Genomic DNA, 57,671 nt, shown 5'->3' with positions numbered 1-57,671 from the left:
TCGTCATAGGCATATTCTAAAGTTTTGGAAACGCTTTCATGTTCGTCGTCAATCGAAATGAAACCGTTTTTTTTGTAGGCATCCAAACCTAAAACATCGCGCATAGCCGAAGCTTTGCTCGCTTCAAAGGCTTTTTCGTAATCAAAACCTTTTATTCCTTTTACCATCACATCTGCAATTACTGAAACGGAATGATAGCCAATCATACAATCGGTTTCATTGGAAGCCAATTCCCAAACGGGTAATCTACCACCTTGTTCGTATTGTTTGATAAAGGTATTGATGTAATCAGCTGTTCGTTTTTTATCAATCAAAGTATACAACGGATGTGCGCCTCTAAACGTGTCCCAAAGCGAGAATACTGTGTAATAATCAAATCCTTCAGCAACATGAATTTGGTTGTCTCTACCGCGGTATTTTCCATCTAAATCTTGCGCAATGTTTGGTTGCATCATAGTGTGATATAAAGCGGTGTAGAAAATCGCTAATTTGTCTTTATCATCGGAAGTGACTTCAATTTTTGATAATTCTTTGTTCCAAAGTGCGATAGCTGCTTTATGTACTTTATCAAAATCCCAATGTTTGATTTCGGAACTGTTTAATTTGGCACCTTCATAACTTGTTGGCGAAAGCGATACTTTTACGAGGATTTTTTCGCCTTTTTTGACTTGTTTAGAGAAGCTTAATGCTAATGTTTGTATATCTAAATCATTGGAATTTTTAATTCCTTTTGAATTCATCATTGGAATATTAAATTCAATCCTTGCATAAACATATTGATCTCGTGCCCAAGCTTCACTTCTCCTTAAAACTTCAATAGTTTTATTATCTATTATGTTTACTCTTCCTTCCAACAGTTTATCTCGGTGTCTTAAATCTAAAATAATATTCGCTTGTCCAGCATTATTAAACGTATATTCATGAAAACCAACGCGGGTTGAAGTGGTTAAACGCACATCGATATTGTGTTTGTCTAATTTCACGGAATAAAATCCAGCGGAAGCTTTTTCATTGGTATGCGAAAAAGTTGAAGAATATTCTTTATTATTTAATGAAGGTTCGCCCATAGTCGGCATCAACATAATATCGCCATAATCGGAAACTCCGGTTCCATTCAAATGGGTGTGCGAAAATCCGTATATCAAATTATCGGAATAATGATAACCGCCACAGCCATCCCAACTGCCATCGATTCTGGTATCAGGAGAAAGTTGCACCATTCCGTAAGGCACAGTTGCGCCAGGAAACGTGTGTCCATGACCGCCAGTTCCAATAAATGGGTTGACGTGTTTGGCGAAATCTTGTGCTTGGGAAATCGTAGTAGTTAAAAAGACTAAAGCAATAAGAAAGGATTTCATGTTGTTGGGATGAAAAATTTCTTAAAGGTAAAAATATTTTCTAATTGTTGTAAGGATAAGGGTGTTTTTGAGTTTTTACCACATAGAAACATAGGTTTTTCTAATTCTTTAGAGGTGTTACACTTTTTTGAGGCAACAATAGAATTGTGTTGAATTTTAAACATTTAAGTCATATAAGAAAGTATAAGAAGTTCTTTGTCTAGATGAGTTCATATAAGTTTTCCTATGTTGACTTTGTAAAATGAAATACCTAAAATATTCATAAAGTTAATCTATGTGCCTATGTGGTGGAAACAAAAAACCACGAATACATTTCTGAATTCGTGGTTTCAATATTATAATTTACAAAAATTTAATTCGCGAAAACGCCTCTTTTGTTAATAATAGGTAAATCGGCAGTGGCTTTTTCGTTGATGGTGTTTACTCGGAATACGAAGGATTTATCGTATAATTGTCCGTTTGCGAAATACGACAACATGAATTCGTTATTCAATTGTAATACGTTGTTTTCTAACAATTCTACTTTAACAGCAGTTCTGGGTTCAACTTTGGCAAATGCATGACGGAAAGTTCCTGTTTTGCGTTCTTCGCCATTGATTAAACCATATGCGCGTGAAACTACCATAGCCATTTCCAATAAATTATCGGTGTCGTTTACTAAGTAAGCGTACCAAGAATTTTCCATAAAATCGTCGTTCCATTCTTGAAAAGCTACAATGTGAACGCCTTCTACTTTTGGGATGATAATGTCTTTTTTCATTGAAACAGTATTAAGATTAAAGAATTAAGTATTAAGACTTTATCTTAAATTATATACTCGATTTGAATTGCTCTAAGAAACGCACGTCGTTTTCATAAAACATACGGATGTCGCCAATTTGGTACAACAACATCGCTATACGCTCTACTCCCATTCCGAAAGCAAAACCGGTGTGTTCGTCTGGATTGATACCGCAGTTTTTCAATACGTTTGGATCTACCATTCCGCAACCGCCAATTTCTAACCAACCGGTTCCTTTGGTGATTCTATAATCGGTTTCGGTTTTTAATCCCCAATAAATATCGATTTCAGCACTTGGTTCTGTAAATGGAAAATACGACGGACGTAAACGGATTTTCGATTTTCCGAACATTTCTTTGGTGAAATACAACAACGTCTGTTTTAAATCGGCAAACGAAACGTCTTTGTCAATATACAAACCTTCCACTTGATGGAAAATACAATGCGAACGCGAAGAAACGGCCTCGTTACGAAATACTCTTCCCGGAGAAATCGTACGAATAGGCGGTTTGTTGTTTTCCATATAACGCACTTGCACTGAAGAAGTGTGTGTTCTCAACAAAACATCAGGATTGGTTTGAATGAAAAACGTATCCTGCATATCTCTTGCTGGATGGTATTCTGGTAAATTTAATGCAGTAAAGTTGTGCCAATCGTCTTCGATTTCTGGACCTTCGGAGACGTTGAAACCGATGGTTGAAAAAATATCGATCATTTGGTTTTTCACAATCGAAATGGGGTGGCGCGAACCAATGTTCATCGCTTCTCCTGGACGCGTAGTATCCCCATAAATTCCTTTAGCTTCTTCTTTATTTTCTAAAGCGTCTTGAATGGCTTTTACCCTTTCTTCCGCAGAAGTTTTCAATTCATTGATAACTTGTCCGAATTCCTTCTTTTGCTCGTTTGGAACATTTTTAAATTCGGCAAAAAAATCTTTCAACAAGCCCTTACTTCCTAAATACTTGATTCGGAAGGCTTCTAATTGTTCTTTAGTATCGGTTTGAAAAGCTTTTACTTCTTCAATATGGGCTTTTATCGTTTCTATCATCGCTCGTTGTATAAAGGTGCAAATTTAGTTATTTTTAGTGATTAGTAAATAAAAAAGTGAATAGTAACTAGTAATTAGTGATTAGCAAAAATACTAAAGACGAAAAGCTAATTACTAATCACTCTTCACTTATTACTCTATCAACTCTTTCTCTAAAAAGTAACTCACAATCGCTTCTTTCATTAATACCGCTTGTTCGCCTGCTTTTAATGGTGGTAATTCTTCTTTTACTTTGTAATGGGGCCAACCATCGTTGTCGAAATATTCAAATTCGTAGTAACCGTAAGGTTCTAACAATCGACAAATAGCGATGTGCATCAAGTTTACTTTTTCATCTTTTTTGAAAGTCGCGTGAATTTTTCCCAATTCCTGTACCCCAATTAAATAGATGATTCCTTCTAAATCAAGGTCTTCTCCGCTTGAAAATTTTTCTGATAATATGTTGACAACGTTTTCCCAACGCTGTTTTAATTGTTCGTCTCTAGACATGTTTTTAAGTTTGAAGCTGGAAGCTGGAAGCACGAAGTTTCCCATCAATCCAATAATATTTCTGCAAAGATAACAACAGAAACCACTTTCAACAATTCTTTTATCTTTGTTCTTTATTACTATTTTCTTTCAAATGAGTTTTATTGATATTGTTTTTGCGGTTTTACTCGGTTTAGCGATTTATAAAGGGTTAAAAAACGGACTTTTTGTAGAAGTGGCTTCCTTATTGGCTCTGGTAGCTGGAATTTATTTAGCGATTAAATTTTCGAATTTAGTAGGTGCTATTTTTACTGGATTTGTACCAAGTTGGAATCCAAAATATATTGAAATTACTGCTTTTATCATTACGTTTTTACTGGTGGTGATTGGAATTCATTTAAGCGCAAAAATTTTAACCAAATTAGCGGATTTTGCTTTTCTAGGTTGGATAAACAAATTCGCCGGTGTGATTTTTAGCTTGTTGAAAACGATTTTAGCTTTGAGTGTTGTGCTTTTTATTTTTGAGAAAATCAACATCAATAACATGTTGCTTTCTAAAGAAACAAAAGACAATTCGATTTTTTATAACCCAATTCAGAATAGTTCAAAAGCGATGTATCCGAAGATTGAAGGTTGGTACGAAGAGTTGAAGAAGGAAGTTGAGAATTAATTTGAAATCCTTTTTTTTAATTCTTTCAAAATACTATTGAAATTAGAATTGTGTTCATTTTTTGCAGAGTAATCCCGAAAACCGTCATTTTTTCTTGTAATTCTTAATAAAACTGGTTCATCTTTTGCGAAAATTCGAGCGTTGAAAAATAAAATTTGGTATAATTGGAAATACCATTTTTTTCTTGAATCAATTATTTCAATTGATTTTACTTCTGAATAATTAAAAGTTCTAAATTCCCAATAATCAATTGCTTTTATCTCAAAGTAATCTTTATATACTTTGATGATTGGATAGCCTTTTTCTTCAAAAACGATTGGTTCTTTCATATTTATTCAACTGAAAACTGAGACTGAACACTGAACACTATTCTTTCACTTCCTTAATCGCTTCTTTGTCAATCCACGCTTTGGTTTTGTCGGTAAGTTCTACTTGTTTCCAGTTGCCTAATTCTTCTAAAACGAAGACTTTTGTGCCTTCGTGAAGTGTTACTACATCTTCCGAACTGTTTTTGGGTTCGGCTTTCAAAGTGGTTGCTTCTGCAAAAACGATGGCTGGATTGTAATTCGCATCGAATTTCTTTTGTAAAAAAGCAGAGAAAACGGTTACTCCAATTCCGATTAAAAACAACAAAAACAAACTGAAAAAAGTACGTTTTAGAAAAACGGTATTTCCAAAATAATAACCTAAAAAGGAAAGTAAACCTAGGAAAGCAACAAAAACCGAAATCCAAGCCCAAGTATCGTAATGAAAAACACTAGTAAATTCTTTCACCATTTCCTTAAAACCAACCTCTGGAAGGATTTTAATATCATCTATAGTCATTTTTTGTGCAAATGATAGATTGGTTTGTATGGCTTCGTCATCTGGGTTTAAAAGCAATGCTTTTTCGTAATTGTAAATAGATGGCGCTACTTTTCCAAGTTTGTAATAACAATTCGCAATATTAAAATACAAATCCGCCGATTCGTTGCCTTTATTTGCGATTCTTTCGAAAGATTGCAACGCTTGCTCGTAATCGCCTTTGTTATATAAATCGTTAGCTTTTTTAAAGGTAGCATCGAGGGATTCGTTTGCTAGGACGAATTGGAATGTGAGTATAAGAAGAAGAATGTATTTTTTCATGGTTTTTATAATTAACCCAACTTAAATCTTTATCAATCATTTTTGAGATGCTGAAACGAGTTCAGCATGACAAGTTCACTTTTTTGGTTATTTAATTTGTTTTTCAAGTTCTGAAATTCGTTCCACTGCTCGTTCAAAATCATTTGTCATGGCAATATCGGTTGCTGGAGCGTATCGTGCGAATTCGCAATCATTCATTAATTCCATAAATCGATTAATGCTCTCTTCGGATGCGTTTCGTTGTTGTAATAATTCGACAATATTTTCTTTACTCATCTCAACCGTTTCAATATGTAATTTGGCTTTCAAGAAATTATGTAACGCTTTTTCCATTGCCATATAAAACGGTACTTTGTCGCCCATTTGTTTTTTGGCTTCCGACAAATATTTCTTCACCAATTTGTTGTTTTGTCGGATTCTATTTCCAACCACATCAGCATCTTTAGCTTCTTTTTGTTTTCTAGCAATCATCACAATTGGAATTAGTAAAAGTGGCGCTAACAACAAACTATAAAATAATCCTGAACCTAAGAAATCTTCTCTCGATTTTGAAACAAATTCCGTCTTCAATTTATTAAATTGGAATACCTCTTTTTTCTGAATCGCTTGTTTGTTTGTACTCTGTGTATTGGCAACAACGGTTCCGTCGCCCTCCGCAACATCAATCGTAATTTCTTTTGAAGTGATGGTTTTATACGATTTACTGGCCAAATCGTAGTACGAAAATTCGATTGGCTTAATCGTGTATTTTCCTTTAAACTGTGGTATTATCGTGTATTTATCTGAAATTGTACCAACCATTCCCGATACAGGAGTTTGTACATTTTCACTATGTGCCGGATCATACATTTCTAAAGCACTTGGCACTACTGGCTTTGGCAAAGTAAACAATTTTAAATTTCCTTTTCCTGAGACACTTACTTCTAAATCTAAAGATTCTCCTGCTTTTAGGCTTGTTTTAGAGGGTACAACTTTGAAATCTAAACTACCAACTGCTCCCGTGAAACTTGCGGGTTTTCCATTTTCTGGTAATGGCTTAACGGTTATGGTTTGAATTCCAGTTGACAATGATTTTTCAATAGCCGTCATTTCGTATTGGCCGAAAAAATCCCTTCTCCCAGTTGGTACTTCAGCATCCACATCAATTTTAAAAGGTTCTATTTTCTTAGCTCCCGCTTCTAATGGATATAAAGTTACTTTTCGAAGGACAACCATACTGTAATCTTTTCCATTATATTTCCCTTTTTCGGCACGAAGTTGTTTTATATCGGTATATTGACTCCAAAAATCTTCATACTTAGGTGCCTGAAAATTCCTAAAGTTATAAACCGAACTGTTATAAGGAAAATATAATTTATAAACTACAGTAACAGGTTCATTTACGTATGGATTTTTTGACGAAAGTTCTCCAACCAAATGTATCCCTTCTCCAAAATCATAATTTTGTTGTTGTCTTGGATTTTGTCCAGGATAACTAGGCATCTGAACGGGGTCCGTAACCGTGATTTTGATGGGTTGTGATTTATAAACAGTACCTTCATATTCTATAGAGGCCGCTCCAATCGTAAAGGTTCCTTTTTTAGTAGGGGTTAAATAATAAATTACTTGTGTTGAAATCTCTCGCTTTTGCGTCATTCTACCATTAACAATAGTGATAGAAGTTTGATTTCCTTTATTTATAAAAGGGCCTTCTGCTTTAAATCCGGGAAACTTCGGAGGCTGAAAATTATCCCCTTCGTTATTAATAGAAAAAACCAAAGGAATTCTTTCGTTTAATCCATACGTATCTCTATCTGTTTGTGCTTCAAATTTTACTTGAGCTACAACAGAAAAGGACATTAAAAAAAGTAAACCTAAAAATATCTTTTTCATCAATTACCAATCTTTTTCATTTGAAACAGGACGCGCCTTCACTTTTTTCTCATTTACTTTATCCTGAATTTTCTTTTCGGCATTGTTAACCGCATCTAAAATATTATCTATTCTTTGTTTGTCTGCTCCTGAAGGTTTCGGAGATTCATTTTTGTCTTCCTTTTTTTCTCCTTTTCCTTGTTTATCATTCTTATCTTCTTCTTTGTTTTTATCTTGTTCCTTTTTCTCGTTTCCTTTGTCGTTTTTATTGTTTTCGGGTTGTGGTTTGTTTTCGTTTCCACCACCTTTGTTTTTATCATTATTCCCTTTTGGAGGCGGATTCTCTTTTTGCTTTTTCTTCGCTAAGGCATAATTATAACGCGTTTCGTCGTCTAACGGATTGTTTCGCAAAGCATTTTTATAGGCTTCCGCTGCAGCTTGATAGTTTTTATCCAACATAAAAGTATTGCCTAAATTATGATAAATACGATGCTTTTCCGTCTTAGTTTTCGCCGATTCTAATGCTTGTATATATTTAATTTGTGCTTCACTCTGCTGGTTTTGGCGATAAATACTATTTCCTAAATTATAACCTGCAACAGCTTTTTTAGGCGATTTTTTAGATGCAATCACCCGATAATCTGCTTCTGCTGTAGCATAATTTTTTTGTAAAAAAGATTGATTTCCTTGGAACAAATTTTTATCGTTCTCCTGACTAAAGAGTATACTACTTGCTAACAATACCAATATGTAAACTACTTTGTTCATGATTTCTTTTCGTTAAATAAATTCAACTTTTGTACCCATTTTGTTTTTTTCTCCAGCAAAAAAACATCCAGTAAAAGCAATAGGAATCCCAATCCTAAAAACCATTGGTACTGCGATTCAAAATCAGCAATTTGTTGTGATTCAAACTCTGTTTTTTCAATAGCATCTAATGCTTTCTTTACCTCATCGATTACCCCTTTTGTTGAAGCTCCTATTATATATTTCGATTTTGTTTTATTAGCGATATTTTGAAGAATCTCGGGATATAATTTTGTAATCACATTTTCACCATTTTGATCCTTTTTATAAGAAACTATAGTGCCCTTATCGTCTTTCAAAGGAATCAAAGCGCCTTTTGCTGTTCCAACACCAATTGTCAAAATACGAACCCCTTTATCTATTGCCATTTCTATAGCTTCTTCCGCACCATCACCATGATCTTCTCCATCAGAAACCAAAATAATTAGTTTGCTAGTATCTTTAATATCAAAATAATCAACGGAAAGTTTTATCGCATCATTGAAAGCTGTTCCTTGTGAAGAAACCATATTGGTGTTCATACTTTGCAAATACATCTTTGCGATGCTATAATCGGTTGTCATTGGCAAAACAGGATAAGCACTGCCTGCATATCCCACAATTCCCACCCGGTCATTGCCTAATTGATTGATGATTTGCGAGACCAATTGCTTCGTTTTTTCTAAACGATTAGGAGCAACATCTTCGGCTAACATACTTTTGGAAATATCAATTGCAAATACAATATCAATACCTTGTCGTTTAACCGTTTCCATTCTGGTTCCCATTTTTGGGTTCACTAACGAAATGATGACGCAAGCCAAGGCTAAAAGCAATATCACCAACTTTAAAACTGGCTTAAATCGCGATTTCTCTGGACTTAGCTGCTTAAATAATTCCATATCCGCAAAAGCAACCTGCCTGCTTCTTTTCCAAAATAAATTGTATAAAAAAAGGGCCACTACAATTGGAATGAGTGCTGCTAAATAAAAATATTTTGGGCTTTCTAATTCAAACATTTTTCTCTTTTCTAAACAATTCCTCTAAAAACTGAATTACGCAATAAGACTTCAACTCCTAATAAACCAAAAGCTATTAATACAAAAATCTTGTACTTTTCGTCATAATTGTAATATTTTTTTTCGTCGATTTCAGTAGTCTCCAATGTATTGATTTCGTCATAAATGGCTTGTAATTTTTGATTTGATGTAGCTCTAAAATATTTAGCATCCGTTGTTTTTGCAATTTCTTGCATCAATTTTTGATCAATCTCAACAGGCATCATTCTAAATACTAATTTTCCGTTAGCATCTTTTGCTACGGGAAACATTGCCTTGCCATTCGTTCCTATTCCTATAGTATATACCTTTATTCCATACTCTTTTGCAATTTCAGCCGCTGTTCTCGGATCAATTGTACCTGAATTATTTACTCCGTCTGTCAATAAAATAATAATTCTACTTTTGGCCTTACTGTCTTTTATTCTATTAATCGCCGTAGCCAAACCTACTCCAATACCCGTTCCGTCTGCAATTATGGAATCGTCATAAGCTATTGTCTTCAAGGACTGCAAGAGAATGGCCTTGTCAGAAGTTACAGGTGTTCTAGTATAACTTTCACCTGCATAAACTACTAAACCTATACGGTCGTTTACTCTATCTTGTACAAAAGTAGCTGCAACTTTTTTTAAAGCTTCAAGGCGGTTGGGTTTTAAATCATTAGCCAACATACTACTTGAAACATCAATTGCCATTACAATATCAACTCCTCTTGTTATTTTAGATTTTGACGTCACATCAACACTTCTTGGACGAGCCAAGGCAATTATTATGAAGCTTAAAGCAACTAATCGCAAAAGGTATAAAAAAGGCTTTGCTTTTGCTAAAAAAGTTCGGTTTTGCTTGAATGGCGTCAACGAGCTCATTTTTAACGTTGCGGAAAGGTGATTTCGTTTATAAAACAACCAAGCAATCGCTACAGGTAAAACCAAAAATAGCCACAAAAATTCTGGATTTAAAAAAGTTACTTTTCCCATTATTATTTCGCTTTTCTTAGTTCAATTGAGTTCTGAATCTTCTCAATGATTTGCTTAGCATGTTCGTCTTCCTCCTTATAAATCAAGAAAAATTCTTGTGCACCGCCCGCTTGAGCAATAACGACAATCTCATAGCTCATCTTTTGATCCTCATCCAATTCATCATTAAAAACACTGAAAGTACCATAAGATTTTTTACCTGATAGTCCTTTTACATTTTCAAAATCAGCCGTTTTCATGATAATATTTTTAGCACCTAATCGTTCCAACTCTTTCAAATTATTCTCCAAAGCAACTTCCACGTCTAAAGCTGTAGTATCTTTAAATGCAGTCGTGAGAAGTAGCAGTGAAAAATCATCTGTGATGCTTCCATACGCAAATCGATTAATTGCTTTTACGTTTTCAGGCAGGTTATTTTGAATTTTTTCGTCATTATTTCGCTTTAAAACCTTTGGCGTTTCAATCACTATCGCAGGCAATCCATATTCAGAGGCAATCCATTCTTTTTCTAATAATTCTTTAGTAGAATACCCCCAATAATTTTCTTTTAAGTAATCTAAACCGAAGGTAAACATGAAAATTCCAATCGAAATCACAAATAAAACAACCGCAATTCCCACAGAAATAGCAGTGCGTCTAAATTGCTGCTTCTTCATTTCCTTACGTCGCACCTCTTCTGCAAATAGCGTTTCCGCTTCTTCTTCTTTTCTAGGCAAGGCTTTGTCAATAATTAAAATAAATTTATCAACGATACTTTTGTCTTTTTCAATTTCAAATTGCAACGGTTTTGATTTTGCAAACTTAACCAAATCCGCATTCTCGAGTACCTGACGAAATTTATCAAGCTCTTCTCGATTCACAAACATTTTTTGCTCTGAAATAGCTTTTTTCAAAGCTTCCATCAACTCACTCGAGGTACTTTCCATAGCCGGAATAGCAATTGATTCCTCTATGTAAGTTCGTGCAATATCCGTCATTTCAGAATAATATTCTTTAACATCACCACGTTGCACCAATTGCTTTTTATCTAAATTTTGAAGATATGAAATCGCTTTTTCAATTGGAGAAGCAAAGAATTCTTCCTTTTGCTCGCTATTTTTTTGTAATCGTTTTATAATGAAATACGAAGCAAATCCAGAAGCAACCACCAAAACCAATAAAACGAAAAGTTTCCACCATTCACTACTAGGCTCTTTCTCGGTCGCAATGATATCTTTAATATCATACATTTGCTGTTTGGTAGTATCAACTTTTACATTGTTTACTATAATAGAAAGCGAATCGGTTCGAAATTCTTTTTGATTTATTTTCACCAATAATCTCGGAATAACATAACGTCCTGAATCAAATTGGGTCAACCCATATTTTTTTATTAATTCGTATTGTGAGTTATTTTGTATTGTATCTATTGGATAGGATTCTAAAACTTCTAAAGCACCAAAATTTTTCGCATTTGGAAAAACCACTTTGTCTTTAGCGTTTACCGAAGCCTTAATAATTAAATGAAATTGTGAACCTATTTTTATTTGTGAAGAATCTACAGTAGACGTGATTTGTTGGGCAAAACCACAAACACTAAAAAATAAGAAAAGAAGGAAATATTGAATTGAGGACTGAGGATTAACGACTTTAGAGTGCAGAAGGGATGGAATCATCTTATTTGATGATTTTTGATTTTTAAATGAATTTAGAATATTTATTAAAAACATGATTTTTTCTGCTATTTATTTTTTTTCAACATTCTTTTTTGCTGTTTTGATACTTGCTACAAAATTGAAATCAACGCACTTGCCTCAATTTTGAATTGCTCTAAAAATTTTGAAATAGCCTGTAAATTAGCTCTTTCCATGATGTTTAAAACTTCTTAAATCAAAAATGGTTAATCTTAAATCATCAATTTCTTGCTTTAAAATAACCCAATAATTTGGTTACATAGCTTTCATCCACTCGCGAGCTAATAGTTCCAGCCCCACATTTCGAAAAAATATCTTTGAAATAATTTACGTTATCCTGATAGTATTTTTCATAATCCATTCGGACTTTTTTAGAGGTCGTATCTACCAACAGTGTTTCCCCTGTTTCCGCATCTACCATATTAACCACACCAATGTTTGGAATGCGCTCTTCTCTTTGGTCAAACACGCGAATACCGGTTACATCATGACGTTTTGAAGCGATTTTTAAGGTTTGTTCATAATCCTTTACCATAAAATCGGAAATTAAAAATACGATAGCCTTCTTTTTCAAAACACTTGATAAATATTTCAAAGCTTGAGACAAATCCGTTTTTTTACTTTTCGATTCGAATTCAATTAACTCGCGAATAATTCGTAACACATGCGATTTCCCTTTTTTTGGCGGAATAAACAATTCAATTTGATCCGAAAATAATAGCAACCCAATTTTATCATTATTTTGAGTAGCCGAAAACGCTAACGTGGCAGCAATTTCAGTAACCATATCGCGCTTTAACTGATTTTTTGTACCGAAACTCTCCGAACCCGAAATATCCACTAACAACATCATTGTTAATTCGCGCTCTTCTTCAAATACCTTAACAAAGGGTTCGTTGTAGCGCGCTGTTACATTCCAATCGATAGCCCTTACATCATCTCCGTATTGGTATTGTCGCACTTCCGAAAACGTCATCCCACGCCCTTTAAATGACGTATGGTATTCTCCCGAAAAGATATGATCACTCAATCTTCGGGTTTTGATTTCAATTTTTCGAACTTTCTTTAGAATTTCTTTGGTATCCATTTTTATTTTGTTTCAGGTTTCAGGTTTTCTATGTTTCCGGTTTCTTTAACTTGAAACTTTAAACTTGAAACAAAAAATTAAGGCACTTCAATTTCATTAACAATTTTACTAATGATGTCTTCCGTAGTCACATTTTCTGCCTCCGCTTCATAAGTAATTCCAATTCTGTGACGCAACACGTCGTAGACAACTGCACGAACGTCTTCTGGAATTACATAACCCCTACGTTTGATAAAAGCATAACATTTAGCAGCCGTTGCTAAATTGATACTTCCCCTTGGTGAAGCTCCAAAACTAATTAATGGTTTTAAATTTTCTAATCTGTATTTTTCTGGATAACGGGTAGCAAAAATTATATCCAAGATATATTTTTCAATTTTCTCATCCATGTAAACTTCACGAACCGCTTGTTGAGCTTTCAAAATTTGATCTAATGAAACCACTTCGTTCACTTTTTCGAAGGCGCCCTTTAAGTTTTGACGAATTACCAAACGCTCATCTTCCATTTTTGGATAATCGATAACGACTTTCAACATGAAACGGTCTACTTGCGCTTCTGGTAATGGGTAAGTCCCCTCTTGATCTACTGGATTTTGAGTTGCCATTACTAAAAACGGCTTGTCTAGCTTAAATGTCTCATCACCAATCGTAACCTGCTTTTCTTGCATCGCCTCTAACAAAGCCGACTGTACTTTGGCAGGGGCACGGTTGATCTCATCGGCTAATACGAAGTTGGCAAAAATAGGTCCTTTACGAATCGTAAAGTCGTTTTGCTTGATATTATAAATCATGGTTCCCACCACATCAGCAGGCAATAAATCGGGTGTAAACTGAATACGACTGAACGAACCGTGAACCGCTTGAGATAACGTATTAATAGCTAATGTTTTTGCAAGCCCAGGCACCCCCTCTAACAGAATATGTCCTTGTCCTAACAATCCAATTAGCAATCGCTCTACCATGTGTTTTTGTCCCACGATAACTTTGTTCATTTCCATCGTAAGCAAATCGATAAAAGCACTTTCTCTTTCAATTTTTTCATTAATGGCTCTAATGTCTAAAGTCGATGTATTTTCTTCCATTTTGATTTTTAATTTGGCGCTGTGAAATTAGCAACATTTTTTGATACCGCAAATTCCAATTTTTTTTAATTTTTAGTTGTTAATATCTAGTTAAAAATCATTAAAAAAAGGCTATTTTGTGAGTGTTTTATGATTCTATTTTATAATTTTAAGAAAAATTTTAAAACCGTATAACCATGTCTGTAAAATTATCACCCATAATTGCAGGAGTTATGAATTGGGGGGTTTGGGATAAAAACCTAAATACCAACGAATTTGCTAACTTAATCAACTTATTTTTAGAAAACGGAATCACTACTTTTGACCATGCCGATATTTACGGTGGTTACACCACTGAAGCTTCGTTTGGAAAAGCGCTTTTAGAAAGCAAAATAGACCGAAAAAAAATACAACTCATTACCAAATGTGGCATTCAATATGTTTCTGAAAACAGACCTACAAACAGCATAAAGCACTATGAATATTCGAAGGAATACATTATTTGGTCTGCCGAAAATTCATTAAAAAATTTACAGACCGATTACTTAGATGTATTCTTACTTCACCGCCCTAGCCCTTTAATGCAAGCCGATGAAATTGCAGAAGCTGTCGCTAAATTAAAATCCGACGGGAAGATTCTTTCTTTTGGTGTTTCGAATTTTACGCCTTATCAAACCGAATTACTGCGTCAAAAAACCGATATTTCTTTTAATCAAGTACAATTTTCGGCAACACATCATGAAGCCATGGTAGACGGAAGTTTGGATTATATGCAAATTCACAAGATCACACCAATGGCTTGGAATCCCTTAGGAACGGTTTTTAGAGAAAACACCGACCAAACGTTTCGACTACGTCAGCTTTTAGCCAAACTAGTGGAAAAATATCATATCGGTTCAGATATTATCTTGTTAGCATGGATTATGCAACATCCGGCAGGAATTTTACCTGTTGCTGGAACAGTCAATTCAGGAAGAATTCAACAATTAATGAAAGCAAAAGCCTTGGTTTTAGACAAACAAGATTGGTTCGCTATTTGGACAGAAAGTATGGGAAATAGAGTGCCTTAGTATAGTAATCCGTGTTCGGTTAACAGTGTTCAGAATATTCAGATAAAAAATGATCAACAAGCGGCTTCTTATCAAAAACCTTTTAGCTCATCACGATGAGAACAGTTTTTATGATAAGAAGCGTCAGTTGAATCTACATACCAAAGAAGGAAAAGCTAAGTTTTTGAAGCACATTTGTGCGCTTTCTAATTCCAATCCGAGCAATAATTCTTACATTGTGGTGGGTGTGGAAGATACTACGAATGAAATCGTAGGAGATGATTTTTTTGATGACAGCCGAATTCAGAATTTGGTCAATGCCTTTTTAGAAAACCCGCCTAAAATCCAATACGAGAACGTGCCTTTTCCTAATCTTCCAAAAGACAAAGTGGTAGGACTAGTAACGATTAAACCCAAATCAAAAGCTTCCTATTTTAAAAAAGGAATCCACACGATTGAAGCGAACAGCACTTTTGTTAGAAAAGGCAGTAATACGTCGCCTACGTTTGAAAAAATTCCGTATTCAAAACAAAATGTGGAAACGGTTATCAGCATTGAAAATAGTTCACGAAATAGCATTGCGTATACCTTAGAAAGTGTTTTAGACTTCCTACACAACAAACACAAAGATTTAGAATCTAATTACAAGGTTTTTAAAGAATTATTTGTTGTTTGCTGGGCGGGTAACAAGAAAAAAGTCCGCGACAAAATGTACTATTCTCGGGTAGATATCGAATTGGTAAATGAACAAGTAAAATTATTTTATTCTGCTTTAGATGACGTCATTATTGCGTTTGATGACGATTCATTTTCGATTACCGAATACGTTTGTTTGGGATTAAATGACAAAACCAGTTTCTACCCTTTAGAAAAAGTTACCATACGCTTTTTTGATAACGGATATTATAAAATAGAGGCGCAAATGTTATTTGAACCACCACAATACAATCGAAAAATGTTGCATCACATCTACAATTCGAACACCACCATACTAACGAAACTCAAAAAAGGAATGGCACTGCAACCTGGTGAGAAAAAAGAATTAGAAAATATTCCCCACACCCTCATGATTTGTTATTTAAACGGATTTGAAGAGGCCAAACAAAAACTTATTGATGCCAAACCTTATCTTAAAGCTGTTGAAGAAAGCTGGGTCTATGTGTCCTTCAAAGAAGTAATGCGCATCTTAAGAAAAATGAAATACGATTAAACTTTCATTTTTTTGATTGTATTTCTAAAAGTACAAAAAAGCGACTTTCAGTAGTGCTGAAAGCCGCTATCGTTATAAACTTAGGTAATTAGCCTTTCTGGGGTAGTATTTACATTTTATGGAATGAGATAACCATATTATTTAAAATCTAAGCCGAAAACAAGGAAGGGAAAAATTGTTATACAACCTAGATCAGTAGTAAATGACAACCCCCAGAAACTAGCTAACAACAGTATTTAGTTATAACAACTCAAAAGTCTTGAAAAAAGTTACTTTTTGATTTTGAATATCCCCATTTATTGCGCTATTTGTTCCAACCTAAAACAAGCGTTTAAAGCGTCCGAACTTTCGGAAACAGCTTGATTGTAAAGCAAGAAGATAGCAAAAAGCCCTTCTAAATCTTGGTCTTTATCATTTGTAGCATTTAAAACCATTAAACTTACAATTGCTTTATTCTTTGCTTCTTTGATATTCACAAGAGCCTGCTCACCACAACCAGAAAGGCTAATTTTTTGATTTTCCTGCAAGTCCTTTTTTTGAAGTAACGATAAAACCATATTCTTAAAAGAATCTCTATAGGATGCGTTACTATTCGTAACTAGATTCCTACCATAGAAAACCGTGAACTCTTCTTGATGGATTTTAAATTCTATTAAGGCAGATTCAAATTCTGAAATAGAATTAAAATTGGTGTTTTTCCAATTTTTAGCCATCCAATCTTGTAACTGCCTCACCGTTTTTAACCCCCCTAATTCTTCATTGTTATAGGAAAAATTTAGGTTCTCGTACAATGCTATAGCGCTCGAAATATAATCTTCATACTGCTCTGAAGAAAGTATCGATTTCGCAATTTCACGGTGTTTCATAACATTTTGATAATCAATTTGCGTTGCTTTTAAATTTGCGTTTACATATTCTTCATCATGACTACAAGAGTTAATTGCAAAAGCCACCAATACACATGCTAACAAAAAGACTAATTTGAAAATAACATTGTTCATATCGTTTCTATTTAATGGGTTATTTAATTGTAATGTTTTTCTTTTCAAACACTAAAAGATAGGTGTATGAAAAAACAATGACAGCGCCAAGGGCGTGGTTGAATGTTTGAATATTTATAATATTCCAATAAATAGGTAGGTAATCTATCAAAAGGAAAACTTGAATGACTATCCAGAGTAGGCTTGATAGAAAAAGAAACAGTAGTAATTTTGGGAAATTTTTCATGCGTTTCAGATTAAATAGGTTAATAAAAAACAAATTTAAACGGAATGCACGAGGTCATTTTACACTTTTTGTGTACTTTTTGTTAAAGTTTGGGGTAAAATGACCTAAATGAACCCTCTTTTTTTGGCTGCATTGATAATGTTCTCATCGGAACTATCATCTAAATTAAAAAAAACTCGAATTTGAGCCTTTCGCTTATTAATTGCACTTAACGTGAGATTGATATGATTGGGTAAATTTTTAGTCTTAATGCCTTGAGCCAACAACGTAATAATTTGTCGGTTCAATTCGTCTAAAACAAAGTTGGTAGCCAAAAAATCTTTTATACTTTGCTGAACCGTTTTACTTCTATAAAACTCATTGGCATTCATTTTTGAAAATGCCAAAAGAAGTTCGTCTGCCGTAAAATCACTTTTAACTAAAATACCTATCGGATTAACATACTTGTGAATTTCATACAAAAGAAACGATTCGGCATGAGAGGTTAAAATCACAATCTTAGATGAAGGCATGTATAACTTTACCAAATGTGCTAATTCTTTACCCGAGTAAATTTGTTCCTCCTCATAAGGAGGGAGACTCAAATCGATAAAAACAAAATCATAATGCTTTTTACTTTTGTTTTCAATAATCAAGTGATAAGCACTCTCACAATTGTAGGCAGCATCAACCTCAATTTCGGCATTTAAATCATTGAATGCCAAAATACTTTTATATCCTTCAATCATCGAAGGATGATCGTCAATCATCAATATTGTTAATATGCTTTGTTCCATAAGATGCTTATATTCTAACTTTAACTGTTATTTTCGTTCCTTTATTTTTTTCTGATACCACATCAATTCTACCGTTAATTTCTTTTGTTCTCATGTAGATATTCTTTAAACCAATCCCTTTTTTAGCCTTATCCACATTGAAACCCACACCATTATCTGCTATCTCTAAATACAGCTTCTCCTTTTGTATGTAAAGTTCCACTGTAATTTTAGTGGCGTTGGCATGCTTATTAATATTATTCAACGTTTCCTGAATAATACGATACAAGTGCATTTTGATGGCACTGCCTATGTTTTCTAATGCCTCATGATCCGTAATATCATACTCACAAGCTACCGAATAGGTTGCTTTCTGATTCTCCATTAACTCCTCAACTAATGTTTTGAAATTATTTCTGTTCAAAAATTCTTCTTTGGCCAACTCGTGGGAAATAAGTCGAATTTCACTCTCAATGTTGATTATTCCATTAATTTGTCCAATTGCTTTTTGAATGGTTTCCTCATCTTGTCTTTTCGATAAAGGAAATAAATTCAATCGGGTACTGGCCAATTTGTTTAAGACATTGTCGTGTAAATCGCGTGCAATTTTTAGCTTTTCATTTTCACGAGCAAAATCAATTTCGTGTTGCTTTTTGAGCATTAGGGTATAAATTTCTTCATTCACTTTTTGCTGCTCTTGTTCAAACAACAATTCTTTTTGTTTGCCTCGTTGATACAAGATAATGTAAAGCAATACCCCAAGTGAAATGATGAAGAGTGACGTCAATAGAATAATTTTTTTTTGAGTGGAAAGCGCCTCTTTTTCCACTATAATTTCATCCGTTTCAAAAGCAATACGGGCCAATTTATTTCGAGTAGCTCGCTCTTGATTTTGAAGACTATCATTCAATTTGATATAAGCCCTTGCATATTCTAATCCTTGCTTGGGTAGCAGTCGAGTAAAAAAGTCTAGCGTGATAAGAACCTCCTTATTGTAACTCGATTCTTTTGCCAAAAGATTTGCCTCCTGATTGAATTGCAAGGCTTTTGCTGTATCCCGCTTCGACAAATAGTACTCCGTCAGATGGATTCTGCTGTTAATTTTGCCATAAACATCGTTAATATCATCTCTAACTTGTAACGCCGTTTCAAAGTCTTTTAATCCCTCCTTGTGATTCATTTTAAATCGCGAATAGGCATAATGATCAAGCAAAGAAGAGAAAAGAACTGGTTGAATTTCCTTAAGATTTTCAATTTTTAACCCTTCTGAAAAAAAAGTACTGGCTTCTTTAAAATTACTACTACTTAAATATGCAAATCCGATGTTGTTTAAAGCTTGAGCCTGTAACAATGGCTTGTAATTTTCGTCATCCAATTTATCAACTTGAGATAATGCTTTCTTATGATATTCTAATGCTTTCTCATAATTTTCTAATCCAGCCAACGAACTACCTAAATTAGTGTAAGCTTCATAAATTAAGTAATCATCTCCAATTGTTTTAGCAATACTTAATACTTTAATTGTTTCCGATTCACTTCCTATAAAATCTTTTTCATAAGATAGAATGTAGGCTTTGTGTAAGATTGTATTGGCTAAACTAACTCTATCTTCTGTTTTTTCATATTTTTTCTCTGCTGCCAGATAATAATAATAAGCACTATCGTTTTGAGATGTAGAAAAAAAGTAATCCCCTTTATAATATTCTGCTTTTGCCATATTGACAGAATCTTTATTGAGACGTGATAACTCTAATATTTTATCTGTGGTCTCTTTATATCTATCATACTCTAACAACATAAAAAAGCGATTTGCAATCTTAAAATAATTAATTATTACTAAAGAATCGTTGTTTTTTATTTTTTCATTGATGTGTATAATCGAATCCAAATATTTTAATCGCAAAGATTTATCCAGATTAATATCAGAACTCTTTGTGAAAAATACATCTAATCGTTTTTTTTCATCTACACTTTTCTTATCAGAATTGCATCCCAATAAAAAAATCAAAACTAAAAAGGATATAAACTTGTTCAATTAAATTATAAAAAAGGATTTCATCAAAAATACTAATTAAACATTAACCTTAATCCCTTTTAATAATAATTATAGGTGTTCTGAAACTAATTTTATTTGTCTCTTTAGCTTCTTTTTGTATTGCTGATTTATCGTATTTACTAATTTCTTGTTTGTTAAACTTTTGAATTTTAGAAACGTTAGATAAAAATAGTACACTAATAATAAGTAAAATAATTGTTTTCATCTTTATAAATTTAATAATTAATCTCTTTTTATAATTATAACCAAAGGCGTCCCCTCAACTAATGCAATACAACTATCTTGAACTATTTCTTTTTCCTCTTCCATAGTTGACATTTCCATTTTTTGAGATTCTGCAATGGCGTTTTGGAGTTCCAAGTCTTGTTCATCAGTAGTACACGAAAACAACAGCACACTCGCACAAACGAAACCAAAAACTTTTCCTAAATTTTTCATAAGATTTGAATTTTAAATTATAAATGCATTTCTATTTAATACTTTTGAATTCCAAAGGTATCGAGGTGCTAAGAATCCATTTTACACTTTTTGTGTACTTTTTGTTAAAGTTTACGTATGAATAAGAAATTTGTGATTGGTGACATTCATGGCGGACTCAAAGCATTGCACCAAGTGCTTAATCAAGTGCGTTTTGATAAAGAGGATACCTTAATTTTCCTAGGAGACTTTGTTGATGGATGGAGTGAATCTCCAGCTGTACTCGACTTTTTAATAGCGCTTCAAAGCAAACAATCCTGTGTTTTTATTAGAGGCAATCACGATGATTTGGTTCTCAAATGGCTTACCGGTGATACCGCAGATTTCAACGAAGACTTGTGGTTCCAACATGGCGGAAAAGCCACCGCATTATCCTACAAAAACGTAGCCGCAACTGATAAAGCCAAACACATTCATTTTTTACAATCGTTACAAGATTATTACCTTGACGAAGAAAACAGACTCTTCCTTCATGCTGGATTTTCAAACATTAAAGGGGTAAAACACGAATATTTTGAACCCACATTTTACTGGGATAGAACCCTTTGGGAAATGGTTCTTTGCTTGGATAAAACGCTAACGCCAGAAGATAGGTTGTATCCAAAACGGCTAAAACTGTATAAAGAAATTTTCATTGGACATACCCCCGTAACCCAAATCGGTGAAAACACTCCGCAAAACTTTGCTAATGTTTGGAATGTAGACACGGGAGCTGCCTTTAATGGAAAACTCACTATGATGGATGTAGCTAGCAAAGAATTTTGGCAAAGTGATGCTTTACCTGATTTGTATCCTGATGAAAAAGGACGAAATTAATGCTACCGCTGAAATTTCACCAAAACACTAGGTCGACTTTAATCGATTTTATTTATACTTTTATAATCTTAATTTTAGGAGGACAAAACAGCTTGAAAACTATTGCAACCATGTCTTTTAATCTCCACATATATAACAATCATAAGGTTAATCCTTATATTTGCAAAATCACTTAAATAAAAATACCATGAAAAGAATTTTGATCGTTATTTGTTTATTGGCCGCAACTCAGCTATCAAATGCTCAAGCTTTTAAAGGAAAGGGCGATACCAAGTTTCAAGTAGGGGCTAACCTACAAGACGGCGGAACGGGCATCACCTCTACTGTTGATTTTGGTTTAGGCGAAAACATGTCGTTTGGTTTTGTAGCCACTTATCTTTTAAACGCCAATGAAATTGCTGGTGTAAAACCCGATTTTGAAGACCGAGCGGATCTTAAAATACGCTTTAATGCCAATATAGGTGACGTCTTAGGATTAGACCCTAAAATGGATGTTTATCCTGGATTAAACTTAGGCACACGAAACTTTGGAGCCCACTTAGGTTTCAGATATTTCTTTTCAAGCGGATTTGGACTTTACACAGAAGCTTTTGCCCCTTTAGCAAGATACGATTCCGATGTAGTAGGTTTTGATCACTACAACAACCAATTCGTAATGACTATTGGAGCTACATTCAACCTGTAAAACCTTTACCCTACCATATCTTAAAGCAGCTTTTTTAAAAAAGTTGCTTTTTTTTATGTCATTTTATAACAATTTATACCTTTGCCCCATTAGTATTTACGTAAAATCCATTCAAAATGAGTGTAATAGAAAAAAAACTGAAAGACCGCAGTGGTTCAGTTTGCGAAATTAGTGGTGTCGAACATGATTTAGTTGTGTACACGTTACCACCTCACACTGCAGAAAGCTTAGAACATTCGGTTTTAATTGCTAAACCTTTAAGAGACCAAATTGAACACCCAGAAACCATGAATGAGAATGATTGGAGAGGGCTGTCAGAAAGCATGTGGAACGAGCATTTACCCGTACAAATTTTATCCTGGCGCATGTTGGCCCGATTGAAAAAAAACGATTTACTCGACATGATGTACTTGGATGAAGAAGCCTTAGAATGGGCAAAAGCAACAGGGGAAGGAGAAGAAGAAGACGAAAACAAAATCGTACATAAAGATAGTAATGGTGTTGTCTTGCAAGATGGCGACTCTGTAGTATTGATTAAAGATTTGGATGTAAAAGGGGCAACCTTTACAGCAAAACGTGGTGCTGCTGTACACAACATAAAATTAGTTTGGGACGACGCCAACTTGATTGAAGGTAGAGTGGAAAACCAAAGTATTTATATTTTGACACAATACGTTAAGAAAACAAAGTAATTTACAACGAGTCAATACGATAATGTGACCCTACAAAACCCTGCAAATTTGATTTGTAGGGTTTGTTTTTTTACAAAAGCATTTTAAAGAGCCCCCTTCGCTAACAACAAAATTATTCGTCAGCTACGATAAGACACCATAAACTATTTTTTAAACCCTATAAATGATATAAGAAAAGTAATCAGCACAACGTAACGCTAATTAAAACACACAAAAGATTATAAAAATTATTAAAATTTCTTCAATCCGCGTTCCCAAAAATCCGTCACCATCAGCCTTTGCTTTAGCGAAACCTATCTAACTGTAATCCCGATAGCTATCGGGAACAAAGCAAACCAAAGAAAACCCGCGACCATCCGTTAAATCCGCGTCATCAGCGTTCCAAATTTTAAAGATTACTCAAATTTCCCCAATCTGCATTCCAAAAAAAATCAATGATCACAAAAGGTAGCAAAATCAGTTACCAACAATGGATTCCATTCATCATCAAACTCACGAATCAACGCACTACGAATTTTATTCGCTTGATCTGCTTTATCAAAAGGTCCTTTTATAGCGGCCTTGTGTAATCCAGTAAATCCTCTTTTTTTACTTAAAGACCCCTTGTAATAATCGTATAAATCATTCGTTATTTGAGCATTAGCAGCGGGACAATCTGACGGAAGTTTCACCACATTTGTAATTACAGGTTGTCCCCCTGTCTTACCTTGTTGGTGCTCCCAAGCTACAGGAACATAATATTTATAAGAGGTTCTAAATTTAAAAACCACTAATAGCAACGACACGAGAATTATGGCTAATATGAAGGCAAAATTTTCAAAGGTTTTCATTTTAATTTAATTTTGATATTTTGTCACGAACATTATTGGTTAAGTTATAAGTAAGTGCCACAAAAAAGCCCAATTTATAATTATCGGATAACACGGTGTCTATATCATTACTTTCTGTTATCACCGTATTGGCTACTTCATAGCCGCTTTTTAATTTTCCTACATTTCGCAATGCCAATCCGGGGGTAAACATTAATCGGTCATATTTTCCTAATACTACTGTAGGCCCAATAAAAAAATTACTCATTTGAATTCTTCCGTTGTTAATGTCTATGCCCAAACCGGCACTTCCTCCAAAAGCCACATATTTGCTCCCTCTGTTGGTCATCGAAATCATGGTTACTAATGACGGAACGGTTAAATTTTTATTCTTTAACCCTATCCTATTTTCACCATTTGCAGTATAAATCTCATAAACATTAGTGTTGTTGAAATAGCTTCCTGCCAAACCGATACTAAAATCAATTCGTGTTCCCCTTCTTATAAATTCGTTATGCGTAAACGTTCTTGAGTTGTCCACTTCAAGATCCTTATTTTTAGCTTTAATCTCAACTTGAAAGGTTGCCATATCATTTTTAGGTTGAATTGGAGCCGAAATAAACTCGTAAGAGTCGGACTTCTCTAGTAAATGTAACACGCGAAGCACTTGTTGCAAGAGCGATTCAAAATTGATGAGATCAACCCGAACTTTAATACCTCTTATTTGTTCGTAGCGCAAATCAAGCTCATCATAAATAGCTTTAACCGATCGTTCATCAATTACTTTATTCAAATCTTCAATGTCTTTTACTTTATTGTAACTTACTACAAGGTTGGTATAGGCGGTATTAAAAATAGCGACCGATATCGTCTCCTCCATCAGATTGGTTTGCATTTTCGTGAATTCAACCTTGTACTTATTTTCATATTCTTCATAATTCAAAAAAGGCAGCCTCGAAACAGGCAATACCATATTTGAAGTTAAGACAACCGCATTGATTCGATCATATAGTTTCATAAATTCATTGTAAGCACTGTAAAACCTATCTTTTGCCTCATAAAACTTATTTAGCTTTTCATTTTTAATGGTTTCATGTTTTTGGATCGAACGCACGAGACTATCCCGTTCCTTTTCAACCGATTCTATTTTAGCAGTAAGCTTTTGATTAACGAGAGAATCTTTGTCTATTTTACTTAACGCCATCATTTTGGTCTCTTTCATCAAAGCATTCCACTCACTTTCTTTTAAACGCAGTTCATTCTTTAGAAATTCTAATTCATAAAAGTTCTTGATATCTTCATTAATTTTATTTTTTTCTTGTGAGGGCATACTGGCGTTGGGACCCAATTTACTGTTCTCAAGTATAGGAACGGTAACATAAGAAGTTGGAGGCGTTGATTCGGCTAACATTTCTGTTATTTTTTTTAATTCCGCGGCACTAGTGAACCAATCGGTCTCTGCCACAATTAAATCCGAAGAATTGACACGCACATCAAAAGCCAATCGGTTGATGTTGATTATCTTATAAACAATAGGGCGATCTACTTTGGGCCTGAACAGGTTTTTGTCATACGTACCCGTTTTAAAATCATACACGACAACGTAAGTCGAGTCTTTATCTTTCTTCTTATCTTGACTAAAACAAAACAGCGAAGAGAAAATCAAAAAAAGGAGTAGTCTTTGTTTCATAATTACAGAAGTTTAAGCGTATGAATTCATTTTTTTTTTTGCTTAACCAAGGTGCGCTCATTTCATACCTGCTTTTAAACCAACAACACTCAAAACAAGTACAACTCAACCGTTAATTTCAAAATAGCAAATAATTATAAAAAAATAGATTTACTTAACAATACGATAATATTAAAAATTATATAATAAATTATTCTATTTTTTTTAACAAATTTATACTAATTTTTTTATTACGGAAACAAATTTCATAATTCATTTCACTGCTACACAAAAAAACCAAGAAAACAGTCCCTCAACCACAAAGAACGTAAGGTTTACCAACGAAGTTAAAGCACCTCTTATAACTACAAGAAGCACAAAGAAGACACTAAGCACGCAAATTTTTCCAATCCACGTGCCAAACACATTTTTTAAACCATATAAGTCATATAAGAAAAGTTATCAGCGCAACGCAACACTAATTAAAGCACATAAAAGATTATAAAAATTATTGAAATTTCTCCAATCTGTGTCTCATCATTTAACCGCAATCCCGATAGCTATCGGGACAAAGATTAACACCAAGCATCACAAAGATTTTTCTAATTTCTAAAATTTTCCAAATCTGTGTTCCAAAAAATCCGCCTGATCAGCCTTCGCTTTAGCGAATCCGTCACCATCAGCGTTTTGCCAAAGCAAACCCGCTTCATCCGCGTTCAAAATTTTAAAGATTTCCAAAATTTCCCCAATCCGTGTTCCAAAAAATCCGTCACCATCAGCCTTCGCTTTAGCGAACCCTATCTAACCACAAAGTAAGCCAAAGAAAAACCCGCGACCATCCGTTAAATCCGCGTCATCCGCGTTCCAAACATATAACATATAAGAAAAGTAATCAACTTAACGCTAATTAAAGCACATAAAAGATTATTTAAATTATTAAAATTTCTAAAATCTGCGTTCCAAAAAACCTGAAACTTGAAACCTGAAACCTGCAACCTAAAAGAAACCCTATCTCCCCAATAAAAACACCGCATAATCAAAATCATCCTGCGTATCGATATCTACACGAGCAAAAGGATGATCCACCACAAACGGAAAAGCGTCCTTCGTAATGATTTCGTTGTTTAGGATTGCTTGAGCTGAAGCAATGTAAAGCAATCCATTTTCGTAATAAAGGGGTTCTAAGTCCTGACTGCGTTGCCCTGGTTTGTAGTTAAAGGGAATAAAAACAGCCTCTTTGATTTTGCCCAACTTTTGATGGCTTTGCGAAACGGTAAACAGACTTGCGACTTGATTTTTAGTAAACACTTGCCACGCCTCATGGAACAAATTTTCAGGGCGTAAGGGGTTAGTAGGTTGCAAAACCACAACAGTATCCACTTTCTCGGTTAGGGACGCTAAGACGTGTTTTAAAGCCGATACTGTAGGTTCTAAATCACCTGAAAGTTCAGAAGGCCTATCGATGACTTGTGCGCCATAGTGGAGCGCCACTTCTTTTATGTGCGCATCGTCTGTAGAAACATACACCGCTGTTATGGCATCTTGTTGCTGGGCAAACAAAATACTATGTACTAACAAAGGAATACCCCCTAAAAGCATGGTGTTTTTCCCAGGCAAGCGTTTCGAGCCGCCTCGTGCGGGTATGATGGCGATGGTTTTCATGCTCAATACTGTTTGGCTTCTTCTAATGTTAATCCTTTATAACGCAAATACAACTGCCAAAAAGGTTTTCTAAAAATTAATCTTGAGAAAAATCTCATATAAAAATTATTCAAAATCCCAGAATATACTTTATTTTCAATACTACACTCAAAAGGAGCTGAATCAAAAGTTATTTTATCAAATTCCTCTTGCATCCAATCTTCTTTAACATTGCCTAAATGATAAGCATAATTATTTTGAGTTGACAATCTCCACAAACCCAAATCTGTTGGCGGTTTATCTAATAATAACCGTACACTGTCGCCTCCCAAACTATACTCAGAAAATCGTTGTTTAAGCAGATCAAAACCGACACCCTTGTAAGTTGCAACAAAATGACCCGCCCCAACCAAAGCTATAACATTATCTTTATTTATCGTCAATTGCTTTTCAAAATGTATAGCTTTATACAACGACACATTACCAATACTCTTTGCAAAAGCTGCCATCCCACCTTTTGAAACAACTTTTCTGAAAGAAATACTTTTTGAAAAAAAAGTTGTTCCAATTAAATTAGCTGTATAATATTTGAGATTTTTAGGGTTTGGGACTGGCGATACAACACCTGCTTTTGGAAATGCTTCAAACACTTCATACGTGGCTTTTTGCCAATTGTTTAAAAACAATACATCAGCATCAGTTATAGTAATTAACGGAAACTGATGTCCCGTTAGCCCTTTTAAAATAGCGTTTAGTTTTCCTATCGCAGTGGTGTGAATGATCTCCTGTATTTTGTATTCTTGATGCAATTGATTTAAGTACTCCACAACCTCGTTACAACTTCCGTTGTTGATTATTGTAAAATAGGTTTTAGCATGACTGGTTTTAAACAAGGACTCCAAACACCATTGCAAAATTTGCAAACTGTCTTTGAAATAGTCGCTTTGATGCGGTATATAAACGGGCACAATCACCTGGTGTGTAAAATCAGATGGGGGAAGGATTTTATCTTTATTGGGATTGAAACCTACTCGCATAATTATTTTTTAAAAAAAAGAATGAAAATCATTAATTTAATGTTTGAGAAACCTAATAACCACATTCTATCTAACTTAAACAGAAAAAAAATATTTTTAAAAAAACTCAAATGAAACATTTTCAATTGTGCTTTAACTAAATTTCTTAACAAAACTTTGAATTCATGTTTATTGATTTTTTTTTGATTTCTTTGTTTTTCTAAAACTTTTTTTAAATAAAAAGGTAACTTAATATAATTTATATTTTTTGATGAAATATTATTATTATGAACTCGATACAATACTAAGGGCTCATCTAAATAATAAAATTTTGTTTCAAAGGAACAACGAGCCCAAAATTCTGTATCCTCTCCAGCGGCTGGCATATTCTCATTAAAAAAACCAACCTTATCAATTATTTCTTTTCTTACAAAAGAAGTAGGCATCATCACCGTCCAATTCCCCATCATACGCATTTTTACATCACCATGTTTAATTTCTGGTTTACCAGGTCGCCCCACAATAATATTTTGTAAAACACCTTCTTTAGTAATTACTTCACAACAACCATGAACTAAACCATACTCAAGATTTTGTTCTAAAACCTCAACCTGTCTCTCCAATTTTTTAGGTAACCAAATATCATCATCATCAACGAATGCTAAATATTTTCCCTGAGATTCTTTAATACCAACATTTCTTGGTTTTGCAGGACCACCACTATTTTCAATCTTTATGTACCTGACATCCTCATAGTTTTGACATAATAAAAAATTTTCGTTACCAAATGTTCCATCATCAACTACAATAATTTCAAAATCTCGAAAAGTTTGATTTAAAACACTTTCAATAGTTAATTTCAAAAAATGACTTCGCTTAAATGTAGGAATAATTACAGATACTAGTGGATTATTCATTGAATATACTTTTTTAACTTAAGCAATGGTTTTTCAATAAAACTCCAAGATAAACTTGAAATTAAAATCAATAAAACGAAATAAACTGTTATTTGAAAATAAATACTTGATTGTTCATTTTCAAAAATTTCAATATTGTATTTTCTTATAAACCTATTGACGTATGTAGGCACAATATTATGATACAAATATAATCCATAACTAATCATTCCTAAATAATCTAAAAACTTTATATTCAAAAATTTGAATAAAAAATTGCTATTACAATCATCAATACACATTATTAATATCCTGAACGTCAACACACTCACAACTAATCGTGAAGGATAAAACAAATTCTCAATTATTGTATAATTTAAAATTGTTAGAATTATTAAAGGATAAAAAAGAAACTTAATAATTTCATAGAGTTTTATTCTCCACTTAATTTCATAAAACTCTAAACAAGCTAATAATGCACCTGTTCCTAAAGCATGAAAACAATTTATCGTTAAAACTCTTGACATGTTATCATTAACAAAGTAGGAAAATCCAATTCCACTAAAAAACAAAAATATTATCAAAAAAAGATGGTTCCTTTTTGATGTTAAAAAAAGTAAAACTGGCCAGAATAAATAAAATTGCTCCTCTACAGCTAAAGACCAAAAATGAGCAGCTAAACCATGCCAATTCTGAGTGTAATAAAATAAATAGTTACTAGTGTAAGTCAAATAATAAATTAAATAATCTCTAAACTCATTCCCATTTGTTAAATACAAAAAAAATAAAAGCATATAATAAATTGGAAAAATTCTAAATGTTCTTTTCAAGAAAAAAATCATTAACCTTTGAAAAAAGCCATTTTGTTTAGCCTCAATATCCTTATTCTCTTTTAATAAAATAGAAGTAATCAAAAAACCACTTATTACAAAAAAAATATCAACTCCAATATTTCCTAGAGGAAGTTTGTTCAAAAAAAAAGTTTTTGGAAACCAATGCGATATAATAACAAATATAACCGCAACGGCTCTCAATCCGTTAATTCCTCTGATGTACTTCATAAATGATTTAAAATAATTTTATTCTTTTTTTAAAATTCAAGATTTTAATAGCATCCGTAAAATTAGAGTGTTTTATAAAAAAAAGTAAACTATCAAATCTGAAAAAGGTTTTTAAATTAAAAAAAGACTTAAGCATGTTTAATTTTATATTATCTATCATCAAATTAAACTCTTTTACATCAAACTCATTTATTAAAAAGTTTTTTGACTCCAAATACTTGAAAAACTTTATAACAATTTCACATTCCTGTAAACTATGAATTTTATCATGAATAAATATTATTTTCAATTCTTCATCTGAAAATTTATCTTTGAGCGCAAAGTTTTTTAAATATTCCATACGAACAAAAAAACTGTTTTGCTTTTGAATTTCTCTATTAGAGACTGAAACTTGGTTACTATGTGCTCTATAATGCAGCAAAACTTCATCAAGATTTACTACCTTTCCAACATTTACAATTCTTGACCATAAATGAATATCTTCTGCAGGTTCAAATTTTTTATCATAAGGTGCTTGTAAAAAAACTTGCTTTTTACCCATTACACTTGGATGACAGAATGGAGTTCCAAAACACAATTTGATTTTTATACTATCATGACTTAATGGATATATTTTAACGCCATTATCTAAACCAATAAATTTTATGGCAGTTCCGCATAAGACTACATCAGGATTGTTTTCTAAAAATGCAACTTGTTTTTCAAACCGTGTGGATACACAAACATCATCCCCATCCATTCGAGCAATATATTCTCCTTTAGCAATTGAAATTGCATAATTCAAGCTATCCGTATATCCGGTATTTTTTTCTTTCTTTATTAGTTTTATCCTAAAATCTTTAAATTGTTCAATAACTGAAACTGTATTATCACTTGAAAAATCATCTACAATAATAAGCTCAAAATCTTTATAAGTTTGATTTAATATACTTGCTACTGTTTCAAAAATGAACTCTTCACAATTATAAACAGGTAAAACAACTGATATTTTTGTCATAGTTTATTTTTTTATATCATGAATAGTTAATTTCATAAAGGTACGTGGGACATTAATATATTCTTGATATCTATCATATAACTTTTTAATCAAAAATAATTTTAGCTTAGTACTCCTAGCTGTAAATTCTAAAAAATAAAACTTAACTATTTCAAACTTTCTAAAATCACAAAGGGTATTAATCTTGCCAAAGTTCATTATAGATTCTAAATAAAATCGATGAGTAATCGGCATTTTAATAAGAAAACGTATAGCTAATTTATTTGACTCATGTATTACTTCATTTTTAATTGAACTACTATTCTTTAGTGACTTCAAAATTATACAGATTGCACTGCTAACGGACTTATAATATTTAATTGTTCTATCATTATCTTTTATACTATTACTCCCTTGAATCTTATAAAAATTATCTGGACAATCTTCCCCACCAATTACAATTGGACTATTTAATAATGCTCTTGTATGCAATTCCCAATCTTGCCAAGCCTTAAGCTCTTCATTCCATCCACCAATTTTATTAAAAAACTCTTTCGACCATGTTACTCCGTTTGTATGCCAAGGCATGTCGACATTCAAAAACTTTCTCAACAAATCTAGATTTGTATCGCTTTTGTTATAAATATTCCAAAGAGCTATAGAATCACCAATTTTTGATTTAAAAATTGCTGTATTACTAATTAACAAATCAAAATGAGTCTTCGAATTTATAATATACTTAATCCTATTTTTGAGAGCATTGTCAATTAATAAATCATCTGAATCTAAAAAAATTAAAAATCGTGAATTGGATAATTTTGCACCATAATTTCTTGCACCATTTGCACCTGATTTATAATTAATTGGTCGTTTGTAATATTGAAATCTAGAATCTATTGACAAATAGTGATTGACAATAACTTCTGTTGAATCAGTAGAACCATCATCTACTATAATACATTCCCAGTCAGTATAAGTTTGCATCAACACACTATCTAAAGTCTCACTAATTAAATGAGCTCTGTTGTATGTTGGAATAATAATGGAAATTAATGGTTCATTCATAAATGTGTTCAATTTTTTATTTTTATAAAGCAACTAAATGCACTTGGTTTAATTCTTGAAACAATAACTTTCTGTTCTATTTCATTTGTTCCTATGATAAAAATTAGTAAGTACATACAACAATTTTATACAAAAGATTGAACTAAAATATAAGCTAATGAGTAACAATTTGAACTAAAGTTTTTATTTTATTATGAACAGCATTTCTAGAATACAAATCAAAAAATGTAATCTTGTTGCTTTTTTCTTCTTGTTCATTAAGCTCATAAAATAATTTAGAAGAAATATCTTTTACATTAAATATTTTCATTTCCAAAGATTGATAATAAGAATAAACCGGACTTTCTTCATTTAAAAAAAGTGTAGCTCCCAAATATCCTAAAGTAATTATATTTCCAACACCTTGTTGTCTCACGTGATTAAAAATAAGAGTACCACAGCTTAATAAAATATTATTATATTCTTCTAAAGTCATAAAATCAATAAGCGGGAAAAAATTTGAACCTAAAAATTCTCGCCCTGCTTCTATTACTTTCTCTTTGTACTGTAAACTTCCACTATAACTCAAAGGCACATACACTTTACGGTCATGTAAGTCCAATTTTGCCAATTCACTTAAAACTTCTAAATGATTATTTGAGGGGTCTGCTGAATTACCAACTATTATATTGGGTTGCTTAGAAACACTTTCATTAATTTTACTTCCTAACAAATCTTCAATACAACCATAAGTAAATGGTGCGTACTGGGCTTTTAAATTCATCTTTTTAATAAGACTATATTCTGTTGGTACTACAGGAACTACATAATCCATAAGTTGTGCGGCTCTATAGAAAGAAGTGTCAAAAGCATTGTTTAAAATGTGAAATCCTTTTCTGCTGAATTTTTTTATTAAATGTCGCTTTTGAAAAAGATAAAAAGATAACGAATTATGAATCAAATTTTTTTTTAAATCCGTTTTTAAATTTAAAAGAGATTTAGTGCTTGGTTGATAAATATTTTTTTTTAATAGAGGCCAATTACCGTACAAATCATATCCCCATATGAACCAAACTTTTTTTATTGTGGGTAAAATCTCGAAAACTAAACTTTGTTTATTGCTTTCCAAAGCATGCAAAAAAACAACATGACTTTTATCAGAATTAATAAATTGCAACAAATCTCTTTTTTCTTGCTGAATAGACAAATCAACACGGCTTACATTTGATGATTTAACATACTTAAAACCCGTGTTTTTTGATTTATTTACATAATAAACTGATTGTTCTGGAATGACCTCCTCAAATAACTTTATTGTAGGATCAATAAATTTATCATCATCAAAAATATGTATAAACTTAATCTGCATTTTAAAAATGAATTGGCGCTAATGATTTGATGATTTTTGCAGGAACACCAACAACCATAGTATTAGCAGGAACATCTTTTGTAACTACAGAACCTGCTCCAATAATTGTATTTTTACCTAATATTATTTTAGGTAGAATAGTAGCATTCGTTCCAATAGTACAATAATCTCCTATTGTACTATTGCCAGATATGTGAACTCCTGGGGATAACTCTACAAAATCTCCTATTTTAGAATCATGACCAACTGTACAATTTAAATTAATTAAAACTCCTTGACCAATTTTGATATCATTTGTAAGAATAGCTCCTGTCATGATATTACTCCCCGCACCAATTGTATTTCCGTAATGACCTATTTGAGCCAATGGACTTATAGTACTAGTAAATTCGCCACCCAACTGCACAAATTGATCCATTAATTTTTTTCTTAATAATGGATTACCAATACCTATTGTAAATCGGTAATCAACCGTTTTAAAATAATGTGAAGCAGCTTCTTTAGTTCTCAAAACCGGAAATTGCTCGTATAGTAAATGAGGCGTATCTTCATTAACATCATCATAAAAAACTAAATTTTCTAATTGATTCATTTGATACAAGACCTCCAAAACTTCTTTTGCAAAACCTTTAGCCCCTATTACAATCATAAATTAACATTTAAAATGGAAACAATTTTTTGTAACTCATTATTATTTAACTCAACATACAAAGGTAAGCAAAGTATTCTGGAAGCAATATTTTCAGAAACCGCCATTTTTTCTCCCTTCAAATATGCAATAGTGTTTAAAGATGGATAAAAATAACGTCTAGGGTAGATTTGCACTTCATTAAGTGCTTTTTGTACACGCAATAAAACGGATTCTTCTTGAAATATTACGGGATAATAGCTATTATTCCATTTCGTATTGGCTCTTATTTTCAAAGTTTGCACTTGAGATAAATCTAAATTTTGATTATAGAAATCCACTACACGTTTACGCTCTGCTAATATAGTTTCAATATGAGGTAAAACTGTTAAGCCCATAGCTGCCTGTAATTCAGAAATTTTCCCATTGATCCCTAAACCATGAAACGCCAATGGTCCGTCGTGTCCAAAATTATGACTGTAAAACAACTGATGTTGCAATTTCGTATCTTTTGCAAACAAAGCCCCGCCCTCTCCAGTGTGAAATAATTTCGTAGCATGAAAACTACAAGTACTTGCATCGCCATATTCAAAAATAGAGATTCCCTTATAGGTTACTCCAAAAGCATGAGCCGCATCATAGATTACTTTTAGCTGGTACTTTTTTGCAATAGCTTCTATAGCTTCTACATGGCAAGGATTTCCAAAAACATGCGTAGCTAATATAGCCGTAGTTTTTTCTGTTATGGCTGCTTCAATTTTGGTTTCATCGATTGTTAAATATTCGGGATGAATATCTACAAAAACAGGAGTACAATTTTCCCATACTATTGCAGCAGAAGTGGCAACGTAACTAAATGGAGTTGTTATGATTTCACCTCCATCACCAAGTAACTTTAAAGCAATTTGAATGGGAATAGTGCCATTAATGGTTACTAAAATATGATTTACCTTCAAGTAACTTTTCAACTTTTCTTCTAATTCCAACACCAATTCTCCACGATTAGTTAACCATTGGTTGTTCCAAATACGTTGCAATTGTTCTTGATACTCCTTTATTGGAGGAAAAAATGTTTTGGTTACATTAATCATATTATTACTTTCTTTTTGCTAAACACCAAATACCCGTTATCATTTGTCCTTCATTAAAAACAGCTTTATTTGAACCTGAATCCTTTTTCATTAAATATTTGACTACAGGAAAAATAAAAAAAGAAAAGATTTTTCGAAACTTAACTGGACAACCTCTTCTAGCATATAAAGCTAACATTAACGCCATACTTCCATGCCAATTATTGAAACTCTCCAAATTAATTACTTCAAAATTATTTTCTTCTAACATTCTTTTTAAAGCAAATGGCGTATATCTAAACTCATCATTTGGCACATCATGTAAAGTCCACAAAAAAGGAACAGTAATCAATAAATTTGCATCTTTTTTTAAGAGCCTACTTAATTCTTTCATGGTGTTTTCAGGCTTTGGCATGTGTTCCAAAACCTCAATCAATATGGCATTATCAAATGTTGAACTTTCAAGAGGCACTTCAAAACCATCCCAAAAACAATCAGGTTTTTGTGTTTTTTGATAAATCGGATTTTCAATATCAACACCCATATAACTCGTAATAACGGAATTTTCCATTATTAATTTCTTATACGGCATTGTTCCGCAACCTAAATCAAGAAGATTTCCTTTTTTAAAAATATCTTTAGAAATTCTTTCAATCAATTCTTTCTTTTGGGTCAAGGGAAAATAAATATCCATATTCTCAACCGTCAATTTATCTATATTTTTCATTCTATTTTATTAGTAATCCAATTAAATTCAGGTCTAACTACTCCTACAATCTTTCCAAACCAATTAACTTTTCTCTCTTGAGATTCAATTGCATTCCATGATAATATATCATCAAGATCAACTATAATTTTAGATTGGTTAACAAAAATTAACCGTAATTTATATTTATTATCATTTAGAAAGTTTTCCGGTATTTCGAAAATTGTCTCATAATTACCTTGAGATATTTCTATTACACTTGAAATGGAATTAAAAATTACGACCTCATTAAAATCTTTTAGTACTAAACTAAAATTAAATGCATTCATTTTTTCTAAAACAACATAATTTACCTTAAGAAAAGTTTTATTTTCTATTGAGAAAAAATTTTCTGAGGATAGCTCAATGCTATTAATTTTAATTTTTTCAGAATTATAAAAATCACTTAATTCATGCTTGTTGTAACTTAATTTTTCAAAGGATTCTCTCTCTAAATAATAATTCACAGCACTTTCAGCATCACTATTAAAAACTACTTTTCCATGCTCCAATACAATTCCTTTATTACACAAACTCTTCACTGCCGCCATATTATGACTCACAAACAACACCGTTCTCCCTTCTCCTTTACTCACATCATTCATTTTTCCCAAACATTTCTTTTGGAATTCGGCATCGCCCACAGCCAATACCTCATCTACAATTAAAATTTCGGATTCCAAATGCGCTGCAACCGCAAAAGCCAACCGCACATACATCCCCGAAGAATAACGCTTAACTGGTGTATCAATGTAACGTTCTACCCCTGAGAAAGCCACGATTTCATCAAATTTACGGGTAATCTCCTGTTTGCGCATGCCTAAAATAGCGCCGTTCAAATAAATATTTTCCCTCCCTGTCATTTCAGGATGAAAACCGGTTCCAACCTCTAATAACGAAGCAATACGCCCTTTTGTAAAAATCTTACCCGTTGTAGGTTGGGTCACTTGACTTAATATTTTTAACAAAGTAGATTTTCCAGCACCATTACGCCCTATAATCCCCACCGAATCCCCTTGGTTGATTTCGAAATTAATATCGCGGAGGCTCCAAACATAATCGCTATTGCCTTTACTACTTCGGTCATTTGCTTCCCCAATTTTTAAAAACGGATCTTCTTTCCCTCGCATTTGATACCACCAACGCTTCAAATCGTCTCTAACGGTACCCGTTCCCACGAGACCCAAACGGTATTGCTTGGCAATATTTTCTGCTTTTATTACTACTTTACTCATTACCTATTCAAAATTCAACATTAAAAAACTTGAAACCTGAAACAACTACTTAACCACTAAGCGCACCAAGGATTTCACAAAGCCCACTATGATTATTTAAATTTCTAAAATTTCTCCAATCCGTGTTCCTAAAATCCGTCACCATCGCCCTTCGCTTTAGCGAATCCGTCACCATCCGCGTTTTGCCAAAGCAAACCCGTGTCATCCGCGTTCCAAATTTTAAAAATTTCTCAAATTCCCCCAATCCGTGTTCCAAAAACTTGAAACTTGAAACAACCACTTAACCACTAAGCGCACCAAGGATTTCACAAAGCACCACCAAGATTTTTTACATTTCTAAAATTTCTCCAATCCGTGTTCCTTAAAATCCGTCACCATCCGCCTTCGCTTTAGCGAATCCATCACCATCCGCGTTTTGCCGAAGCAAACCCGTGTCATCCGCGTTCCAAATTTTAAAAATTCCCGAAATTTCATCAATCCGTGTTCCAAAAACTTGAAACCTGAAACAACCACTTAACCACTAAGCCCACCAAGGATTACACCAAGCACCACCAAGATTTTTTACATTTCTAAAATTTCCCCAATCTGTGTTCCTAAAATCCGACACCATCCGCGTTTTGCCAAAGCAAACCCGTGTCATCCGCGTCCCAAATTTTAAAAATTCCCAAAATTTCATCAATTCGTGTTCCAAAAACTTGAAACCTAAACCGTATCCATAAAGGTCTTCTGCGTCTTATTAAACACCAAAATACCAAAGATCAATATCACCAACGCAAACACTCCGGGATAAATCAAATCTGCCATTACAAAAGTCCCTGCCCCTAAATACGCATAGCGCATATAATCAAACAACCCCACCAAAGGATTTAGTTCCACTATCCATTGGTAAGCCGCTGGAACCGATGAACTTGGATAAATTACAGGAGAAGCATACATAAACAACTGTACCCCAAAACCGATAAGTTGGTTCAAGTCTTTATATTTCGTAGTCATAGCCGATAAAATCAAGCCAATACCCATAGCTATCAAAGCCATTAAAATAACGATTATAGGCGTAAGGAAAATCCATGCATTCGGCTCAATTTGTTTTTGAAAAGTAAAATATCCCACAAAACCTAGGAACAATAGAAACTGGACTCCAAACTTCATTAAATTGGAAATCACTATTGTAAGCGGCATAATCAATCTGGGGAAATACACTTTTCCAAAAATACTTGCGTTGGTATTAAAAACACTTGATACCGTAGTTAAACAAGTCGAAAAATAGTTCCACAAGGTGATTCCCGCCATGTAGAATATAATTTTAGGCGCCCCATCAGTATCCAATTGGGCCACGTTTCCAAAGATAATAGTAAATGTGATTGTAGTTAATAAAGGCTGAATAAAAAACCATAGCGGCCCTAGAATAGTTTGCTTGTATACGGTTACAAAATCACGTCGCACGAATAAAACCAATAAATCGCGATAATGCCAAAGCTCTTTCAGATTGACATCCAAAAGACTGCTTCTAGATTCAATAATCGCATCCCATTCTTCAACATGAGTATTTTCCTGACGCATCTTTTTTGCAAATAATAGCCTTATCCTTCTGTAAACAAAGCGTTCAAATTTAAACTTTTTTAACCGAAGCGCCAATTTTATTAGAAATAGGATATTTAACCCGTTAAAAAAGGTTGGTTTCCTAATTCTTCGCTCTTTATTAGCAAGATATTTTACCCCTTAAGCCTCCCAAGATTTTTCTAATTTCTAAAATTTTTAAAATCCGTGTTCCAAAAAACTTGAAACAACCATTTAACCACTAAGCCCACTAAGGATTACACCAAGCACCACCAAGATTTTTTACATTTCTAAAATTTCTCCAATCCGTGTTCCTAAAATCCGTCACCATCGCCCTTCGCTTTAGCGAATCCGTCACCATCAGCGTTTTGCCGAAGCAAACCCGTGTCATCCGCGTTCCAAATTTTAACCATTCCTCCCAAATTAAAATTCCCAAAATTTCTCCAATCTGTGTTCCAAAAACTTGAAACCTGAAACAACAATTTAACCACTAAGACCACTAAGGATTACACCAAGCCCACCAAGATTTTTAACATTTCTAAAATTTTTAAAATCCGTGTTCCAAAAAACTTGAAACCTGAAACTTGAAACAACCACTTAACCACTAAGCCCACCAAAGATTACACCAAGCCCACCAAGATTTTTTACATTTCTAAAATTTCTCCAATCCGTGTTCCTAAAATCCGTCACCATCTCCCTTCGCTTTAGCGAATCCGTCACCATCAGCGTTTTGCCGAAGCAAACCCGTGTCATCCGCGTTCCAAATTTTAACCATTCCTCCCAAATTAAAATTTCTAAAATTCCCGAAATTTCACCAATCCGTGTTCCAAAAACTTGAAACCTGAAACTTGAAACAACCACTTAACCACTTAACCACTAAGCCCACCAAAGATTACACCAGGTCCACAAAGATTATTAACATTTCTAAAATTTTTAAAATCCGTGTTCCTAAAATCCGTCACCATCACCCTTCGCTTTAGCGAATCCGTCACCATCCGCGTTTTGCCGAAGCAAACCCGTGTCATCCGCGTTCCAAATTTTAAAAATTCCCAAAATTTCTCCAATCTGTGTTCCAAAAATCCGTGTTCCAAAAACCAGATAGCGGAATTGTGTGCTATACTCACAAAGTAAAACAACAAAAAACCCTGCAATTGCAGGGTTTCTCTATATCCAAAAAGCAACTAATCACTAATTACTTTTCACTAATCACTTATTTTACAAATCAAACTTAATACCTTGCGCTAATGGTAATGCTGTTCCGTAATTAATCGTATTGGTTTGTCTTCTCATGTAGGCTTTCCATGCATCAGAACCTGATTCACGGCCACCACCAGTTTCTTTTTCACCACCAAAAGCACCACCAATTTCAGCACCAGAAGTTCCAATGTTTACATTAGCAATACCACAATCAGAACCCGCAGCAGAAAGGAATAATTCCATTTCTCTCATGTTATTAGTAAAAATAGAAGAAGATAATCCTTGAGGAACTGCATTTTGCATTGCAATCGCTTCTTCAATTGTGCTGTATTTCATTACGTATAATACGGGAGCAAAAGTTTCGTGTTGTACAATTTCGAACTCGTTTTTAGCTTCAATAATACATGGTTTTACATAACAACCACTTTCGTATCCTTTTCCTTCTAAAACGCCACCTTCTACAATTACTCTTCCGCCTTCAGCTTTTGCTTTTTCGATAGCATTTAAGTAATCTTGTACCGCACCTTTATCGATAAGTGGTCCCACGTGATTGTTGGCATCTAATGGATTTCCAATTTTTAATTGTGCATACGCTTTGGCTAAAACGTCTAATGTTTTATCGTACACACTTTCGTGAACAATTAATCTACGAGTTGATGTACAACGTTGCCCAGCTGTTCCTACCGCTCCAAATACGGCTCCTACCAATACCATAGATAAATCGGCTTCTTTAGAAACGATAATCGCGTTGTTTCCACCTAATTCTAAGATAGTATTTCCAAAACGTTCAGCAACTGTTTTTGATACGTGACGACCAATTCTTGTAGAACCTGTAAACGATACTAATGGAATACGTTTGTCGTTATTGATTAAATCTCCAGACTCGTTACCCACTACTAAGCAGCTAATCCCTTCTGGTAAATTGTTTCTTTCTAATACCGTTTGAATGATGTTTTGACAAGCAATACCACACAAAGGTGTTTTTGAACTTGGTTTCCAAATACAAACATCACCACAAATCCAAGCTAACATGGTGTTCCAAGACCAAACCGCTACTGGGAAGTTGAAAGCCGAAATGATGCCAACCACTCCAAACGGATGCCATTGCTCATACATTCTGTGCATTGGACGTTCTGAATGCATTGTTAAACCGTGTAATTGACGTGATAAACCTACTGCGAAATCACAGATGTCAATCATTTCCTGAACTTCTCCAAGACCTTCTTGATACGATTTACCCATTTCAAAAGACACTAATTTTCCTAGTGCTTCTTTATGTTTACGCAATTCTTCTCCCATTTGACGTACGATTTCTCCTCTTTTTGGAGCTGGAACCAAACGCCATGTTTTGAAAGCCTCCGTTGCGGCTTGCATAGCTGTTTCGTAATCTTCTTTTGTAGAAGATTTTACTTTACCAATCAAATCACCAGTTGCTGGTGAATACGATTCGATGATTTTTCCGTTAGAAAACCACTTAGTTCCAGTAGAAGTTCCTTCGTTAATTTCTTTAATGCCTAATTGTTGCAAGGCTTCTTGCATACCAAATTGAATTGCTGCTTCAGATATCATTTTATAACTTTTTATTCGGTTTTTGTTAAATTTTTACAAAGATAAAAAATATATTGTAACTCCGTAAATGCAATTGTGTTTTAAAATTTTAACCACATAGAATCATAGGTTACTGTACTCAGATAAAGTCGTTTCACTTAACATGAGAAATCATAGCCATCTATCTAACCAGAATGGTCTATCCCTTTCTCTTTTTTTCTATGTTTCTATGTGGTTAGAGCTTTATTTTTTTGTTGTAAACTTAGGATTGGTTTCCATTATAGTGCCACATTTTTTGCACGTTCTTTTTTCTTCTGAATTGTAGAAGGTACTAAAATGGAGTAAGAAATCTTTTTCAATGTCGTGTAATTCAAAATATACTTCGTGTAATTTGTGATTGCAATTGTCGCAAAACCACAACAAACCATCATTGAATCCTTTTCCGGCTCTTTTTCTTTCGATTACCAAACCTACAGAACCTGCTGTTCTAGCTGGAGAATGAGGCACTTTAGCAGGATGTAAATACATATCGCCTGGACCTAATTTCATAGCCTTCTTTTCGCCTTCTTCCTGGATGTAAACCGTTATTTCGCCTTCTAACTGATAGAATAATTCTTCCGTTTCGTTATAGTGATAGTCTTTTCGTGCATTGGGTCCACCCACAATCATCACAATATAATCGCCAGAGTCAACATACAAATTCTTGTTGCCAACAGGTGGTTTTAATAATTCTTTATTATCCTCAACCCACTTTTGTAAATTAAACGGTTTTGCAATTGCCATATTTTCAATTTTAAACCGTAAAGTTACTAAAAAGAAAAAAGGTTAGCTGCATTTTATTGCTAACTAACCTTTTTAAAATATTTAAGCGTAAATTACTTCACTTCTTTCACTAAATAAATATAAACGGGAAAGTGATCTGAGAATCCGGGAACTCCATTTTGATTACGTAAGGGATACCCTTTCCATTGACCCGTTTTCTGAATTAAAAATGATTTGTTGTAAATACCCGCTTTCCAATATTTGAAAGTACTGTAATCATTATCAACAGGTATTAATTGCTGACTCACTAGAATTTGATCAAAAATATCCCCTGCATCTCTGTAAAACAAAGTAGCATGACCGTCTTTTTGCATTTGCTCAAACGGATTAAAAATATCGCGAGGTTCTTTTAAATCGGTTTTCTTTAGCTTTGCCCCGACACCTTGTTTTACCGATTTATTGTACGGACCATCGTTTAAATCCCCCATAGTAATAAACTTCGCTGTAGGATTGATTTTAATAATAGAGTCCATAATTCTTCTATTCAATCTTCCGGCTGCTTCACGATAAGGACTGCTTCTTTTTTCTCCACCAGAACGAGAAGGCCAGTGATTTACAATTACATTAATTTCTTCACCATCTAACAATCCTGTTACTAAAAGTTGATCACGGGTATAAATTCTTCTTGTCTTTTTATCTACATTAACATTCTCATCCCCATCTTCGTCTTCGTCTTTTGCTTTTTTCTTTTCCGTAGTTGTTTCGTTTTGATAAACATAAAGCGGAACATTGCTGTAGCTGGTTGGTTGAAAATGCTTTTCTTGATAAAGGAAACCAACATCGATACCTCTTTTATCAGGAGAATCAAAATGAACCACTTTATAACCTTTGTTGATTAAAGTAGGATGTTTTACTAAATCTTCTAGAACTCTTCTGTTTTCAACTTCACAAGCCCCAACAATTACGGGTGAATTTTTTTGATTCTCTCCCGTACCCAATTCGATGATAACGCGGCTTAAATTATCAAGTTTTTTGTTGTAACTTTTTTTAGTCCAACCATTAACTGGGGTGTACTCCTCGTCGTAAGTATCTGGGTCGTTAATCGTATCAAATAAATTTTCAAAATTGTAAAAAGCCACTGTGTGAACTTTGAATTTTTTATCCTGTGCAAAAGCATTGCTAATTATTAAAAATGCAACAATTGCGGTGATAAAACGTGTAATTTTCATAAAAAGGATGTTATGTTATTGTCAAGATTATTACAAATTGGGTGCCAAAGGTAAATAATATTATTAAAAGTTATACATTTGCAGGCTGTTAAGTTTAACACTGCTTAACAAAAATTTAGTATTAATTATAAATTTCTTTATGAAAAAACTTGTATTAAGTACCTTATTGGTACTACAAGCTGTTTTAGTTTTTGCACAGCAAAGCCCAGCCTTAAAAGGTAAGGTAATAGATGCTAAAAGTCAAAGACCATTACAAAATGTTTCGGCTTTCATTCAAAGCACAAACCAACCTGTTTTAACTAATTTTAATGGAGAATTCGCTTTTGAAACAATTCCATCTGGTGAGCAGGTATTGGTAATTCGATTTACAGGCTATAACCAACAAACGTTAGTTATAGAGCCTTCTACTGAGACCATAGATTTAGGAACTATTTTACTAGAAGAAGACATCACTTCTGAACAGCAATTATCGCTAATTACAATTACAGAAAACGACTTGGGAGACGACAACAGTGGCTCAGAAAGTACGGCTGGATTGTTACAAGCTACAAGAGATACTTACCAACAAGCTGCCGCTTTTAACTGGGGGCAAGCACGTTTCAGAATTAGAGGTTTAGACAATGAATATGGTACAACCATGATCAACGGTATTGTAATGAACAAACTGTATGATGGTAGACCACAATGGGGTAACTGGGGTGGATTAAATGACGCTACTAGAAATCAAGAATTCACAATGGGATCTAAGCCATCTGACTATACATTTGGGGGTATCTTAGGAACACAAGAAATCAACACAAGAGCTTCTTTTTACCGTCCAGGTTCAAGAATTTCGATGTCGGGAACTAATACCAACTACAGCTGGAGGTTAATGGGTACACATGCTTCAGGAATGAACAAAGACGGTTGGGCTTTTGTAGTTTCTGCCTCTAGAAGATGGGCACAAGAAGGTTATTTTGAAGGAACTGACTATGCAGCAAATTCTTTATTTGCAAGTGTTGAGAAGAAATTTAATGAGAACCACAGTTTGAATTTAACGACAATTTACGCTCAAAACAGCAGAGGTAAAAACTCGCCAAACACTCAGGAAGTAACCGACTTAATGGGAGTGAAATACAACTCTTACTGGGGATGGCAAGACGGCAAAAAACGCAACTCAAGAGATAAAGATGTTGAGGAGCCAATAGTAATGTTATCCCACTATTGGAAGCTGTCTGAAAGAACAAACCTAAATACGAATGTTGCTTTTCAAACAGGATTCATCGGAAACTCAAGATTGGACTTTCAATTAGGAGCTAATCCGGACCCGACTTACTACAGAAACCTGCCAAGTTATTTTAGTAATGAGCTAGGAGGATTGACTCCTGATCAAAACAGTTTATATACAAATGCTTTTAGATCTAGAGCTCAAATCGACTGGAATGCAATGTATGTAGCCAATCAAAACAGTGCTTTTACAGGAAGAAGTATTTATGCTTTATATGAAGACCGAACAGAAGATAATTTATTCAATGCGAATACCATATTAATTTCAAATTTATCGGATAACATTATTCTGAATGCTGGGGCAAATGTGAGAAAACTGAGATCGCAGAACTTCCAAAACATGTTGGACTTACTAGGTGGTCAGTATTTCTTAGACATCGATCCTTTCTTCTCAGGAGACGCTGCACAAGCAGACTTGAACAATCCAAACCGTCAAGTTAGAGAAAACGAAGCTTATGGGTATAATTACTTATTACATGCATTGACATTTGACGGATTTACACAGTTTAAATTCAATTATGATAAGGCTGATTTTTATTTAGCGCAATCTTTTTCTCGCACGGAATATCAAAGAGAAGGAATTTTCAGAAACGGTATTTATGCTAATAATTCATTTGGAAAAAGTAAAAGTGTCACTTTTGAAAACTTTGGTTTCAAAGGAGGGCTAACTTACAAAATTACTGGAAAGCATTTATTAGATTTCAATGGAGTTTACATGACAAAAGCACCAAACTTAAGAAACTCTTTCTCAAATGCGAGGTTAAACAATACCATAACACCTGATCTTAGAAGTGAGAGTGTTGTGAGCGCAGACGGTAGTTACATCATCAGAGCACCAAAATTCAAAGCTCGTTTCACAGGGTTTTATTCTAAAATTAAAGATGCTACTGAAATTGCTTTCTTCTATGGCGAAGGAATTGGAGGAGACGATGGAGGAGACGAAGATACTTTCGTAAGTGAAATTGTAACCGGATTAAGCAAACAAAATATGGGAGCTGAGGTAGGTTTAGAGTACAACATTACTTCTACGATTAAAGCAACAGCTGCAGCATCATATGGTCAATATATTTATTCAAGCAATGGAAATCTAAAAACCAATGATGATAACGTTGCTGCAACTGGAAACAATCCTTTAACTGACTTTGGAACAGTTTACATGAAAAATTATCGCCAACCAGGTATGCCACAAACAGCTGCTTCGTTTGGTTTAGAATATAGAGATCCAAATTTCTGGTGGATTGGGGCTAATGTTAACTATTTAGGAGATACGTATTTAGATGTTTCAAACATTTTAAGAACAGACAACTTCAGTATCGATGGAACAACAGGAGACAATTATGCTGGTGCTACACCAGAAACTGTGAGAGCTGCTTTAAGACAGGAAAAATTCGATAGTTTCACTTTAGTAAACTTAACTGGTGGTAAATCTTGGAGAATTAGCAGAGCAAATCGCAATACATTTGGTTTCTTTGCTTCTGTTAATAACGTTTTTGATATTGAATACAAAACAGGAGGATTTGAACAATCAAGAAAGGCAACTTTCCCAGATTTACAAGCAGATTTAGCTAACGGAACTCCTTCTTTTGGTCCTAAATATTTCTATGGTTACGGAAGAACATTCTTTGTTAACTTCTACATTAACTTCTAAAAAAATATACTATGAAAATAAAATTTTTAAAAACAATTTTCTTGTTAGCACTAGGTTCTAGTATGGTAACAAGTTGTGTAGGAGATGATGATTATGTAATTCCTACTGTTTTTACTTATGCCTTTAATGAAGGATTTGAAACCGCTCCTACTGGAAGTGGCGCAAATGAAGTTGCTATCGCTTTAGATGGCTGGGTAAATTTTAATGCCACATCAACACGTTTGTGGCATGCAAGATCCTTCAGCAACAATATTTATGCTGAATTTTCTTCTTTCTTTTCTGCGACTGGAAGTAATGATGAAGCTTGGTTAATTACCCCTGCAATAGATTTGACCACTACAACAGGTGAAGCACTTTCTTTCGTAACAAAAACACGATTTGCAAACGGTAATCCATTAACTGTTTTTATTGCTACAGACTATGATGGCACTACGGCTGGTATAGCAACAGCAACTTGGATGCCTTTATCATTTGTATCTCCAAGTGCTAATGATGTTTTTGTAAGCAGTGGAGCAATAGACATTAGCAGCATTAACAGTGACAATGTAAGAATTGCATTCAAATATACTGGAAGTAGAGCTGGTGTAACCACTACTTTACAACTTGACAACGTTAAGATTTCTAAAAATTAATAGCTATGAAAAACTTAAAACTAATATTAACAACGGCTGTTTTGGCATCTCTGATTGGATGCGTAAATGGTGATGATTATGGTACACCCGATTTATCAACCGAATGTGTTACTATTGCCAAAACAAAAGAAGTAACAGATATAACTGGCATTGCCACATCAGCAGCTACGCAGTACACAACAACTGATAATATTGACTACATTGAAGCTTATGTTACTTCAAGTGATGAAGGTGGAAATTTCTTCAAATCAATTTCAATGATATCAACAGATGGTGTAACAGGATTTAGCATGCCCGTTGATAATTATAATTTATACACTGAATTTGAACCGGGTAGAAAAGTTACCATCAAATTAGATAAAAACAGGTATTTCAACCGACAGTTTGGAAGCACCGTTTTAGGTTCTTCTTTTAACAACGGGGTTGGAAGAATCTCAAGTATTGAATATAAAGATGTGATTCTTAGAAGTTGTGAAAAAGTAGATGAAGCAACAATAGTGAACAATATTACTATTACACAAGCTAAGAATGATCAAAACTTAAACAAATTAATTGAGTTTGATGCCGTTCAATTCACTGATGCTTCATTGGGAAAAAAATATTATGATCCTTCTTTAAACAGTATTGGTGGAGCTACTAATCATGAAATAACGGATGAATTTGGAAATAAAGTTATCGTACGTATAAGTGAGTACGCTAATTTTGCTGCGAATGGAATCCCTTCTTTCAATGGGAAAATTAGAGGTGTAATGACAAAATTTAACAGCGATTATCAATTCATGATAAGAACCTTAAAAGATGTTAACCTTACCAACCCTAGATTGGATATTGATTTAAATCCTCCTTTAGGTGGTTCAGCAATTGTTTACGATGCTACGTTAAATGAGCCTTTTACTTCATACACTTCTAACAACCAACAAGTCTTTCCAAAGTACATCAATGATGCGGCTGTTGGAAGTAGATATTGGCAAAGAAAAACATTCGGTGGAAATACGTACATTCAAATGTCTTCGTTTGGAGGTACTCCTGAAGCTAATAGAACTTTATTCATCGTGCCTGTTAATATGACAGCTGCAAGCACCTTCTCTTTTGCTACGAATGCTGGTTTTCATAATGGAAATGTTTTAAAAGTATATTATACTACTGATTATGTTCCTGGATCACAAATTACTTCAGCAACGTTAGTTGATATTACATCTAGCTTTACCATTTCTCCTGGATTACCATCAGGCTATCCTTCAAGTTTTACGCAAAGTGGTGTTTATAATATTCCTGCTGGAGTTACTGGTAACGGTTTCTTTGTGTTTGAATATGTTGGAAATGGTACTTTTGGACCAACTACAACGATGCAAATTGACAATATTGTAATCAACTAATTACAATTTCCAATAAACTTCTAAAAGCGGCTCTTTTGAGTCGCTTTTTTTATGCTTGCTATTTCGTACCTTTGTATTCTTAAAGAACGATTATGTTAGAGAAAGAAGTTATTGACTTTGAAAAATCAATTATAGTGGGAATAGTAACGCAAAACCAAAGTGAAGAGAAACTAAACGAGTATCTTGACGAGTTGGAATTCTTAACCTATACCGCTGGTGGAACCGTGATCAAACGTTTCTCACAGAAAATGGATAAACCCAATCCAAAAACGTTTGTGGGTACTGGAAAATTAGAAGAAATTAAATATTTCATTAAAGACAACGATATCAAAACCGTTATTTTTGACGATGAATTAACACCTTCACAATCCAAAAACATCACCAAAGAATTGGATTGTAAAGTCTTAGACCGAACCAATCTTATCTTAGATATCTTCGCACAACGTGCCGAAACTTCGTATGCAAGAACACAAGTAGAATTAGCACAATGCCAATACTTACTCCCCCGTTTAACTGGAATGTGGACACACCTTGAACGTCAAAAAGGAGGAATTGGAATGCGTGGTCCCGGGGAAACCGAAATCGAAACCGACCGTCGTATTGTGCGTGATCGAATTTCGTTACTGAAAGATAAAATTAAAGTAATTGACAAACAAATGGCAACCCAACGAAGCAATCGCGGTGCGATGGTTCGTGTAGCTTTAGTAGGGTATACAAATGTTGGAAAATCTACTTTGATGAACGCTGTTGGAAAAAGCGATGTGTTTGTAGAAAACAAATTATTTGCCACGCTTGATACTACCGTTCGCAAAACGGTAATTAAAAACTTACCTTTTCTTTTAAGCGACACTGTTGGTTTTATTAGAAAACTTCCTACGCAGTTGGTAGAGTCTTTTAAAAGTACCTTAGACGAAGTGAGAGAGGCGGATTTATTGCTTCACGTAGTAGATATTTCACATCCCGATTTTGAAGACCACATTGCCTCTGTAAACCAAATTCTACAAGACATTAAAAGCGCAGACAAACCTACCATCATGGTTTTCAATAAAATCGACGCTTTTAAGTCGGTTTACTTTGATGAAAACGATTTAAGTGTTGAAAAAACAACCAAACATTATACTTTAGACGATTGGAAAAAAACATGGATGAGTAAATTAGGCGAAAGTAAAACCCTATTTATCTCAGCTACAGAAAAAGCCAACTTTGAAGAGTTTAGGGAAAAAGTATACGAAGCCGTTCGAGAAATTCATATTACAAGATTTCCTTACAACAAATTTTTATACCCCGATTATAAAGATGCCGTTGAAAATGAATAAAAAAAGACCTCAACTGAGGTCTTTTTGTTTGATTTAAGCTTGTTTAGAATTAAAAACCATAATTCACGCCTAAGCCGATGATTTGTTTCGTCTGAAAGCCTCTAAACGCATTATCATCATAAATTGTTTGAAACGCAAAATTGGTAGATAAGAACTTATTAATCTTCATTACAATATTCAATTGGTAATCAATATCCACATTTTGTGGATCCTCTAGATAATTGGAATAAAAATTTAAAATATTTTCTACCGAAACATTCTCCATGATATTGAATTTATAATAACCATTAATTGCAGCTCCTAGCTCATATCGATTGGTTTCCCCTTGTTCAACTCCAAATGAAGAGCCCAAAGTTGTAAAATGATCATGAACCACAATTAATTTAGATGTTGCAGGAGCGATATTTACTTTTAAATTATCACTTTTTTTCCAAAGCATACCAGGTCCCAATTGAAAAAAAGCAGGAGAAAAGAAATGTGAAATTTTTACAGTTTGTGTGGCAGGATCTAAACCTGTATCCATTTGCGTCTTAAAATTAAAAAATGCTGAATAAAACCAATATCCAGAAGCTTTTTTACCCAACAAGGAATTGTACTCTATCCTGTCATCTGTTTTTTGAGTAGCTGCTCCTTTAATTTTAGTTAAACCATAGGCAATAATAATTTTGTTGTCCCAATTCCAATCCCCATTTTTATAATTGAAATCGTAATTTACACCAACATTGCCAGCAAAATTATTTTGTCCACCTGCTTGCCAATTGCTAAAAGAAGACTGATTGGCTAACAAGGTGAAAACACCTTTTCTAGTCCAATGTTTTGTAGTATCAGTTACCGTTTCTTGGGCAGAACCAACTATTGACACAAAAAAAATCCATAAAAAAAGCTTTCTCATTTCTAAATTTTTTAAAAATTATAGAAACAAAGGTACTTATTTTTGTTTATAAAGGGGTACCGCTGAACAAGCCTCACCAAACATAACACTCTTGGAAACTTGCATTAATTTTTGAATCGCTAGCGTGTATACTTGGTTCGGAACGGATTTTTTGGAACATCCTTTCAGGATTACAGGCTTTTGAAAATAATCGGTATAATCCAATTTATTCAAAATATCTTGATACCATTCTATAACGGCCATTTCTTTATTACCATGAATGACCTTTAAAGCATAAGGAGCCAAATGAACCGCAACCAATGCAAATGTCCAAGCGGGAAGAATGGCATCAGTCGCACAAAATAGCGCAACATACTTGTCCTCAAAATGCGACCAATCCATTTCTTTTAATTTGGTTCTGAACTCCGATTCTTTCAAAATAAAGCCATCTAATAACCATTGGGAAATATCTAAATCCACCACATGATGCTCTGGATAGTAATCTTCTAAATCGAATACCATCAATGAACTTTGCGCTACTTTGTTTACTATTTCGTCCATATCTTAGTGTTCAGTGTTCAGTGATTAGTGTTCAGTAGACCTGCCAACTAAAAACGGAACACGGGTTACTTATTTAAAGCATTCCTAACTCTAATTTTGCTTCTTCGCTCATTAAATCTTTACTCCAAGGCGGATCGAACGTGATTTCTACTTCGCAAGATTTCACCTCATCTATTGATTTTACTTTCTCTTCCACTTCTTGAGGTAAGGTTTCCGCAACGGGACAATTTGGAGATGTTAAGGTCATTAAAATTTTTACCTCATTATCTTCATTAATCATTACGTCGTAGATTAAACCTAATTCGTAAATATCTACTGGAATTTCTGGGTCGAAAATTCCTTTTAAAACTTTGACTACATTTTCGCCTAAGTTGATGGTATCGTTAAATTCTTCCATTTTATTTTAGTATTCAGTGTTCAGTGAAAAGTGTTCGGTTAATCCGAAAACTTATATGTTTATTTATTGCTTCGATTGAAATGCCAAAGCGTACATTTTTATTTGTTTTATCATCGAAACCAAACCGTTGGCTCTTGTGGGTGATAAATGCTCTTTTAATCCAATTTCATCTATAAATTCGGTATTCGCATCTAAAATATCCTTTGGGGATTGATTGGAAAACGCACGAATTAAAACCGCAATAATTCCTTTGGTTAAAATAGCATCACTATCAGCAGAGAAAACAATTTTTCCATCCTGCTCTTCCCCGTGCAACCAGACTTTGGATTGACATCCTTTGATAATGTTTTCGTCTACTTTATATTGTTCTTCAATTATCGGAAGCGATTTTCCTAATTCGATAATGTATTCATAACGTTGCATCCAATCGTCAAACATAGAAAATTCGTCTACGATATCGTTTTGTATTTGTTTAATCGTCATTGGAAAAAATTATTTTTTTGTTGCTTTTAACACCAAATTGTTATTGTCATCATATAATAAAATGGTTTTGTTATTTAGTTTAAAAGTAGAAATTTCAGAAGAAACTTTAAGCCAAAGTGATTCATCATCCATAATGCCTTCACAATATTTTTTGGTAACCATTAACGGTCCAAGAGTGATAGATGCTTCTTGAAATTCATACGTACCTGAATACATATTACATCCCATAAAACCCGATACTTTTTTAGCATCAAAACTTATAAAATATTCCTTTTCACTAACATTTCGAGACATCAACTCTTCAACAGAATAGCTGCCTAAAATTGGATTTTTCACATCAGAATTATCTGCAATAGTATTGATTAAATCAACAAACTCTTTTATTTTAACTGGTGGGATTGTGTGATCAAAACCTTTAGTGGTATATGTTTTATCTCCCACTGTAATTGACATATCGGCATGAGGCTTTCCATCATAGGCTCTTTCCATAGTTGTGCCTTCCAATTTATCAAACGTTTTTAAATCAATTTTTTTGAATAAATCAGCTATTCTTTTCCATTGTTCATCAGTAAGTTCAATAACTTTAGGCTTTCCATCATGCTCACTGATTAATGAAAATACATTTTTTTCAATTACAATCATTCTGTGATAGCCTCTTGTACTAGCACCATAAACAACTTTTACATCTGAAAGATCTTGTCCTTGAGAACAACCTTTTGATAAAAGAATAACTAGAAAAACAGATAAAAGAGATTTCATAATTTTGATTTTTTTAAGATAACATCATTTGCGCTTTTTTAACCGCTTCTACAAAGATATCAATTTCTTCCTTGGTATTATAAAAAGCAAAACTCGCTCTAATCGTTCCTGGAATATTGAAAAAATTCATAATAGGTTGGGCGCAGTGATGACCGGTTCTAACCGCTATACCTAACTTATCGATAATTGTGCCAATGTCATACGGATGAATGCCTGCAATGTTAAATGAAATAACAGAGGCTTTGTTTTCGCTAGTTCCGAAAATCGTTAAACCTTCAATTTCTTGTAATCTTTTCGTTCCGTAATCCAATAATTCTTGTTCGTAAGCCGCAATATTATCAAAACCAATTGCATTCATGTAATCAATTGCGGTTCCTAGAACAATTCCACCTTCAATGTTTGGTGTTCCGGCTTCAAACTTGTGAGGTAAATCAGCATACGTAGTTTTCTCGAACGTTACCTCAGCAATCATTTCGCCTCCGCCTTGATAGGGTGGTAATTTTCGCAACCATGCTTCTTTTCCGTACAAGATTCCAACGCCTGTTGGTCCGCACACTTTATGACCTGAAAACACATAAAAATCACAATCCAATGCTTGTACATCGGGACGTAAATGCGGCGTTGCTTGTGCGCCGTCAATTAAAACGGCTGCTCCTACGCCATGTGCTTTTTTGATGATGTATTCAATTGGGTTAACCGTTCCTAAGGCATTTGAAATATGATTTACGGTTACAATTTTTGTTTTTTCAGAAAGTAATTTATCAAATTCTGAAATAACCAATTCTCCTTTTTCATTCATTGGTATTACGACCAACTTCGCTCCTGTTCTTTCACACAAAAATTGCCAAGGCACAATGTTGCTGTGATGTTCCAAAGCCGAAACCATTACTTCATCACCTGCTTGTAGCAAACTTGTAAAACCATTCGCGACCAAGTTAATTCCGAAAGTAGTTCCGGAAGTAAAAATGATTTCGTGATTGTGTTTCGCATTTAAGTGATTTTGAATTGTATTTCTAGACACTTCATAAGCGTCGGTAGCCAATTGACTCAACGTATGTACCCCGCGGTGAATATTCGCGTTGATTTCGCTGTAATATTTTGAAATAGCATCAATAACCACTTGCGGCTTTTGCGAAGTAGCTCCATTATCAAAATACACCAAGGGTTTACCATTTACTTTTTGCGATAAAATGGGAAAATCCGCTCTTACTTTTTGAACATCAAACATTTTCATACAATTTGAGTACAAATTTACAACTTGATTGTTTATAATTGGAATAAATAAAGGTTAAAATCGAATTAAAACTTCGCTCCTGCTCCACCACCACTAAATCCGCCGCCGCCAAATTCCATTGGATTGGTTTGTGTCGGTGCTGGTGATGCGGCATTTGCTAAAGACAGTATCGCTTGAGCGTTGAATAATAAAGAATCTTCGGAATCGCTATCGGGTTGGAACGTAACGCCTTCGGTTTTGTTTTTTAATTGTTGAATAATCAAATAGGCGAATATAAAAAGTAAAATTCCACTGATTACGATTACGTATTCTATTGGGAAGAAATAGTAATAATGGCGAATGGAGTAAAATCCGAACCCTAAAGTGGCTAATCCTGTATATAAAACCAACTTATCTTTCCATTTGATTCCCAAAAAGAAATAAAGCAACGGAATTAAAAAAGTGAGTCCGTAAAAAACAAAAGCAAGCGGAACATCGGATTTAGTTGTGATTTCTAAGTTCATTAAAGATTCGGATAATTCGCGAACGACTAAATAATTCATTGATAAATAGCCTAAAAGCAAACTCGCAACTCTAACGGTGTCTAAAGTTTTAAAATACGGATAGAAATTTTGGTTTTTACTTAAATGAACTACAAAAAAATAAACCAAGATTGCTAGAAGCAATCCGACAAATGACAAATAAAACATGGGCATTACATCGTGTTCGACTATTAAATTGAAAAATATCCCAACCCATCCAATAAATGCTAATAAAGCCGAAATCGTATTAATAAAACGAATAGCGAAAAACACCCCTAAAAGCAACATCGTGATTAAAACCGGCAATATGGCTTCAGTGAGAATCCCAATACCGATGGAGAAAGAAATTTGCGAAGAAAGCAAAAAGGCATCATCTAATCCGTGTCGGAAAAATTTCAGGTTCACCAAAACCTCTAATCCAATGTAAGCCACAATCGCATAAAAGAAAAAGATTATTTGATATTGCTCAGAAATCAGTTGAAATAAGATTAATCCACAAGCACTTATAATGGTTGAAATCAGGAAACTTCCCAAGAAAAAGAAACCGATTCTAAAGAAAATATTCGAATTCGATTTTAGTTGGGCTAATTGCGCGAAAATGATTTGCAATTGCTCTTTGGAAAGGAATTTCTTTTGATATAATTTTTTCGCTTCTTCGGCCAAAAAATAGTTTTCTAATTCGGATTTATTATACGCTTGCATTCTTTTTGGCATTAAATTGTTTGACTAATCGGATAAACAGATAAATACTCGCTACCACATAAAATGGCGCTAACATGGTTAGAAATTGGTAGATAAATTCAAAATGGATAAACGAAATGATTCTTCCGCCCACAATATTTACTCCGAAATAACCATACAACAACATAAAAGCGAAAAGTGACGTAGCTAAAATACGGTAACTAAATTGATAGAAATAATACAAAAATCCGATTAAAATGGGAATGAAAACCCACCAATGATCCGAAACCAAACCTACTAAAATACAAACGCCCAACAAATGCAAAGCAAACGTGGCATACACAAAATGAAAATGCGCTTTGATTTTATGTTTCAACGAATATTCCATCCAAACCAATAAAAGCATTCCTAAAATCAACCCAGAATACGTTAATTCCAGATTGGAATAAACTTCATTTTGAAACAAATTTTTGGGTGTGATAGAAATTCCGATGAATGTAGCCAAACTCGTAATCGCCATAGAAAGTACAATTCGATTATCGAAATAATACGCAACAGCAAAACATAAAATGGCTGAAATTAAAGAAACATAAGCATACGAATCATCAAAAATTTGATATTGAAAATTGATATAACCCAAAAAAATACACGCCAACAAACTTCCCGTTAAAACCAAATAATCATATAACGGATTTTCGAACAAAACCTCATCATTCGCATAGCCTTTTGCTTTTTTAAAACTGAAATAAAAGCAAACCAACATCAAGATAAAATTAGCCGAAAGTATCGCTAAATGTCCGATAGAATCGATGTTATTATAAATAATAATTCCAATTCCAGAAGTAAAAAGGAATATCGAAAAGTAAATCATTAAGAGCAATTCGCTTCGCAAGGAGAAAATACCTTTCTTTTGATAATCTGCGATTTCCTTCAAATGGTTATCATTCAGAAATTTCTTTTGATAGAGTTTTTGAAGTTGTAGTTCTGAAAAATGTGATTTTTCCATGAATTATAATTTGAATAAAGATAGGAGAAAGTTTGGAATTAAAATAAGTTTCTCTCTTTAAAGTAAAACGCACTAATAAAGATTTTTTGTCAATTTATTAAAAAACGTTATTGTTAATTAAGTTTTTTGATTGTTTTCTTAAATAAGGTTATCTTTGTTTAAATTAAAAATTTATATTATGGAGTTTTTTATTTCGGGAAAGGAAGTATCCCAAAAATATTATAAAAGTTTTCAACCTAATTTAATAAATAAAAATTGGATTCTTAACAATATGGAAGTTATTCAACTTCTTAGTAAAGCAGATAGACATATTGGTCGATTAGATATGTATTCGGAATATGTTAATATAGATTTGTTCATCAGAATGCACATTGCAAAAGAAGCGACCCAATCATCAAAAATTGAAGGAACACAAACCAATATGGAGGAAGCATTCTTAAAAAAAGAGGAAATTGCTTTTGAAAAAAGAGATGATTGGGAAGAAGTTCAAAATTATATAAGTGCAATGAATGAAGCTGTCAAATTACTTCATACGCTTCCTTTTTCTTCTCGACTGATAAAACAAACGCATAAAATTCTTTTACAAGGAGTTAGAGGAGAAAATAAATTACCAGGAGAATATAGAACGAGTCAAAACTGGATTGGCGGAGCAAGTATAAATGATGCCGTATTTATTCCTCCTGTACATTCATCAATAAATGAATTAATATCTGATTTAGAACATTTTGCAAATGATGAATTAAACCCACTTCCCGACTTAATAAAAATCGCAATTATTCACTATCAGTTCGAAACTATTCATCCGTTTTTAGATGGAAATGGTAGGGTTGGAAGATTATTAATAACTTTATACTTGGTGAGTAAAGGTGTTTTAAAACAACCTATTCTTTACTTATCCGATTTTTTTGAGAGAAATCGCACATTATACTATGACAACTTAATGCGAGTGCGAACTCATAACGACATGAATCAATGGTTAAAATTTTTTTTAACTGGTGTAATTGAAACTTCAAAAAAAGGAGTTGCAACATTTGACGGAATTTTACAATTGCAAAAAGTGCTTGATGAAAAACTAAAAACTCTTGGAAATCGAAATGTTGATGCAAGAAAAATTATTGATTATTTATATTCACAACCAATAATCGAAGTAAATAAAGTAGAAGAATTAATTGAAAAATCTTCAGTAACAAGTTATAAATTATTAGCTGATTTAGAAAAATTAGACATAATTAAAGAGATTTCAGGAGCACAGAGAAACAGACTTTACGTTTTTAAGGATTACCTAGATTTATTCAATAATGATTAAAAAAACCGCCCAAAAGGCGGTTTTCAAATATCTATAAAAAAATAACTACAAATCGAATCCCATATTAACCCCTAATTTATCAGCAATAATTCTGCCGATTTTAGCTTTTAATTCGGGTATTTTGATGCTGTTGGTTACTTCGCTTGTAAAAGCATACATCAACAAAGCTTTCGCTTCTTTTTTCGGAATTCCGCGTTGTTGCATGTAGAACATCGCGCTTTCGTCTAATTGTCCAATGGTACATCCATGAGA

General features: G+C 33.7%; 56 protein-coding genes (2 of these 56 cut by a window edge). 11 read left to right on the top strand and 45 right to left on the bottom strand.

Annotation, left to right across the window (positions count from 1 at the left end; all coding sequences use genetic code 11):
- From BUE95_RS04345 to BUE95_RS04330, 4 genes are all read right to left on the bottom strand, one after another.
- Positions 1–1,358: the beginning of a GH92 family glycosyl hydrolase gene (locus BUE95_RS04345; RefSeq protein WP_073581776.1), read on the bottom strand. The gene continues 1,435 nt to the left of window position 1, outside the view; the window shows 1,358 of its 2,793 coding nt (coding positions 1–1,358); its start codon is at positions 1,356–1,358; its stop codon lies beyond the left edge, outside the window.
- A gap of 352 nt (positions 1,359–1,710) precedes the next feature.
- Entirely contained in the window at positions 1,711–2,118 is a 408-nt protein-coding gene (locus BUE95_RS04340; protein ID WP_073581774.1) for a hypothetical protein, read from the bottom strand.
- Between the two features lie 49 nt (positions 2,119–2,167).
- Positions 2,168–3,187 carry a phenylalanine--tRNA ligase subunit alpha gene (gene pheS / locus BUE95_RS04335; protein ID WP_073581772.1) on the bottom strand — a complete coding sequence of 340 codons (1,020 nt, stop codon included), beginning with the start codon at positions 3,185–3,187 and terminating at the stop codon, positions 2,168–2,170.
- A 132-nt stretch (positions 3,188–3,319) separates the two neighbouring features.
- On the bottom strand, positions 3,320–3,676 hold the full coding sequence (locus BUE95_RS04330) for a hypothetical protein (RefSeq protein ID WP_073582434.1): 357 nt from the start codon (positions 3,674–3,676) through the stop codon (positions 3,320–3,322).
- 133 nt (positions 3,677–3,809) lie between these two features.
- Here BUE95_RS04330 and BUE95_RS04325 point away from each other — a divergent pair, with 133 nt between their 5' ends.
- Complete coding sequence (locus tag BUE95_RS04325) at positions 3,810–4,325, top strand: CvpA family protein (RefSeq protein ID WP_073581770.1); 516 nt, start codon at positions 3,810–3,812, stop codon at positions 4,323–4,325.
- On the opposite strand, the gene BUE95_RS04320 is transcribed toward BUE95_RS04325, so the two are convergent.
- The 9 genes from BUE95_RS04320 to BUE95_RS04280 form a co-directional block, all read right to left on the bottom strand.
- On the bottom strand, positions 4,322–4,654 hold the full coding sequence (locus BUE95_RS04320; protein ID WP_073581768.1) for a hypothetical protein: 333 nt from the start codon (positions 4,652–4,654) through the stop codon (positions 4,322–4,324). The genes BUE95_RS04325 and BUE95_RS04320 overlap by 4 nt on opposite strands.
- 37 nt (positions 4,655–4,691) lie before the next feature.
- Positions 4,692–5,450, bottom strand: coding sequence for a tetratricopeptide repeat protein (locus BUE95_RS04315; RefSeq protein WP_073581767.1), 759 nt, complete (start codon positions 5,448–5,450; stop codon positions 4,692–4,694).
- An 87-nt stretch (positions 5,451–5,537) separates the two neighbouring features.
- Positions 5,538–7,322, bottom strand: coding sequence for a BatD family protein (locus BUE95_RS04310; RefSeq protein WP_073581765.1), 1,785 nt, complete (start codon positions 7,320–7,322; stop codon positions 5,538–5,540).
- A gap of 3 nt (positions 7,323–7,325) precedes the next feature.
- Entirely contained in the window at positions 7,326–8,069 is a 744-nt protein-coding gene (locus BUE95_RS04305; RefSeq protein WP_073581763.1) for a tetratricopeptide repeat protein, read from the bottom strand.
- Complete coding sequence (locus BUE95_RS04300) at positions 8,066–9,106, bottom strand: VWA domain-containing protein (protein WP_073581761.1); 1,041 nt, start codon at positions 9,104–9,106, stop codon at positions 8,066–8,068. The genes BUE95_RS04305 and BUE95_RS04300 overlap by 4 nt, the downstream gene beginning before the upstream one ends.
- A gap of 11 nt (positions 9,107–9,117) precedes the next feature.
- The gene (locus BUE95_RS04295; RefSeq protein WP_073581759.1) at positions 9,118–10,122 is read right to left on the bottom strand and encodes a vWA domain-containing protein; all 1,005 of its coding nucleotides are present in this window, start codon (positions 10,120–10,122) and stop codon (positions 9,118–9,120) included.
- A 2-nt stretch (positions 10,123–10,124) separates the two neighbouring features.
- The gene (locus tag BUE95_RS04290) at positions 10,125–11,831 is read right to left on the bottom strand and encodes a BatD family protein (RefSeq protein ID WP_084530221.1); all 1,707 of its coding nucleotides are present in this window, start codon (positions 11,829–11,831) and stop codon (positions 10,125–10,127) included.
- Positions 11,832–12,015: 184 nt separating this feature from the next.
- Positions 12,016–12,882 (bottom strand): DUF58 domain-containing protein, encoded by an 867-nt coding sequence (locus BUE95_RS04285; protein ID WP_073581757.1) that lies wholly within the window; start codon positions 12,880–12,882, stop codon positions 12,016–12,018.
- A gap of 77 nt (positions 12,883–12,959) precedes the next feature.
- Positions 12,960–13,964 carry an AAA family ATPase gene (locus BUE95_RS04280; protein ID WP_073581755.1) on the bottom strand — a complete coding sequence of 335 codons (1,005 nt, stop codon included), beginning with the start codon at positions 13,962–13,964 and terminating at the stop codon, positions 12,960–12,962.
- 176 nt (positions 13,965–14,140) lie between these two features.
- On the opposite strand from BUE95_RS04280, the gene BUE95_RS04275 reads away from it, so the two are divergent.
- Together BUE95_RS04275 and BUE95_RS04270 are read left to right on the top strand one after the other, a co-directional pair.
- Positions 14,141–15,013, top strand: a complete 873-nt coding sequence (locus BUE95_RS04275; RefSeq protein WP_073581752.1) for an aldo/keto reductase — start codon at positions 14,141–14,143, stop codon at positions 15,011–15,013.
- Between the two features lie 49 nt (positions 15,014–15,062).
- Positions 15,063–16,202 (top strand): ATP-binding protein, encoded by a 1,140-nt coding sequence (locus tag BUE95_RS04270; protein ID WP_073581750.1) that lies wholly within the window; start codon positions 15,063–15,065, stop codon positions 16,200–16,202.
- 296 nt (positions 16,203–16,498) lie between these two features.
- Here the strand turns inward: BUE95_RS04270 and BUE95_RS04265 are convergent, their stop codons facing one another.
- The 5 genes from BUE95_RS04265 to BUE95_RS04245 all read right to left on the bottom strand — a co-directional run bounded on the left by BUE95_RS04265 (position 16,499) and on the right by BUE95_RS04245 (position 20,678).
- Positions 16,499–17,203 carry a hypothetical protein gene (locus BUE95_RS04265; RefSeq protein WP_143165224.1) on the bottom strand — a complete coding sequence of 235 codons (705 nt, stop codon included), beginning with the start codon at positions 17,201–17,203 and terminating at the stop codon, positions 16,499–16,501.
- Positions 17,204–17,533: 330 nt separating this feature from the next.
- Complete coding sequence (locus tag BUE95_RS04255) at positions 17,534–18,205, bottom strand: response regulator (RefSeq protein WP_073581744.1); 672 nt, start codon at positions 18,203–18,205, stop codon at positions 17,534–17,536.
- A gap of 7 nt (positions 18,206–18,212) precedes the next feature.
- Entirely contained in the window at positions 18,213–20,219 is a 2,007-nt protein-coding gene (locus BUE95_RS04250) for a tetratricopeptide repeat-containing sensor histidine kinase (RefSeq protein WP_234977622.1), read from the bottom strand.
- Positions 20,220–20,268: 49 nt separating this feature from the next.
- Positions 20,269–20,445, bottom strand: coding sequence for a hypothetical protein (locus BUE95_RS13625; RefSeq protein WP_159433495.1), 177 nt, complete (start codon positions 20,443–20,445; stop codon positions 20,269–20,271).
- A 17-nt stretch (positions 20,446–20,462) separates the two neighbouring features.
- Positions 20,463–20,678 carry a hypothetical protein gene (locus tag BUE95_RS04245; RefSeq protein ID WP_073581740.1) on the bottom strand — a complete coding sequence of 72 codons (216 nt, stop codon included), beginning with the start codon at positions 20,676–20,678 and terminating at the stop codon, positions 20,463–20,465.
- A 117-nt stretch (positions 20,679–20,795) separates the two neighbouring features.
- On the opposite strand from BUE95_RS04245, the gene BUE95_RS04240 reads away from it, so the two are divergent.
- From BUE95_RS04240 to BUE95_RS04230, 3 genes are all read left to right on the top strand, one after another.
- Positions 20,796–21,533: a metallophosphoesterase family protein gene (locus BUE95_RS04240; protein WP_073581738.1), complete on the top strand. Its 738-nt coding sequence runs from the start codon at positions 20,796–20,798 to the stop codon at positions 21,531–21,533.
- 187 nt (positions 21,534–21,720) lie between these two features.
- Positions 21,721–22,218 (top strand): DUF6646 family protein, encoded by a 498-nt coding sequence (locus BUE95_RS04235; protein ID WP_073581736.1) that lies wholly within the window; start codon positions 21,721–21,723, stop codon positions 22,216–22,218.
- Positions 22,219–22,334: 116 nt separating this feature from the next.
- Positions 22,335–22,910, top strand: a complete 576-nt coding sequence (locus tag BUE95_RS04230; protein ID WP_073581734.1) for a PhnA domain-containing protein — start codon at positions 22,335–22,337, stop codon at positions 22,908–22,910.
- 431 nt (positions 22,911–23,341) lie between these two features.
- Here the strand turns inward: BUE95_RS04230 and BUE95_RS04225 are convergent, their stop codons facing one another.
- The 18 genes from BUE95_RS04225 to BUE95_RS04140 all read right to left on the bottom strand — a co-directional run bounded on the left by BUE95_RS04225 (position 23,342) and on the right by BUE95_RS04140 (position 43,362).
- Positions 23,342–23,740 (bottom strand): hypothetical protein, encoded by a 399-nt coding sequence (locus BUE95_RS04225; protein WP_073581732.1) that lies wholly within the window; start codon positions 23,738–23,740, stop codon positions 23,342–23,344.
- Position 23,741: 1 nt separating this feature from the next.
- Positions 23,742–25,409 carry a hypothetical protein gene (locus BUE95_RS04220; RefSeq protein ID WP_143165222.1) on the bottom strand — a complete coding sequence of 556 codons (1,668 nt, stop codon included), beginning with the start codon at positions 25,407–25,409 and terminating at the stop codon, positions 23,742–23,744.
- Positions 25,410–25,997: 588 nt separating this feature from the next.
- Positions 25,998–26,126 (bottom strand): hypothetical protein, encoded by a 129-nt coding sequence (locus BUE95_RS13855; protein WP_262494361.1) that lies wholly within the window; start codon positions 26,124–26,126, stop codon positions 25,998–26,000.
- A gap of 270 nt (positions 26,127–26,396) precedes the next feature.
- Positions 26,397–27,050, bottom strand: a complete 654-nt coding sequence (locus BUE95_RS04215; RefSeq protein WP_073581728.1) for an acylneuraminate cytidylyltransferase family protein — start codon at positions 27,048–27,050, stop codon at positions 26,397–26,399.
- Positions 27,051–27,052: 2 nt separating this feature from the next.
- Positions 27,053–28,066 carry a glycosyltransferase family A protein gene (locus BUE95_RS04210; RefSeq protein WP_073581726.1) on the bottom strand — a complete coding sequence of 338 codons (1,014 nt, stop codon included), beginning with the start codon at positions 28,064–28,066 and terminating at the stop codon, positions 27,053–27,055.
- Positions 28,067–28,068: 2 nt separating this feature from the next.
- A complete protein-coding gene (locus BUE95_RS04205; RefSeq protein WP_073581724.1) occupies positions 28,069–28,962 on the bottom strand; it encodes a glycosyltransferase family 2 protein in 894 nt (297 codons plus the stop codon).
- Positions 28,959–30,002: an acyltransferase family protein gene (locus tag BUE95_RS04200; protein ID WP_073581722.1), complete on the bottom strand. Its 1,044-nt coding sequence runs from the start codon at positions 30,000–30,002 to the stop codon at positions 28,959–28,961. The genes BUE95_RS04205 and BUE95_RS04200 overlap by 4 nt, the downstream gene beginning before the upstream one ends.
- Positions 30,003–30,009: 7 nt before the next feature.
- Complete coding sequence (locus BUE95_RS04195; protein ID WP_073581720.1) at positions 30,010–30,999, bottom strand: glycosyltransferase family 2 protein; 990 nt, start codon at positions 30,997–30,999, stop codon at positions 30,010–30,012.
- A gap of 3 nt (positions 31,000–31,002) precedes the next feature.
- Positions 31,003–32,043, bottom strand: coding sequence for a glycosyltransferase family 2 protein (locus BUE95_RS04190; RefSeq protein WP_073581718.1), 1,041 nt, complete (start codon positions 32,041–32,043; stop codon positions 31,003–31,005).
- A gap of 154 nt (positions 32,044–32,197) precedes the next feature.
- The gene (locus BUE95_RS04185; RefSeq protein ID WP_073581716.1) at positions 32,198–33,391 is read right to left on the bottom strand and encodes a TDP-N-acetylfucosamine:lipid II N-acetylfucosaminyltransferase family protein; all 1,194 of its coding nucleotides are present in this window, start codon (positions 33,389–33,391) and stop codon (positions 32,198–32,200) included.
- Between the two features lies 1 nt (position 33,392).
- Positions 33,393–34,040 (bottom strand): acetyltransferase, encoded by a 648-nt coding sequence (locus tag BUE95_RS04180; protein ID WP_073581714.1) that lies wholly within the window; start codon positions 34,038–34,040, stop codon positions 33,393–33,395.
- Positions 34,037–35,110 carry a DegT/DnrJ/EryC1/StrS family aminotransferase gene (locus tag BUE95_RS04175; RefSeq protein WP_073581712.1) on the bottom strand — a complete coding sequence of 358 codons (1,074 nt, stop codon included), beginning with the start codon at positions 35,108–35,110 and terminating at the stop codon, positions 34,037–34,039. The genes BUE95_RS04180 and BUE95_RS04175 overlap by 4 nt, the downstream gene beginning before the upstream one ends.
- 4 nt (positions 35,111–35,114) lie before the next feature.
- On the bottom strand, positions 35,115–35,816 hold the full coding sequence (locus tag BUE95_RS04170) for a class I SAM-dependent methyltransferase (protein ID WP_073581710.1): 702 nt from the start codon (positions 35,814–35,816) through the stop codon (positions 35,115–35,117).
- Positions 35,813–37,069: an ABC transporter ATP-binding protein gene (locus tag BUE95_RS04165; RefSeq protein WP_073581708.1), complete on the bottom strand. Its 1,257-nt coding sequence runs from the start codon at positions 37,067–37,069 to the stop codon at positions 35,813–35,815. The genes BUE95_RS04170 and BUE95_RS04165 overlap by 4 nt, the downstream gene beginning before the upstream one ends.
- Positions 37,070–37,771: 702 nt before the next feature.
- Positions 37,772–38,629 (bottom strand): ABC transporter permease, encoded by an 858-nt coding sequence (locus tag BUE95_RS04155; RefSeq protein ID WP_073581704.1) that lies wholly within the window; start codon positions 38,627–38,629, stop codon positions 37,772–37,774.
- A 1,212-nt stretch (positions 38,630–39,841) separates the two neighbouring features.
- On the bottom strand, positions 39,842–41,392 hold the full coding sequence (gene amaB / locus BUE95_RS04150) for an L-piperidine-6-carboxylate dehydrogenase (protein WP_394333985.1): 1,551 nt from the start codon (positions 41,390–41,392) through the stop codon (positions 39,842–39,844).
- Positions 41,393–41,614: 222 nt separating this feature from the next.
- A complete protein-coding gene (locus tag BUE95_RS04145; protein ID WP_073581702.1) occupies positions 41,615–42,154 on the bottom strand; it encodes a 3-hydroxyanthranilate 3,4-dioxygenase in 540 nt (179 codons plus the stop codon).
- Positions 42,155–42,246: 92 nt separating this feature from the next.
- Positions 42,247–43,362 carry an endonuclease/exonuclease/phosphatase family protein gene (locus BUE95_RS04140; RefSeq protein WP_073581700.1) on the bottom strand — a complete coding sequence of 372 codons (1,116 nt, stop codon included), beginning with the start codon at positions 43,360–43,362 and terminating at the stop codon, positions 42,247–42,249.
- Positions 43,363–43,501: 139 nt separating this feature from the next.
- Here BUE95_RS04140 and BUE95_RS04135 point away from each other — a divergent pair, with 139 nt between their 5' ends.
- The 4 genes from BUE95_RS04135 to hflX all read left to right on the top strand — a co-directional run bounded on the left by BUE95_RS04135 (position 43,502) and on the right by hflX (position 49,600).
- A complete protein-coding gene (locus BUE95_RS04135) occupies positions 43,502–46,276 on the top strand; it encodes a TonB-dependent receptor (protein WP_073581698.1) in 2,775 nt (924 codons plus the stop codon).
- Positions 46,277–46,287: 11 nt separating this feature from the next.
- A complete protein-coding gene (locus BUE95_RS04130; protein ID WP_073581696.1) occupies positions 46,288–46,908 on the top strand; it encodes a choice-of-anchor J domain-containing protein in 621 nt (206 codons plus the stop codon).
- Positions 46,909–46,913: 5 nt separating this feature from the next.
- On the top strand, positions 46,914–48,284 hold the full coding sequence (locus BUE95_RS04125) for a DUF5689 domain-containing protein (protein ID WP_073581695.1): 1,371 nt from the start codon (positions 46,914–46,916) through the stop codon (positions 48,282–48,284).
- 92 nt (positions 48,285–48,376) lie between these two features.
- The gene (gene hflX, locus BUE95_RS04120) at positions 48,377–49,600 is read left to right on the top strand and encodes a GTPase HflX (RefSeq protein ID WP_073581693.1); all 1,224 of its coding nucleotides are present in this window, start codon (positions 48,377–48,379) and stop codon (positions 49,598–49,600) included.
- 49 nt (positions 49,601–49,649) lie between these two features.
- Here the strand turns inward: hflX and BUE95_RS04115 are convergent, their stop codons facing one another.
- The 8 genes from BUE95_RS04115 to BUE95_RS04080 all read right to left on the bottom strand — a co-directional run bounded on the left by BUE95_RS04115 (position 49,650) and on the right by BUE95_RS04080 (position 56,113).
- On the bottom strand, positions 49,650–50,492 hold the full coding sequence (locus tag BUE95_RS04115; protein ID WP_073581691.1) for a DUF3078 domain-containing protein: 843 nt from the start codon (positions 50,490–50,492) through the stop codon (positions 49,650–49,652).
- A gap of 36 nt (positions 50,493–50,528) precedes the next feature.
- Positions 50,529–51,032 carry a DUF2480 family protein gene (locus BUE95_RS04110; protein ID WP_073581689.1) on the bottom strand — a complete coding sequence of 168 codons (504 nt, stop codon included), beginning with the start codon at positions 51,030–51,032 and terminating at the stop codon, positions 50,529–50,531.
- Between the two features lie 73 nt (positions 51,033–51,105).
- Positions 51,106–51,429 carry an SUF system Fe-S cluster assembly protein gene (locus BUE95_RS04105; RefSeq protein WP_073581687.1) on the bottom strand — a complete coding sequence of 108 codons (324 nt, stop codon included), beginning with the start codon at positions 51,427–51,429 and terminating at the stop codon, positions 51,106–51,108.
- 63 nt (positions 51,430–51,492) lie between these two features.
- Complete coding sequence (locus tag BUE95_RS04100; RefSeq protein ID WP_073581685.1) at positions 51,493–51,912, bottom strand: SufE family protein; 420 nt, start codon at positions 51,910–51,912, stop codon at positions 51,493–51,495.
- Positions 51,913–51,921: 9 nt separating this feature from the next.
- Positions 51,922–52,671 carry an META domain-containing protein gene (locus BUE95_RS04095; protein ID WP_073581683.1) on the bottom strand — a complete coding sequence of 250 codons (750 nt, stop codon included), beginning with the start codon at positions 52,669–52,671 and terminating at the stop codon, positions 51,922–51,924.
- Between the two features lie 13 nt (positions 52,672–52,684).
- Positions 52,685–53,899, bottom strand: coding sequence for an aminotransferase class V-fold PLP-dependent enzyme (locus tag BUE95_RS04090; RefSeq protein WP_073581681.1), 1,215 nt, complete (start codon positions 53,897–53,899; stop codon positions 52,685–52,687).
- A gap of 71 nt (positions 53,900–53,970) precedes the next feature.
- Positions 53,971–55,140, bottom strand: coding sequence for a hypothetical protein (locus BUE95_RS04085; RefSeq protein WP_073581679.1), 1,170 nt, complete (start codon positions 55,138–55,140; stop codon positions 53,971–53,973).
- Entirely contained in the window at positions 55,115–56,113 is a 999-nt protein-coding gene (locus BUE95_RS04080; RefSeq protein WP_073581677.1) for a DUF2157 domain-containing protein, read from the bottom strand. The genes BUE95_RS04085 and BUE95_RS04080 overlap by 26 nt, the downstream gene beginning before the upstream one ends.
- 178 nt (positions 56,114–56,291) lie before the next feature.
- On the opposite strand from BUE95_RS04080, the gene BUE95_RS04075 reads away from it, so the two are divergent.
- Entirely contained in the window at positions 56,292–57,419 is a 1,128-nt protein-coding gene (locus BUE95_RS04075) for a Fic family protein (protein ID WP_073581675.1), read from the top strand.
- 45 nt (positions 57,420–57,464) lie between these two features.
- Here BUE95_RS04075 and sufD read toward each other — a convergent pair whose 3' ends face one another.
- Positions 57,465–57,671, bottom strand: the end of a protein-coding gene (sufD, locus tag BUE95_RS04070) for a Fe-S cluster assembly protein SufD (protein ID WP_073582428.1). Its footprint extends 1,110 nt past the window's final position; 207 of the gene's 1,317 nt are visible here — the last part of the coding sequence; the start codon falls outside the window, past its right edge; it ends in the stop codon at positions 57,465–57,467.

It is taken from the genome of Flavobacterium cucumis (assembly GCF_900148835.1).
Lineage (GTDB): Bacteria > Bacteroidota > Bacteroidia > Flavobacteriales > Flavobacteriaceae > Flavobacterium > Flavobacterium cucumis.
Note: the sequence above shows the minus strand (reverse complement) of the source record. Positions and strands in the feature narration are given on the sequence as shown.

Coding starts and splice junctions, on each gene's coding strand:
- BUE95_RS04340 (WP_073581774.1), bottom strand. CDS start 2,118: ATGAAAAAAGACATTATCATCCCAAAAGTAGAAGGCGTTCACATTGTA.
- pheS (WP_073581772.1), bottom strand. CDS start 3,187: ATGATAGAAACGATAAAAGCCCATATTGAAGAAGTAAAAGCTTTTCAA.
- BUE95_RS04330 (WP_073582434.1), bottom strand. CDS start 3,676: ATGTCTAGAGACGAACAATTAAAACAGCGTTGGGAAAACGTTGTCAAC.
- BUE95_RS04325 (WP_073581770.1), top strand. CDS start 3,810: ATGAGTTTTATTGATATTGTTTTTGCGGTTTTACTCGGTTTAGCGATT.
- BUE95_RS04320 (WP_073581768.1), bottom strand. CDS start 4,654: ATGAAAGAACCAATCGTTTTTGAAGAAAAAGGCTATCCAATCATCAAA.
- BUE95_RS04315 (WP_073581767.1), bottom strand. CDS start 5,450: ATGAAAAAATACATTCTTCTTCTTATACTCACATTCCAATTCGTCCTA.
- BUE95_RS04310 (WP_073581765.1), bottom strand. CDS start 7,322: ATGAAAAAGATATTTTTAGGTTTACTTTTTTTAATGTCCTTTTCTGTT.
- BUE95_RS04305 (WP_073581763.1), bottom strand. CDS start 8,069: ATGAACAAAGTAGTTTACATATTGGTATTGTTAGCAAGTAGTATACTC.
- BUE95_RS04300 (WP_073581761.1), bottom strand. CDS start 9,106: ATGTTTGAATTAGAAAGCCCAAAATATTTTTATTTAGCAGCACTCATT.
- BUE95_RS04295 (WP_073581759.1), bottom strand. CDS start 10,122: ATGGGAAAAGTAACTTTTTTAAATCCAGAATTTTTGTGGCTATTTTTG.
- BUE95_RS04290 (WP_084530221.1), bottom strand. CDS start 11,831: ATGTTTTTAATAAATATTCTAAATTCATTTAAAAATCAAAAATCATCA.
- BUE95_RS04285 (WP_073581757.1), bottom strand. CDS start 12,882: ATGGATACCAAAGAAATTCTAAAGAAAGTTCGAAAAATTGAAATCAAA.
- BUE95_RS04280 (WP_073581755.1), bottom strand. CDS start 13,964: ATGGAAGAAAATACATCGACTTTAGACATTAGAGCCATTAATGAAAAA.
- BUE95_RS04275 (WP_073581752.1), top strand. CDS start 14,141: ATGTCTGTAAAATTATCACCCATAATTGCAGGAGTTATGAATTGGGGG.
- BUE95_RS04270 (WP_073581750.1), top strand. CDS start 15,063: ATGATCAACAAGCGGCTTCTTATCAAAAACCTTTTAGCTCATCACGAT.
- BUE95_RS04265 (WP_143165224.1), bottom strand. CDS start 17,203: ATGAACAATGTTATTTTCAAATTAGTCTTTTTGTTAGCATGTGTATTG.
- BUE95_RS04255 (WP_073581744.1), bottom strand. CDS start 18,205: ATGGAACAAAGCATATTAACAATATTGATGATTGACGATCATCCTTCG.
- BUE95_RS13625 (WP_159433495.1), bottom strand. CDS start 20,445: ATGAAAACAATTATTTTACTTATTATTAGTGTACTATTTTTATCTAAC.
- BUE95_RS04245 (WP_073581740.1), bottom strand. CDS start 20,678: ATGAAAAATTTAGGAAAAGTTTTTGGTTTCGTTTGTGCGAGTGTGCTG.
- BUE95_RS04240 (WP_073581738.1), top strand. CDS start 20,796: ATGAATAAGAAATTTGTGATTGGTGACATTCATGGCGGACTCAAAGCA.
- BUE95_RS04235 (WP_073581736.1), top strand. CDS start 21,721: ATGAAAAGAATTTTGATCGTTATTTGTTTATTGGCCGCAACTCAGCTA.
- BUE95_RS04230 (WP_073581734.1), top strand. CDS start 22,335: ATGAGTGTAATAGAAAAAAAACTGAAAGACCGCAGTGGTTCAGTTTGC.
- BUE95_RS04225 (WP_073581732.1), bottom strand. CDS start 23,740: ATGAAAACCTTTGAAAATTTTGCCTTCATATTAGCCATAATTCTCGTG.
- BUE95_RS04220 (WP_143165222.1), bottom strand. CDS start 25,409: ATGAAACAAAGACTACTCCTTTTTTTGATTTTCTCTTCGCTGTTTTGT.
- BUE95_RS04215 (WP_073581728.1), bottom strand. CDS start 27,050: ATGAAAACCATCGCCATCATACCCGCACGAGGCGGCTCGAAACGCTTG.
- BUE95_RS04210 (WP_073581726.1), bottom strand. CDS start 28,066: ATGCGAGTAGGTTTCAATCCCAATAAAGATAAAATCCTTCCCCCATCT.
- BUE95_RS04205 (WP_073581724.1), bottom strand. CDS start 28,962: ATGAATAATCCACTAGTATCTGTAATTATTCCTACATTTAAGCGAAGT.
- BUE95_RS04200 (WP_073581722.1), bottom strand. CDS start 30,002: ATGAAGTACATCAGAGGAATTAACGGATTGAGAGCCGTTGCGGTTATA.
- BUE95_RS04195 (WP_073581720.1), bottom strand. CDS start 30,999: ATGACAAAAATATCAGTTGTTTTACCTGTTTATAATTGTGAAGAGTTC.
- BUE95_RS04190 (WP_073581718.1), bottom strand. CDS start 32,043: ATGAATGAACCATTAATTTCCATTATTATTCCAACATACAACAGAGCT.
- BUE95_RS04185 (WP_073581716.1), bottom strand. CDS start 33,391: ATGCAGATTAAGTTTATACATATTTTTGATGATGATAAATTTATTGAT.
- BUE95_RS04180 (WP_073581714.1), bottom strand. CDS start 34,040: ATGATTGTAATAGGGGCTAAAGGTTTTGCAAAAGAAGTTTTGGAGGTC.
- BUE95_RS04175 (WP_073581712.1), bottom strand. CDS start 35,110: ATGATTAATGTAACCAAAACATTTTTTCCTCCAATAAAGGAGTATCAA.
- BUE95_RS04170 (WP_073581710.1), bottom strand. CDS start 35,816: ATGAAAAATATAGATAAATTGACGGTTGAGAATATGGATATTTATTTT.
- BUE95_RS04165 (WP_073581708.1), bottom strand. CDS start 37,069: ATGAGTAAAGTAGTAATAAAAGCAGAAAATATTGCCAAGCAATACCGT.
- BUE95_RS04155 (WP_073581704.1), bottom strand. CDS start 38,629: ATGCGTCAGGAAAATACTCATGTTGAAGAATGGGATGCGATTATTGAA.
- amaB (WP_394333985.1), bottom strand. CDS start 41,392: ATGATATCTGAAGCAGCAATTCAATTTGGTATGCAAGAAGCCTTGCAA.
- BUE95_RS04145 (WP_073581702.1), bottom strand. CDS start 42,154: ATGGCAATTGCAAAACCGTTTAATTTACAAAAGTGGGTTGAGGATAAT.
- BUE95_RS04140 (WP_073581700.1), bottom strand. CDS start 43,362: ATGAAAATTACACGTTTTATCACCGCAATTGTTGCATTTTTAATAATT.
- BUE95_RS04135 (WP_073581698.1), top strand. CDS start 43,502: ATGAAAAAACTTGTATTAAGTACCTTATTGGTACTACAAGCTGTTTTA.
- BUE95_RS04130 (WP_073581696.1), top strand. CDS start 46,288: ATGAAAATAAAATTTTTAAAAACAATTTTCTTGTTAGCACTAGGTTCT.
- BUE95_RS04125 (WP_073581695.1), top strand. CDS start 46,914: ATGAAAAACTTAAAACTAATATTAACAACGGCTGTTTTGGCATCTCTG.
- hflX (WP_073581693.1), top strand. CDS start 48,377: ATGTTAGAGAAAGAAGTTATTGACTTTGAAAAATCAATTATAGTGGGA.
- BUE95_RS04115 (WP_073581691.1), bottom strand. CDS start 50,492: ATGAGAAAGCTTTTTTTATGGATTTTTTTTGTGTCAATAGTTGGTTCT.
- BUE95_RS04110 (WP_073581689.1), bottom strand. CDS start 51,032: ATGGACGAAATAGTAAACAAAGTAGCGCAAAGTTCATTGATGGTATTC.
- BUE95_RS04105 (WP_073581687.1), bottom strand. CDS start 51,429: ATGGAAGAATTTAACGATACCATCAACTTAGGCGAAAATGTAGTCAAA.
- BUE95_RS04100 (WP_073581685.1), bottom strand. CDS start 51,912: ATGACGATTAAACAAATACAAAACGATATCGTAGACGAATTTTCTATG.
- BUE95_RS04095 (WP_073581683.1), bottom strand. CDS start 52,671: ATGAAATCTCTTTTATCTGTTTTTCTAGTTATTCTTTTATCAAAAGGT.
- BUE95_RS04090 (WP_073581681.1), bottom strand. CDS start 53,899: ATGTTTGATGTTCAAAAAGTAAGAGCGGATTTTCCCATTTTATCGCAA.
- BUE95_RS04085 (WP_073581679.1), bottom strand. CDS start 55,140: ATGCCAAAAAGAATGCAAGCGTATAATAAATCCGAATTAGAAAACTAT.
- BUE95_RS04080 (WP_073581677.1), bottom strand. CDS start 56,113: ATGGAAAAATCACATTTTTCAGAACTACAACTTCAAAAACTCTATCAA.
- BUE95_RS04075 (WP_073581675.1), top strand. CDS start 56,292: ATGGAGTTTTTTATTTCGGGAAAGGAAGTATCCCAAAAATATTATAAA.